Origin of the sequence: Streptomyces sp. NPDC005017, assembly GCF_042873115.1 — a bacterium.
Classification (GTDB): domain Bacteria; phylum Actinomycetota; class Actinomycetes; order Streptomycetales; family Streptomycetaceae; genus Streptomyces.
In genome coordinates, this window is record NZ_JBIALD010000004.1 from 112,453 (window position 1) to 170,123 (window position 57,671).

Below are 57,671 nucleotides of genomic sequence, written 5' to 3' on the forward strand. Positions count from 1 at the left end.
ATCAACCAGCGCTACGAGCTCGACGACGCCGTCCAGGCGCACCACGACCTGGAAGCCGGACGCACCACCGGGTCCTCCGTCTTCGCGCTGTGAGGCCCGTGGAGCCGCAGGACCCGTGAGCCAGTGAGCACCGCACCCTCCACCCCCATCCCCTGGAGTGAGCACTCATGCCCGACACCCTCTCGCCCGCGCCGCGTCCAGGCGCCCGGCGCACCTCGATCGACGTGGAACCGCTGACCTGTGCCATCGGCGCCGAACTGCGCGGTGTGAGCCTCGCCGACGCGGCCCGCGACGACGACCTGTTCGCCGAGATCAGGAGTCTGCTGCTGCGGTACAAGGTCCTCTTCCTGCGGGACCAGGACATCTCGCGTGCCGACCATGTCGCGTTCGCCTCGCGGTTCGGCCCGCTGGAGGACCACCCCGTCGCCGGCAGCGACCCCGAGCACCCCGGACTGGTCCGGATCTACAAGGACCTGGACAGTCCCCCGGAGCACTACGAGAACGCCCTGCACACGGACGGCACCTGGCGGGTCAACCCGTCGATGGGCGCGGTACTGCGCTGCGTCGAGTCACCCCCGGTCGGCGGTGACACGATCTGGGTCGACATGGCGGAGGCCTACCGCAGGCTCCCCGACGACATCAAGACCCGCATCGAGGGACTGCGCGCCCGGCACAGCATCGAGGCCACCTTCGGCGCCGTCATGCCGCAGGAGCAGCGCCACGCGCTGAAGGAACGATTCCCCGACGCCGAGCACCCCGTCGTGCGCACCCACCCCGAGACGGACGAGAAGATCCTCTTCGTCAACGCCTTCACGACGCACTTCGTCAACTACCACACGCCCGCGAACGTCCGCTTCGGCCAGGACTTCGCGCCGGGCGCCGGCCAGCTGCTGGCCTATCTGATCAGCCAGGCCGCGATCCCCGAGTACCAGGTGCGCTGGCGGTGGACCCCCGGCAGCGTGGCCGTCTGGGACAACCGCTCCACCCAGCACTACGCCGTCCAGGACTACTGGCCCGCCGTCCGCAAGATGGAGCGCGCCGGAATCGTCGGCGACAGACCCTTCTGACCTGCCCCTTCCCCAGCAGTCGAGGTGATGACAATGGAGTTTCCCACCACTGCGCAGCCCACGGCCCCGACCGCGTCGGCCTGGCCCGTCCCCAGACGCTATGCCTGGACGGTCTTCGCCCTCAGCTTCGCCCTGCTGCTCTCCGACTACATGTCCCGCCAGGTGCTCAACGCGGTCTTCCCCATGCTGAAGGCCGACTGGCTGCTGTCCGACGCCGCCCTCGGATCGCTCAGCGGAGTCGTGGCCCTGGCCGTCGGCGTGCTCACCTTCCCCATGTCCCTCATGGCCGACCGCTGGGGGAGGGTGCGCAGCCTGCTGCTCGCCGCCACCCTGTGGAGCGTGGCCACCCTCGGATGCGCCCTGTCGGCCAACTACGGGGAGATGTTCATAGGCCGCCTCTTCGTCGGCATCGGCGAGGCGGCGTACGGCAGCGTCGGGATCGCCGTGGTCCTCAGCATCTTCCCTGTCACCCTGCGCGCCACGCTGTCCGGCGCCTTCATCGCAGGCGGCGCCTTCGGCTCCGTGCTCGGCGTGGCCGTCGGCGGCGCCGTGGCCCAGGCGGCGGGCTGGCGCTGGGCGTTCGCCGTGATGGGAATCTTCGGCCTGGTGCTCGCCGCCGTGTACGGAGTCGTGGTCAAGGAACGCAAACTGGCACCGCGCGAACGGCCCACCGCCGGCGAGAAGGACGGCAAGGAGCCCGAGAAACTGCGCGTCCACCTGCCCCGGCTGTTCTCCTCCGTCTCCGTCGTCAGCGCCTACGTCGGCAGCGGACTCCAACTGTTCGTCGCCGCAACGCTCCTGGCCTGGCTGCCCAGCTTCTTCGACCGCTACTACGGCATGGCGTCGGCCAAGGCGGGCGCGACCGCGGGCGGCTTCGCGCTGATCATCGGCCTGGGGATGATCATCGGCGGCCTCGTCTCCGACCGTGTCAGCTCCACGGCACCCGGCCGCAAGTGGGCCGTCGCCGTCGGCTGCAGCCTCGGCTCCCTGCTCCTGCTGACCATCGCCTTCCAACTGCCCACCGGACCCGCCCAGTTGCTGGCACTCGGCTTCGGCTGTCTGCTGTCGGCCGGCTCCGCGGGCCCTGCGGCGGCCATGGTGGCGAACCTGACCCCCGCGGCCGTGGCCGCGACCGCGTTCGCCACCCTCACCCTGGCCAACAGCCTGCTGGGCCTCGCCCCGGGCCCCGCCGTCACGGGCGCGCTCGCGGACCGTATCGGCCTGCTGGGCGCCCTGCGTGTCGTCCCCCTCGTCGCGGTCGCGGCCACGGTGGCCTTCCTGATCGGCCGGCGCCGGTACACCCGCGACCTCCTCCGCCTCGGTGTCACCGCCGAGAAGGCGGAGCCCAAGCAACCGTCGGAGATGGGCACATGAGCTCCACCACGGAACCCACCGTCGTCATCGTCCCGGGACTGCGCGACCACGTCGCGGACCACTGGCAGACACGGCTGGCCGAACGGCTCGCCGAGGCGGGCCGTACCGTGCGCACCGTTCCCCCGCTCGAGGGCGAGCGGCTCGCCCTGGACGCCCAGGTCGGCAGCCTCGCCGCGACGCTGGCGCCCCTGGACGGGCCCCTCCTGCTGGTCGCCCACAGTGCCGGTGTCATCACCACGGTGCACTGGGCCGCGCGCCACCGCGCCGACGTACGCGGCGCGCTCCTCGCCACCCCGCCGGACTTCGGCACCCCGCTGCCGGAGGGCTACCCCACCCGGGTTGAACTCGCCCGGAACGGCTGGACGCCGGTGCCCCGCGGACCGCTGCCGTTCCCCAGCATCGTCGCCGCCGGCGCCGACGACCCGCTCGGCGCACCGGACCGCGTCGCCGCCCTGGCCCGCGACTGGGGCAGCCGCCTCGTGGAACTCGGCGCGGTGGGCCACCTCAACCCGGCCTCGGGGTATGGCGAATGGCCCCTGGCAGAAGAACTGCTCGCCCAGCTGGAGTCGGGCCCCGCCCGCACCGTACCCGCCGGGGAGCGCGTATGAGCCCGGACCCCGACCTGCTGTGGACACCGGGACCGCGCGAGTCGGAGGACTCCAACGTCGCGCTGTTCATGGCATGGCTGTACGAGACGCGCGGCCTGAGCTTCGCCGACTACGCCGAGCTGTGGCGATGGAGCTCCACCGACCTCCCCGCCTTCTGGTCGGCGGTGTGGGAGTACTACGGGCTGGACGCCGTCTCCGGATACGAGGAGGTGCTGGCCGACGCCACCATGCCGGGAGCCCGCTGGTTCACCGGCTCGCGCCTGAACTTCGCCGAACGGTGCCTCGCCCGGGCGACCGACGAGCGTCCGGCACTGGTGAGCGTGACCGAGCGCGGCGAACCGGCCGAGATGTCGTGGGACCGGCTGCGCCGTGAGGTGGCGGCCGTGTCCGAAGCGCTCCGGGGCATGGGCGTCGGGCCCGGCGACTGTGTCGCCGGGTATCTCACGAACCTTCCCCAGGCGGTGGTGGCACTTCTCGCCGCCGCCGCGGTCGGCGCCGTGTGGACCGTCTGCTCACCCGACTTCGGCACCCCGAGCGTGCTCGCGCGCCTGCGGCAGGCCGAGCCGAAGGTCCTCGTCGCGGCGGACGGCTACCACTACGGAGGCAAGGACCACGACAGACGCGCCACGGTCACCGAACTCCTGGACGGCCTGCCCACGGTCCGCCACCTCCTGGCCGTCGACAACCTCTTCCCGCCGCGTACGGACCAATGGCCCGTACGACGCGGCGTCACGGTCCACGACTGGTCCGCGCTGTCGGCCACGGACCGGGCGCCGGTCTTCGAGGACGTGCCCTTCGACCACCCGCTGTGGATCCTCTGGTCCTCCGGAACCACCGGTGTCCCCAAGGGGATCGTGCAGGGCCACGGCGGCATCGTCGTCGAACTGCTGAAGGCGCTGGGGCTCGGCGCCGACCTGCGCCCGGACGACCGGTACCTGTTCGTCACCTCCACGAGCTGGATGGTGTGGAACTTCCTGGTCTGCGGGCTGCTGCACGGCAGCACGATCGTCCTGTACGACGGCAGCCCCACGCGCCCCGACGCCGCCGGCGCCTGGCGCGTCGCCGAACGGACCGGCGCGACGATGGTCGGCGTGGGTGCGGCCTACCTCGCGGCCGTGGAGAAGTCGGGTCTCCACCCCGCCGCAGACCTCGACCTCGGTGCCGTGCGCTCGGTCCTCCAGACAGGCTCGGCCATGGCGACGAGCACCTGGCGATGGGTCCACGAGCGGCTCACCCCCGGGGTGTGGCTCCAGTCGATCTGCGGCGGCACCGACATCTGCTCCGTCCTCGCGGGCGGCACACCGCTCCTGCCCGTACGCGCCGGCCGTATCCAGTGCCCGGCGCTGGGCGTGGCGCTGGCCGCCTGGGACGAGTCGGGCCGGCCCGTGACCGGCGAACAGGGCGAACTGGTGGTGACCGCGCCACTGCCGTCCATGCCCCTGCGCTTCGTCGACGACCCCGACGACGCGCGGTACCGGGCCAGCTACTTCGACACCTATCCGGGGGTGTGGCGGCACGGCGACTGGGTGACCGTGGACACGGACCTCTCCGTCGTCGTGTCCGGCCGCTCCGACTCCACGCTCAACCGCATGGGCGTGCGCATGGGCTCAGCCGACATCTACGCGGTGGTGGAGCAGGTGCCCGGCATCACGGACAGCCTCGTCGTCGGCGTCGAACAGCCCGACGGGGGCTACTTCATGCCGCTGTTCGTCGTGACGGAGACCGACACGGGGTCCGACGGCCTTCTGCGGGAGCGGATCACGGCGGCCATCAGGCAGCGGCTGTCGCCCCGCCATGTGCCCGACGTGGTCGTACGAGTGCCCGCCGTGCCCCGCACACTGACCGGCAAGAAACTCGAGGTCCCCGTCAAACGCCTTCTCCAGGGCGCGCGCGTCCGCGACGTGGCGGGCCCGGGCACGGTGACGGACGCCCACATGCTGGACTGGTTTGCGGAGTACGCAAGCCGGGCCGGTGTGAGCCCTGGACCACCGGCGAACGGCTGACCGGCCACGCTGCGGGCGGACTGGATCGGTCGTGATCCACCTGGGAGCCCGCCGGGGCTTGAGCTGTGTTGCCGGAAGCGTGATCACGCGGCGTCCTTCGCCGGGGCCGGTGCCCCGGGCACGTCAGAGCGCGAACGCAGGGACCCCGGGGATACGGGTCACACCGCACACCCCCTGTGCCCGCGAGGGCGCCGCGGGCTGCGGCGTGAGGGCCGGCCCGATCAGGGGCATGACGGCCGCCAGCATCTCCGCCTCGCTCGCGGTCCCGTCCACGACCAGGTCGGCCGCCGCCCGGGAAGGCGCGACGTGGGCTGCGTGGCGGTCCCTGCCGGTCTGCAGGTAGTTGCGCAGGGACAGCCGGGGGTCCTGCCGCTGCGCCTCGATCTTCCGGAGGATCTTGCGGGCCAGGCGTATGTCGTCGGGGGTGTCGACGTACACCCGCCACGCCGCCCGCCGGACCACGGACGGCAGTGACAGCGCGAACAGGCCCTCGACGACCACCAGCTGCACGCCGGGGCGCAGCAGCGCCGCGTCGATGGCGTCTGTCACCGCCGTCTCGTCGATCGACCCCGGATGGTTCCAGTCGAGGACGGCGTGCCCGTCGGCACTGACCGTCCACACACCCCTCAGGGGGTCGTGCGCGGGCACGTAGTAGTCGTCCAGATGGACCAGCGCGATGCTCTCGGGACACTGCAGCGACAGGGCTTCGGCAAGGGTGGACTTGCCGGATGCGGTGCCGCCTGCGACCGCCATTACACCCGTCATACCGGGCGCTCCTCATGTGCTCAAAGGGGATGGTCGAAGCGGCCGGACTAGCCGGGTGCAGGGACTGTACGGCGGCGTGATCGCCCATGGCAAGCAGGGAAAAGCGGCCCGGCTCGGCGGAGGCCGGGGCCGCGGCCTCCGGTCGACCTGCGCGCCGGTCCCGGCGATGCCGCGGACCTTCGCAACGGGTACGCGGGTTGTGTACGGACAGCGATGGAGCTGCCGGCACACAGCGTGTGGAGGCCGGCCACGACACGCGTTCGACGCGATCGAGCGCCTGACGCGGATCGACGTGGAGCACATCCGATTGCGGGTGCCGGGGCCCGCTTCCATGCTGAGGGTATGGGCGACCCCCTCACCGCACCCATTGCCCTGGGCATGACGCCGCGGGCGCTGTGCGTGGCCCCCGACGGCCGACGTGTCTACGTCTCCGGTTCCCGGGGCGGGAGGGTGCTGGTGGTGGACACGGACACGCACCGCGTGATCGGCTCTCTCGTCTGCCAGTCACCCGGGAGATGACCGTCACCCCCGACGGCGGCCGTGTCCATGTGGCGACCGCCTCGGGAGTGTCCGTCATCGACACCCGCACGAAAACCGTGACGGGCACCGTCCCCATCGGCGAACGTCCCAGCGACCTGGCGCTGGACCCGGTCAGGAAGCGGGTCTATGCGAGCACCTCCGTGGGCGGCTTCATCTCGGTGATCGACATGGACGTGGACACGGAGATCCGCCGGATTCCGACGAACGGCCACCCGTCCGCCCTGGCGGTCTCTCCGGACGGCAGCCGCCTGTACGCGTCCGACCTCGTGGTGTCCGCGGTCATGGTGAGCGCCACGGACAGCGGGCAGCCGGTAGGCACCCCCATCCCGGTCGACAGTGACCCCGTCGGCCTCCTCGTCACGCCCGACGGGCGCCGTGTCGTCGCGACCGGTTTCCAGAGCCGGACCGTCACCGTCATCGGCGCCCTGACTCCCACGGTCGAAGCCGTCATCCCGCCGTAGGCGTCGCCGACCGGTCCGATGGATGCCGTGATCCCTCGCCGTCGGGATGGCTGGCGAGCTTGAACGCGGTGTACCGACTGCCTGCGTCGTTGTGGTGGAGCAGCTGTCCGGGCTGGTGCGGGATCCCTTCGCGGCCGCGCCGCCGCAGGCCCGTCCCCAGTGTGGCCGGCACGAGTTGGGTGCGTTCGGTGAGGGTGGCGGACCAGCCGACGATGCGGCGGGAGAGGGCGTCGACGACGAAGGCGTTTCCCGCCGGATCCGGCGGGCTCCGTGGCCACGGTGGTCGGCGTCGAACCCGGCCTGGATCAGCACCTTCGACTCGCGGCTTGCGTGGGTGATGAGGCGGTCCGCGAATTCCGGGGCGGGCCGCCGACCACGGGTGACCCGCGGGGTGATCCTTGTTCGGCAGCCGGTGGGGGTGCCGGTGGAGAGGGCCTGCTCGGCGACGGGGCGACCGATCTCGAAGGCGTCGGCGGCCCGGCGGCCCCGAGGTGGCGGCCACCGCCTCCGCAGACGGGGCGGTACGCCGGCCTCCGGCGTAAGGTCAGGGGTGTGCAGCCGATCGACACTTCCGGCGCACCGGCCCCGCCCGCAGCACACCGGCCCGCCGCGCCGCCGTCGTCGCTGTCGCCGTCGCGGGCGGGCGACTTCATGCAGTGCCCGCTGCTCTACCGGTTCCGGGTGATCGACCGGCTGCCGGAGAAGCCGAACGCGGCGGCGGCTCGGGGCGTCCTGGTGCACGCGGTGCTGGAGCGCCTCTTCGACGTCCCGGCGGCGGAGCGCACGCCCGCCCGGGCCCGGGCCATGGTGGCGGGCGAGTGGGAGCGACTGCTGGCGGCGCGGCCGGAGCTCGCGGAGTTGTTCGCGCGGGACGGCGGGGCGCCCGCCTCGGAACGGGTCGCGAAGTGGCTGGCCACGGCGGAGCGGCTGGTCGAGCGGTGGTTCACCCTGGAGGACCCGGCCCGGCTGGAGCCCGCGGAGCGGGAGTTGTCCGTCAGGACGACGCTGGACTCCGGGCTGAGGTTGCGCGGGATCATCGACCGGGTGGACGTGGCGCCGACCGGCGAGGTGCGGATCGTCGACTACAAGACCGGCCGGGCGCCCCCGCCTGAGTACGCGGCGGACGCGCTGTTCCAGCTGAAGTTCTACGCCCTGGTGCTGTGGCGGCTGCGTGGCACCGTGCCGCGCAGCCTGCGGCTGGTCTACCTGGGCAGCGGGGACGTGCTCACTTACGACCCGGCGGAGGCTGATCTGCGGGCCGTGGAGCACAAGGTGTCGGCACTGTGGGACGCGATCGGGCGGGCGACGCGGACGGGCGACTGGCTCCCGAGCCCGAGCCGGCTGTGCGACTGGTGCCCCCATCGGGCGCTGTGCCCGGCCTGGGGCGGCACCCCGCCGCCTTATCCCCTGGCCGTCACCACGGACCCGGCCGCGGGGGAGGGCGAACCGCCGGCCGCTGACGCCGGCTGAGACCGGAGGCGTCCGACACCCGCATGCGTGCGGGGGCATTATACGCCTTGCTGCCGACATTCCACCCTTTCCTGTATTTTTCTTGCGAAAAAGGATGGATTGTTCCTTCTGGGGCACCTAGTGTGAGTGCAGACAGCAATTCGAATGCACATTCGAACCCAGCGGCGGCCACCCGGGGGCACGTCCTGCCGGACGAGGACCGCGTCCCCTCCCGGCCAGGCCCACCCGGAACCGCCGTCGCAGAGGTCAGGAGAACGGCGTGAACCTCACCTTCACCACCGCCACCAAGGAACAGGCCAAGGCCCGCATCGCGCTCGCCGGTCCCACCGGGTCGGGCAAGACCTACACCGCCCTGGTCACCGCCGCCGGGCTCGGCGAGCGGGTCGCCCTGATCGACACCGAGCACGGCAGCGCCGCCAAGTACGCCGACGAGTTCGCCTTCGACACCCTCCCGCTCACGACGTTCCAGCCCACCACTCTCGTCGACGCGCTCGCGGTGGCCGCCCACGAGGGCTACGACGTCATGATCGTCGATTCCCTGAGTCACTTCTGGTCCGGCACCGGCGGAATGCTGGAGCAGGTCGACAACGCGGCCAAGCGCCTCGGCGCGGGCGGCAACTTCGCCGGCTGGAAGGAGGCCCGCCCCCAGGAGCGGGCGATGATCGACGCCCTGCTCGCCTACCCCGGTCACCTCATCGTCACCATGCGCACCAAGACCGAGTACGTCGTGGAGGCCGACGAGCGCGGCCGCAAGGTGCCGCGCAAGATCGGGCTCAAGCCCGAGCAGCGCGAGGGCATCGAGTACGAATTCGACATCGTCGGCGACCTCGACCACGAGAACACCCTGGTGATCTCCAAGTCCCGGGCGAAGCCGCTGTCCGGGACGGTGCTCCACAGGCCGGGCCCGGAGTTCGCCGAGGCCGTCCTCGACTGGCTGGAGGCCGGCAAGCCCGTCCCCTCCGTCTCCGACTACGTCACGGCGGCCACCGCGCCGGGCGCCAGCCACGAGGAACTGCGCGCCCTGTACGAGAAGGCCCGTCGGCACAACCTGCTCGGCGCCGCCGTCCTGGACGACACCGGGGAGACCCACACGCTCGGCCAGCTGATAGTGCGCCACGGCACCGCGGCGGCGAGGAACAGGGTCGCCGAGGACGTCGAGTCCGGGGCCGCGACCAGGCAGGAGAACGGGACCCAGCGGAAGGAAAAGTCCGCATGAGTCTCAAGGAGCACGCCACCCGGGTCGCCGTGCTCCGGGTGCTGCGCGACGCCGTCGACGCCGAGTACCAGACCGAGCGCCACGAGGTCCTCGAGGGGCTGCGCGCGGCCCGTGCCGAGCTGAACCTGAAGTCGGTCCGGGTGGCCCTGCCGGACGACACACCGGTCGCCACCCTCACCCTCGTCGACCCCAAACCGACGGTCGTGGTCGCCGACGAAGAGGCCTTCACCGCCTGGGTGGCCGAGAACCACCCCGGCGAGGTGGAGACGCTGGTCCGGGTGCGCCCCAGCTGGCAGCGGCAGTTCCTCGCCCGGCTGACCTGCCTCGAGCCGGTCGCCGACCCCTACACCGGCGAGGCGATCCCGGGGCTGGGTGTGCTGTCGGCCTCCGAACCGCGGTCGTTCAGCCTGCGCCCCCTGCCCGGCGGGCGGGAACGGATCGCCCGCGCCTTGCACATCGGCACGCTCGACCTGCGCCGTCTGCTCCCCCTCGAGGGGGGCGAGGATCCATGACCGCCGCCGCCCACCCCGACCGGGACACGCGCGAGACGGTGTGGTTCCTGGTCTCCCAAACCGGTCACCTCGATTGTGGCCGCTGGACGTTCGAGGACGACAAGCGGCTGCGGTGCGCCTGCGGGGCCGTCCTGTACGTGTACCAGCAGCCGGCGGATGTGGCGGGAAGCGGCGCACCGGCGTCAGCCGGGACGTTCCCCCGCGGAAGGGAGGAGCGCATGCTGCCGGCCGAGACGGCCCAGCTCGTCGCCCTGGTCGCGGCGATGTGCCCGTCGATGCACCTGGAAGACACCACGACGGACGCCTGGCACCTGCTGCTCGCCGACCTGGACGTCGCCGATGTACGGGCGGCCGTGATCCGGCTGGGCAGGCAGCGGTCCGACATCGCCGCCGCCGACATCCGCGCCGAGGTACGCGCGATCCGGGAGGAGCGGCTCGCCCGCAACCCGCTGCCACTTCCGGACAGCGACCCTGACGATCCGCGCCGCTACCGTGCCGAGCTCCTCGCGCTGGTGGCCGCGATCGCCTCAGGACAGCGAGTTCGGCGCACCCCCGCCGCCCCGGGCGGTCCGCCCTCCCACCTCACCGGCTCGAAGCGCGACTCGCGTGCCCGGTCCCTCCGCGTGCCCTGTCCCTGGTGCGGGGCCGCCGCAGGCCGTCCCTGCACCCTCCCCCGGCTCGGAACCCCGCTGAGGAGGTCCCCTGCCCACCAGGCACGGCTCCTCGCAGCCGGGCTCGCCGAGCCCGGGCCGGGGCAGGAGGGGGAGACGAGGTGAACCCGGTGACCGACCCGACTCCGCAAGAAGCCGCGTACCGGAGCCCCCGGAGCCCCGCCCCCCTCGCCACCGCGACCCCCTGGAGACCCGCGCCACCCTGCTCACCCCTCGCACCCGGCCGGAGCGGCGCAGCCTCCCCTCCGGGCACCGTCACCACCGGTACGAGGCCACCCGTCGAATCCGGGCACCGTCACCACCCGTACGAGGCCGCCCGTCGAACTCGAACCGGCACGGGCGGGGAACCCCCCGCCGCACGAGAGGAAAACCGCCATGGTCGGTGAAACCGTCATCACCGTCGTCGGCAACCTGACCGACGACCCCGAGCTGCGCCTCACCCCGTCCGGCGACACGGTCGCGCACTTCACCGTCGCGTCCACGCCCCGCACCTTCGACCGGCAGAGCAACGAATGGCGGGACGCCGAGACGCTGTTCCTGCGCTGCTCGGTCTGGCGGAAGGAGGCGGAGCACGCCGCCGAGTCCCTGACCCGCGGCACCCGCGTCATCGTCCAGGGGCGGCTGCGCCAGCGGACGTACGAGACCCGGGAGGGCGAGAGGCGGACCGTCGTCGAGCTGGAGGCCGACGAGATCGGCCCGTCGCTGCGGTTCGCCGCCGTGACGATCACCAAACCCCCGTACACCGGCGTCCCCGCCGGTTCCCGCGGCGGCCCCCGTCCTCCCGCCGAGGACCCGTTCGCCCGATCCGACGGCGGCGAGCGGCCGGTTCCCGCCGAAGCCGGACGACGTGCCCCCCGCGAGGAGGCGGAGCCCTTCTGACGGGCCGGCGCACCCGTGCGCCGGCCGCGACCACACACCGCACCCATCCGAGGCGGACCCCATGAAGGAACAGGACCGCGAGCAAGCGCTCGAACTCGCCCTCGCCCAGATCGAAAAACGGTTCGGCACGGGCTCGGTGATGCGCCTGGGGGACGAGCCGGATGCCCCCGTCGAAGTCGTCCCCACCGGCTCGATCGCCCTGGATCTCGCCCTCGGCGTCGGCGGCCTGCCGCGCGGCCGAGTGGTGGAGATCTACGGCCCGGAGTCCTCCGGCAAGACGACCCTGGCCCTGCACGCCATGGCCAACGCGCAGAAGGCGGGCAGGACCGCGGCGTTCATCGACGCCGAGTACGGCCTCGACCTGGAGTACGCCAAGCGGCTCGGCGTCGACACCGACGCCCTGCTGGTCTGCCAGCCGGACAACGGCGAACAGGCCCTGCAGATCGCCGACACCCTCATCCACTCCGGTGCCCTGGGCCTCATCATCATCGACTCCGTCGCCGCGCTCGTCCCGCGCGCGGAGATCGAGGGCGAGATGGGCGACCCGCACGTCGGCCTGCAGGCCCGGCTGATGAGCCAGGCCCTCCGGAAGACCGCCGGCGCGCTGGGCCACTCCGGAACCACGATGATCTTCATCAACCAGCTCCGCGAGAAGATCGGCGTGGTCTTCGGCTCGCCGGAGACCACGACCGGTGGCCGCGCCCTGAAGTTCTACTCCTCGGTCCGCCTCGACATCCGCCGTATCGAGACCCTCAAGGACGGCACCGAGCCGGTGGGCAACCGCACCCGCGTCAAGGTGGCCAAGAACAAGGTCGCCCCGCCGTTCAGGCAGGCCGAGTTCGACATCCTCTACGGCCGGGGCATCAGCCGTGAGGGCGAGCTGATCGACCTGGGCGTCCAGCAAGGCGTCGTCCGCAAGTCCGGCGCCTGGTACACGTACGAGGGCGACCGGCTCGGCCAGGGCAAGGAGAACGCCCGCAACTTCCTGATGGACAACCCCGACCTCGCCGACGAGATCGAGAAGAAGACCAGGGACAAACTGGGCATCGCGGCGAAGCCGGAGGCCCCGGAGGCGGAGTACCGGGCGGAGACGACGAACCGAGTGGCCGCACCCGGCACCGTACCGTTCGACCAGGCCGCGGCCGGTCGGCGCTCCACCGGGCCGGCCTCGTCGGCCCCGAGCGCTCCGGCCTCCCGGGTCCTCCTCGACGGCACCCCGGCCGGGCCGTGAAGACCAGCAGGCCGCTCCCTCACCCCGGCGCGGGGCGAACGCCGGTGAACCGGGGTGGCCCCGTGTTCCCCGGCGCCGCCCCGCCCCGGGACGAGACGCCGACCCCGGGCAGGACCGCCGTCGGCCGACCCACTGCGGCGGAGCCGGTCCACCCGCTGGTCGCAGCCCTCGCCGACGGCGAGGACCGGGCCACCGAGGCGGCGTTGCGCCCCAAGGACCTGGACGGGTTCATCGGCCAAGTACGGGTCCGCGAGCAGCTCGACCTCGTCCTCAGGGCCGCGCGGCAGCGGAGCGCCACCGCCGACCACGTGCTGCTCTCCGGTGCCCCGGGGCTCGGCAAGACCACCCTGGCGATGATCATCGCCGCGGAGATGGGAGCCCCGCTGCGCATCACCTCCGGCCCCGCCATCCAGCGCCCCGGGGACCTGGCGGCGGTCCTGGCCTCGCTCACCGGGGGCGAGGTCCTCTTCCTCGACGAGATCCACCGGATGCCCCGGCCCGCCGAGGAGATGCTCTACCTGGCGATGGAGGACTTCCGCGTCGACATCGTCGTCGGCACAGGCCTCGACGCGACCGCCATGTCCCTCGAGCTGCCGCCGTTCACCCTCGTCGGCGCCACCGTCCGGGCCGGCCTGCTGCTCCCGCCGCTGCGCGACCGCTTCGGCTTCACCGCCCACATGGAGTTCTACGACCCGGCCGAACTGGAGCGCGTCATCCACCGCTCCGCCCGGCTGCTGGAGGTGGAGGTCGAGCCCGCGGGCGCCGCCGAGATCGCCGGCCGCTCCCGCGGCACGCCCCGCATCGCCAACCGGCTGCTGCGCCGGGTGCGGGACTACGCCGAGGTCACCGCGGACGGAGCGGTCACCCGCCGGATCGCGTCCGCGGCCCTGGGGGTCTACGAGGTCGACGGTCGTGGCCTGGACCGCTTGGACCGGGCCGTGCTGCACGCCCTGCTGAAGCTGTTCGGTGGCGGACCGGTCGGCCTGTCCACCCTCGCGGTCGCCGTGGGGGAGGAGCGGGAGACGGTGGAGGAGGTCGCCGAGCCGTTCCTGGTCCGGGAGGGGCTGCTGGCCCGGACGCCCCGGGGGCGGGTCGCGACGCCCGCCGCCTGGGCCCACTTCGGGCTCGTACCGCCGCCCGGGCCGTCCTGGGACGCGTCCCCGGGACACCGGAACGGCAGTTCCGGACAGGGCGACCCGCCCGGAGGCCGCACCGGACGGACCACCCCCCGGCCGCCCCCCGGCGCCGGCCCCCGCGACGGTGAGACCCATGGCCGCCCGTACGAGAACTGCTAACGACCGGCCGTCCTACCGCTGCACCGAGTGCTTCGGCAGAAGCCGAGCTTCTTCGGGGAGTACGACACCGGCAGAGCCTTGGTCTGCCGGCGGTACGAGCGAGGCAGCCTGCCGGTCGGCAGGACCGGTGGTCCAGTGCGGCGGTCGCAGGGCGCCGGGCCGCGTGTGGTCCGGATCCCGGCGACGGCCGGTCACGATGCAGGCGGGGGCGAGCAGCATCGGTGCGTGGGGCCGGACCGGGCCCCACGACAGGCGGAAGTGCCTGCCGGCCGATGTGCTGCCACCGCTGGCCGGTGCCGCCCAGGGCGCACGTCCTGACGTCGCCACACGTGAGCAGATCGTGGCGCTGCGTGACGGCCTGGGCGTTCGCGTGATGCTCGCCGACCCACATGTCGACCTCCCCACGGTCCAGTCGACGATCTGGTCGGCCATTGCCCCGTCACTGGGCATCTCTCCCGCCTTCCCCGAGGCCTGACCCGACGGCGAAGGGGACAGCTCCGAAGGGACTGCTCGGACCGGGGACGTACGTAGCGCGCTGCCCGAAAGGCAGGCGAACGATCGAACGGGCCACCCGGCCCGCCCCTGTGCGGACCGGGCCACGGCGGCCCGGCCGCCGCTTCCTGCCGACCCGAGGTCGGTCCTTCCCCCGGGCCGTGGGAATCCCGGTGTGCGCTCACCGTGCCCGGGCGTCACGGTCGTGGTGCACGCACGGCGGCTGCTGCGGGCGCGGCTCTGAGCGAGACGCCGGGCAGCGGTGCCGAGGGCGGAGGCTTCCAGGAGCAGGCCCTGGGCAACTCGGACTTCCGCGGTGGCGCCGGGTGAGCCCGGCCCCGCAGGGCGTGTGCGGACGAGGACGGCGACGGCCCGGCCCAACTGTCCCGCCGACGCGTCAGGAAAGTCAGCAATGGGTCAGCGTGAGTTCTGCGACACCTGCGGACCGCTGACCGAGCATGCGAACCGTTGTACGCTCCGAAGATCGCCCTTGACCTGCAGAAGCCGGCAGGGAGCAGACATTTCGGGAGTTTCTTCATGCTGCGTACCACGTTCAAGTCCAAGATCTAGCACTTGGGTGTTTTTGCAGGTCAGAGGCTTGATGGCTCCACTCGAGTCAGCAAACGGTCAGCATCGGGCGCGGGAGTGTCCCAGCTTGCTGACCAGGTGGGCGCCGTGACGGGTGACAGGTCTCTGGCTCCCGCTTGGGACGTTGGCTGCGTACTTGACAGGTCGACCGCGGCACGGGTCATTGACCTCGCCCGCCCCGGTGTCCTTCTCGTCCACTGTGCCGGCGCCATGGGCCTCGGCTTCGCCATCGTCGTCACTTCTGACAGAGAAACCGAAGCCGCGGCCGGTCCCACCGCGTGACCTGCTGCGTCATGATCACCCGCGCCCGCAGGCGGGCTGGTCCGGGCCTGCAGAGCAGCCGGTTGCCGCGCCACCTGGGGCCTGCGCGGGTAGGCGATGATGCGCTAAGCGCGCCCTGGCTGAGATATCCGAGGGAGGGGCGGCCGCCCGCCCCGTACGTATGACAGCGGACCCCCGTATCCGCCATGCCGCCGCCTCTCAACAGCGATACTGGATGCATGGACACGACGATCACTGCCGCCCGCGCCGAGGTGCTGCGGGACCGCTACCGCAGCCGGCTGCCCGAGCGCTTGCAGGAGCTGGCCGGCCCCGTCGAGGGCAACGTGGACCTGCCGCTCCACATCGTCTGGTCCGGGCGGACGGGCTACAGCCTGGACCGTCCGAAGTCCCGCATGACGCTCTACCGGACCGTCCTCGCCGAAGGACTGAGTGAGGACCTGGTGACCCTCCTGCACCACCGACTGCTCGTCGAGCAGTGGCCCGTACTGAGGCGCTTGATCAGTCCCTACATCCGCGAGGTCTGGGAGGACGCCTTCCCCGAGCTGCTCCGCACCGCTCCGGCCGACACGACCGCCGCGTGAAGCTCACTCCGCTCCACGAGCGTCTCCTCGCCGACATCCTCGACCTCGGCTCCCCTTACCCTTTGGTTCTCACCGGCGGATACGCCGTGCAGGCCCACGGCCTGGTCGAACGCTTCAGCCGTGACCTCGACGTCGCTACCGAGAACCCCGCTCCGATGGGCGAGATCGTCGCCTCACTCACAGTGGGCCTCAGCGAGCGCGGATGGCGGACCACGCACGTCCAGACCGATCCACTCAGCGGCCGGTTCCTCGTCACCGATCCGGACACCGGCGAGGAGTGCGAGGTCGACGTCCTCAAGGAGGCGTTCTGGGCTCCGCCTGCCCAGACCCCCTATGGCCCCGTTCTTTCCCTCGACGACGTGATCGGCACCAAGGTCCGTGCCCTCGCCGACCGCGGCACCGTCCGCGACCTCATCGACGTCCAGGCTGCCTCCCGCCACCGCTCCACCGCCGACCTCGAATCCCTGGGCCGCCGTCGCGCCCACGACGACTTCAGCCTCGAAGACCTCCGGGACCGGCTGATCGGCGCGGACTGGTACGAGGATGAGGACTACACCGCGTACGGGCTCACCTCCCGGCAGATCGAAGAACTCAAGGCGTGGGCGCTGGACTGGGCGGAGGATCTGGGTGCGCGGATCCATGACGAGAACGCCTGAGAGGCGGTCATCGCGTCCATCCCCTCTACCGCCGTTGCAACGAGAGGATGGGGTGTAGCCAGCAGGTGTTCCAACCCGGAGTCGTCCACGGTGGGTGGCTGCCTGCACGACGGATTTGCATGGCGGCCGAGCGATACCCCGCAGTGGACTCACGGCGAAACCGGTCTGCGGTAACGGTCAAACACTGCATCCCACTCCCATGCCCAGTCCGGGTCCCGACGGCGGAACTCGGTAACGGCCAGGTCGAAGAATTGGTCGGAAGGCTTCCGGCTGGATCCGGAAAGTCTCGCCGAATCCCTCGGCGTCACCCCGCTGTCGAAGTCGTGTGTTGAGGAGGGGCATGGACCCGTCTGTAGTGAAGGCACGCCGCGAGCGGGGTCAGCAAATGGCGGGGGAATGCGCGAAGGGGTGATGGCCGCGGCAGCGGAAGAGGCCGCGTACTGGACGGGCGAGCACGCCGATCTTTCACCACGTGCCCCCTATGTGCCAGTTCGGCTCGTGGAAGCTGAACACCGTCACGCCTGTCCGTGTCCGTCTGACGCCCACGAGATTTCTACTAAAGGTCCGTAACCTTCTAAATGAAACTATGATGTAGGCCACGTCCCGGTCTCCAGGGGAGGGAGAGCCGAGGGAGCGGCGCGGTCGAGCATTGGCCGGGGCCGCGTGCAAGGGGGGTATACATGCCCGAAGGGCAGACGGTTTCTGCGGCGTCGCGGAGGGTTGCAGAGCTGGTCCGTGCCTTCTCGTCCGGAATTTCTGAGCGGGAACTGGTCGTCGAGGCCAAGAGGCAGTTCGGCGCACTGCCGGAGCAGCGGTTAGTCAAGCTGGTCGCCGAGGCGGTCCGCGGAGGTCTGCTGATCGCTTCGGGGGACCTTCTCCTGCCTGTTGCTCCGCAGGAACTGGTGCGCCCGGCACAGGTGGCGTCCGAACGGCGCCAGCCAAGCGTTGAGTCCGCTGTTGCTGCACGGTTGGACGAGACGTCCGTGCTGCGGACCGTCGCGCTCGACGTCGAAAGCGTCGTACGGACGACGGCGACCGCTCCCTACTTGGAGCGGCACGTTTACGAGGCTGCAGCGGTCAGGTTCGGCGCCGATCGTGAATGGGTCGCTGCGGCGCCCCGCTGGCGGCGGTACCTCAGGTTCCCTGGTGACACTGAGGAGTTGCGTGACGGCAGCGTGCGGGACGCTGTGCTTGGCCAGGGGGTATCCCAGCAACAGGCGTGGACGGAGCTGCGTGACTTCCTGTCGGACGCCGATGTCGTGGTCGCCTATAACGGTACGACACTGGACTTTCCCGTCGTCTGTGAAGCGGCGAAGGAGGCCGGTACCAGCGATCCGCTCTCCGCCGTGCGCCCCGTCGATGCCCTGTACCTCGCGCACGCCATGTGGCCGACAGCCCCGTCCCACCGACTTCAGGACCTGGCGATCCAGCTCGACGTGTCCCGTTCGGGCCTGCGTGCCCATACTGCGGACAGTGACGTGCTCTTGCTGGTGCGCCTCCTCGAGCGGGCCGCCGCCGAGTTCGCCTGCAGGACGGCCGAATTACGCGGTCTCATCGCCGACGTCTGCCCCGACTCCGACGCGTGGCGACTGCTGCGGGAACTGGCCGAGGGCGAGGATGCCAATGATCGAGAGCCGCAAGTGTGGGAGCACGCACACGTGACCCGCCTGTTGGGTGCCGAGTTCGGGCAGCACACGCCGCGTCGAACCCCTGGCGGAAGAGCCCCGGGCAAGGGCGCCGTGGACGTGCCGGACGTCTTGCGGGGCGCCGACGGACGGGTCGAGCCGACCGCTCTCGCCCGGGTCGTGCACGGCGCCCGCGTTGAACCCCGGCCCGCCCAGCAGGAGATGACGGCGACGCTGCACGACTGGACCGACCGCGACGTCGGCGGCCTGCTGGAAGCGCCCACCGGCACCGGAAAGAGCTATGCCGTACTTGCCGCCGCGCTGGACTGGCTCGCCGGTGGCGACAGCCGTACCGCTGTCATTGCCACGTACACCAAACAGTTGCAGAGCCAGATGGCGAAGGACGTCCAGGACCTGGAGCGGGCCCTGCCAGGCATCCTCGGGGTCGCCGACCTGGTCAAGGGCAAGTCCAACCGGCTCTCTCTCGCAGCCCTGACGAAGACCCTCGCCGAGGCCACGCGTCGGCGCCGCTCCGCGGGCACCGCCCGCGCCCGCTTCTCCCAGCGGATCCGGTTCCGCGAACTCGCCGTCTTCCTCGCGCTGCGCCTGCTCGCGGCCAAGGAGCCCCCCCCAGTCCTGGACGGCCAGATCGGTCGACCCGGTGGACCTGCCCGCCTTCTTCATCGACTACATCGGGCGCGGCCTGCCGCTCTGGCTGGAGTCGCTGTCCCAGCGCGACGGTGACTATGGCCCCGCCGCAGGCAATCCGCTCACTGTGCACACCGACACCGTCCGGGAGTCGATCGACAGCCACCGCCTCATCCTCGCCAACCATGCACTCGTCCTCTCCCACTTGGACGACCTGCGTGCCGTCGGACCTGAGGTGCTCCTCGTGATCGACGAGGCGCATGAGCTGGAGAACGCCGCCACGTCCGCGCTGACCGTGACCGTCAACTACCAGGACCTGGAAGCTTTGCTGCCGGAGTACCAGGCATGGATCGCGGACGCGCACCCGGGCACCGCCAAGGAGCAGGCCGCCGCAGCGATTGCAGACCTCGAACGACTGCTTGATGATGAACGCCTTCCTCGGCTGGCGGCGCAGGCCCTCGACGCCCAGGCCAAGGGCGTGGGCGTACGCATCGGCAGCCGGGCGACCACGCTCGCCAGCCCCTACGTCGGCACCTCCGGCACCCGGCACACCCGGCGGCTGTCGGTGGTGCTGGAGAGCATCGCCAAGGCGCTCGTGTTTTGTCGCATCACGCTGGAGCGGTACGTGGTCCAGCACGCTGCCGGAATCGATCCCCTGGTACGCGAGCGCCTGACCGCGCTCGCGGAGCACACCGAATCACTCACTACGGCCCTCGACCGGATCACGGCCGACATCCGCGCCTTTCTCGACCCCGCCCTCACCCTGGACGAGGCTCCGCCTTCGCGAGTCATACATCTGGAGGAAGTGGACGAACCCAAGGCGGAACTGCGGTCCTACCGCTTCCGTGTTGCCACCAGTCCCGTCGATCTGCCCGCAGACCCGGAGTGGCGGCGCTACCTGGAGTCCTTCGACCGTGTCTACTACGTCTCCGCGACCCTGCGTGTCGCCGGGGAATGGGATTTCATGCGGACCCGACTCGGGTTGCCCGACGATCTGCCGACGCTATCCCTGCCTTCCCCGTTCGCCCTGCGCAGCCAGGCCGAGGTCGTGTGCTTCTCCGACTTCCCCTCCTGGGCGGAGCAGGAGGAGGGCGCCCTGCGGACCGTCGCCCACCACGTCGCCGGATTCGCCACCGAAATGACACGTGGACGCGCCGACGGCAACGGCTTTGATGGCGGCGGCGTGATCCTCACGACCGCTAGCTCGACCGCCGCGGGCATCGGCTTCCACCTCGTGCAGGAGCTGCGCTCCCGCGCCCTCGACACCCCGGTCGTCGAGGCGCTCACTCTCGGCAACGGCCGGGCCTATCAGGCCTTCACCGACCGACGGGATGGCGGAGGGTTTCTCGTCGGCACCAAGGGACTCTGGCAGGGGGTCGACGTCTCCGACGCCGAGCGGCTGCGTCTGGTGTGGATCAACAAACTGCCCTTCGCACCGTTCGCCGCTCCGATCGTGGAGGCCCGGCGCGCGGCGGTTGCCGAACGCGCCGAGCAGGCCGGCCACCCCGATCCGGAAGGTGCCGCCACCGAGCACTACTACCTGCCGCTCGCCGCGCTTCAGCTGCGTCAGGCGGTGGGCCGGCTCATCCGCTCCGACCGCCACCGTGGCGTCGTCGTCATCAGCGACCGCAAGCTTGCGGGAGCAAGCAGCCTGCGTCGCTCCTACCGACGTGCCTTCCTCGGCAGCCTCGATGACGGACTTCAGCGACCCGACCCGGAAACCGGCGACATCGGCGGTGGCAACGTCGCCACCATGGCCGAAGGATGGCGTCGCATCTGGGAGTTCATGGCGGCCCACAACCTCCTGGACCCCACCCGGGCTGCGGAGCTGTGTACCGACGAAGCCCTCGAACGACAGACCCTTCTACCACACACCAGGCGCATCCGTGAACTGGCCCTGACCACCGAGGAGACTCAAAAGCTGCGGGAACAGGGCCTGCTCGTGGAGGAGATCAAGGACCGCTGCGCCCGCATCGGAGGATTGCTGCGGCTCGTCGACGAACCCGTGGCCCTCAAGCCGGCCCAGCAGGCAGTCATCGCCGCCGTGACCGAGGGGCGCAACGTACTCGGACTGCTTCCCACAGGCTTCGGCAAGAGCTTCACCTTCCAGCTGCCTGCGCTGGTCCTGCCCGGCGTCACCGTGGTCGTCAGCCCGCTCGTCGCTCTCATGCACGACCAGGCACTCGAACTGAACCGGTCCATCGGTGGCGCGGTCCGCGCACTCATCTCCCCGCTGCGCGAGTCCAGCAGCAGGGCTGGCAAGACAGAAGTGACGGACCAGCTCCTCGGTCGGGCCGACCACGGTATCCGCCTGGTCTACGTCAGCCCGGAACGCCTGTGCCAGCGGCGCTTCCGGGAGACCGTCCGCGCGGCCGCGGCGGCGGGCCGGGTGACCCGGATCGCCGTGGACGAGGCACATACCCTCCCGCAATGGGAGGACTTTCGGCCCAGCATGCGCCGGGTCAGCAGGTTCCTGGACGAGCTGCGCCGGGACCACGGGGTGGCGGTCACCGCGGTGACCGCCACCGCTAACAGGGCCGTCCACGAGGCGCTGCGCGAAGGACTGTTCGGTCTGCCCGCCGAGGTCCCTGAGCCCGCCTCGGCCGAGGCGACCGCTGAAGCAGAGCATCCCGGAGTCGTCGGTGGGCTTTTGACGGTGCGCGAGAACCCGATCAGGCCCGAACTCGCCGTCTTCCGCCGCTCCCTCGACCGACTCGGACAGGGAGGTGTGGCGGGGCTGGTCGAGCGCGTCGTCGACGCGCTCGACGGTCACGCCATCTTCTACTGCCTCACCGTCAAGGAGGTCAACACCCTCTACACCCACCTGCGCGAGTACGTGGGTGACGCTGGCGTCCGCGTGCTGCGGTTCCACGGCCGTCTGACGGAGGCGGAGAAGGCGGCCGTCATGACTGAGTTCCGGGAGGCGCCCCGGGGAGGCGACGACGGCTTCGTCCCGGTCGTGGTGGTGGCCACCTCCGCGTTCGGGCTCGGTGTCAACCGGCCCGACGTACGCACCGTGATGTGCGTGTCGCCGCCTACCGACCTGGCCGCGCTCTACCAGCAGTTGGGTCGGGCGGGGCGGGACGGCGCGGGCCGGGGGGCGGCCGGCGACGGCCCCGTCAACAGCGGTCTCGCCCTCGCGACGAGCCGGGGCCTGCGCATGGTCCGTTTCATGACGGGCCAGGAACTGCCCGCGTCGCTGCTCCGGCGCATGGGCAACCTTGTCCTCGCCCAGCGGGACGGCACGCTCGATCCGGTACGGCTGGCCGACCTGCTTATGGCCGAGGACGCCGCGAGCGGTGCGCTGAGCGAGGCTGAGCTGGACGACCGGCACACCCAGGAGCGCTACCAGGGCGGCATCATGCGGGCATTCAGCGCGCTCGCCGACCTCGGCGCCGTCGAGGACCTCGGCGACCACCCACCGTTCTGCGCGGTCAAACCCGGCGACCTCCGACCGGCCGGCCACGGCGCAGGACAGACGCCTACCACTGCAGCGGAGCGCGACGAGGAAGCGGCCGGGTCCGTGCGGCTGGAGCAGACCGTCATCGACACCGCCCTGTCCTGGGACACCCCACGACAGGTCGACGTCCGAGCTCTCGACGGGGAACTCGCCGCCCGGTGCCCCGACTACCGCTCGGTCGCCGATGGACCGTCGGCGACCTGGGAACTGCTCGCCGACCTCCACGACCGTGGGCTCCTGGACGTCTCAGCGGCACCCAGCCGCCGCCTGGTCACCGGTCTGACCACCCGCACCGGCACCCTGCCCGACGGGTTCCTCCCGCTGCTCGGCCGACGCGGGCGCCGGGCCGCCGAGGAACTGGCCAGGCTCCGGAACTTCTTCGACGCGAGCACGGTATGCGCCCAACGGGTCTTCGCCGATTACTTCGGCGTCAGCGACCTGCCGGAGGGGTGCTGCACCACGGCCCGCTGCCGCTGCTCGGCCTGCTGGGACACCGGCCGCTGGCCCGTGGAGGAGCGGCGCCCTGCCGTCCCCCAGGCATTCGACAGCCCGCGCCCCCGCGAGGGAGGCGGTGCCGACACCTCACTGCGCGACCAGCGCGTCGACCTCCAGGTCCACCGGCTGCTGCAGCTCCAGCCGCAGGGCGCACACCCGCGCCGGCTCTGGCACGCACTGCGCGGCGACGAATCCTCCTACAACTCGAGGAATCGAAAGATGATCCCCCTGCCGAAGGCGATCCGGGAAAGCCGCCACTTCGGCGGTCGTGCGGATCTGTCCTATACGGCGGTGGGCGCGAGCCTCACACGGCTGGCCGCAGCCGGAGCCGCAGTCGAGGGCCCGGACAGCCTCTGGCGAGCTGTCCGCCCAGTCCGACACATGAGATCCCGCCGGGCGGGAAGCGGACCCGAACGGAAGGACAGCTGGGCGTGACCACGATGATCAGCACTGGACCGGACATCTGGCGGCCGTTCGACGGCGAGCCTGTGCTTACTCCCGCCATGGCCGGCGGACACCGCAGCACACCCGCCGAGGAACTGGAACGGTTGCGTCGCTACCTGGAGGCGGTCGTGTCCGACCGCGTGTGTCCGGTGCACACCGCGGTCGCCTTCAATGCGGCCTATTTCGGCTACGAGCTCGGTGGTGAAGGTTACGGCAACGGCCCCTTCGACCTGGACGCGTTCCCCTCCCTGACGCTGGGCGACGAAGTACCGGCCTTGCCCGTCGGGGCACTCGTTCGCATCGAAACAGGATCCGACCCGCTGTACGCGGAGATCGTCTACAAGGAGGGCCGACACCCCGGCGTTGAAGAGGGTGCCGACGTACCCGCGTGGGTGTCCGGGGTACCGGCCGGTGTCCGAGGACCGAGCGAGCTGTCGGAGGCACCGCACCCAGTGCGCCGGGAGCTGCTGGTCCCTGATCTCACGGCGTTCGGCCCCGCGCTGCAGCTCAGCGAGGCGAAGTTGCAGCGGTTCCGGTCCCGCCAGAAGTGGCTCAACAAGGACGGCCACGTCGTCGTCGACGCCCGCTACGGCTCGGCGCCGCACGCCGGGCTTGACGACTGCACCGCCTTCGTGCAGCATCTGCTGACCCACCAGCGCGAAGCACTGCTGAGCCCCCTCGTTCCCGCGTCCGTCGCCCACCTGGCCGGGGGTGGCACGGAGGAGCGGCTGAAGAGCGCCCTCAGCGGGCTGCTGGACACCGTCGATCACGCCTTACGCACCAGCGACAGTCTGCGCAGCTGGGGCCACTACGCACTGACCCGTACCCGCATCGGGGCCGCCCTGGGCCACGACGGGCCGCTGGGCGGCGACGACCTGAGAGCCCTCGCCGGCTCCCTGGAACGCAGTGCGGCCCCTGCCACCCACCGACGGCACGGCGTGAACGGTTCCCGCACCGTGTACACGGCGATCGGGGCGTGGCTGCGCGGCGTCGACGGTGCCGAACCACTGCTGAGCGGAGTGGAATACGCGGTCTCGGTGTGCCGCGCCAACCTGGCGGTCGCGGACTTCGTCCGGGGAGACACGGACAACGGCATACGCGCCGGGAGCGACGTACGGATCACCCTCGACGACGACTTCCAGAACGGTGGCATCTGGCGGTCCCACCACCCAGGCTCGGAGGAGACGGACGACAGTGATCCGCTACGCCCAGCGGGACGCGGCTGGCATGACACGGTGCATCCACCCGCGCCGCCTCGGCCTGTCGCGGTGCCGCACGCACAGAGCGTCCCCCGAGAGGAACAGCCGGAGGACGAAAGGTACGTCGATGCCGAACCCGCGGACACCCCGCTCGCGGACGGTGACCGGATCGGTCCGCCGAACTACCTGAGGATCAACGACAGCGAGGTCTGCTGGCAGACCCCGCTGCGGCTCGCCCACCTCATGGAGGACCGACTGCCGTTGAGCCCCAGGGCCCGGGACGGGTTGGCATATCTCGGCACGGATACCGGCTCCGTGCGCGTACGCCTGGAACTCAGCCATCCCGGCGGCGAGCTCGACGCGTCCGAGGAGGTCCAGGAGGTGCTTCTGGATCTCACCGATGAGATCGGCATGCTCCGGAACGTCCAGTGGCCCATCGATTTCTTCCCCGGGCTGTGCCTGTACATCCAGTGGCCGCGCGGCGGTACCGTCTTCCGGGTCCACACCGTCGAACTGGAACACCCCGTCGACATCGACGGGCAGCTCGTCGCGCATCGCTACGACTCGGGAGTGCTCACCCGGGAAGGAGCGCCGGGTAGCGAGCGGGACGGCGACTCGTCCGCCGGCCTCGACACCCGGCGTCTCGTCCTGCGTACCGTACGACGCTTCGGCCGCCTCACGCCCGACGGACATGCTCTCCTTGACCGGGCCGCCCTCCCTCGAAGCGTCTACGACACAACTCCCGCCCCCCAGCAAGTCACCGCACTGGAGCAGGCCGTTGACGAGCTCCTCGCCGAACACCACCTGTACCCGGCCATCGGCAGCCGCGGTGTGGACGGCGAGCCCCACCACCCTGCCCGCGACGGTGAGCCGCCCATCGCCCTGATCGGTTACGCGCCGAACCCCGTGGTGGTGCCACGACCGGGCTCGCGTGCCAGCGCGCCGCCGCAGGCCCACGGCGTAGAGCACTTCGTCCACGGCTTTCTGCGGAGGCTGCCCGCGGGCTCGAATCCGACCGATGCACAGCGCGCTGCCTACCGCGAGCACTGCCGCCACGTCGGAAAGGCGGACGGCTGGGAACTGCCACCCGGCTACACCTTCGTCACGGAACACTCTCGCCGGCGCTGACCCGCCCCGGCCGGACCGGCCCGACATGGGCGGGCCGCACGCCACACCCCCCGCATCCACATCACAGGAAACAAGAGATCGGGACTGAATGACCGCCAGCTACGCCGTGGTCGCCGAACCACCGTCCTCCCCGCACGGCACACCGGTTGGACTGCTCAAGGAACTCGCCATAACGCTCGACGGGCTCGGTCAGATCCTGGACGCCGCCCTCGACGGCCTCACGGTCGGCGAGACGGAATTCGCGCTGAACTCCCTCGGGCCCAAGGATCGTCAGGCCATCATGAGGGGTCTCGGCTTCCGCAAGGTCGAACCGCGGCGATTCGGGCGCGTGCTCAGCGAGCAAGTGCTCAAGCGATTGCAACGGGTGGAGCCGACCCACCACAGGCATGCGGTGTCCCACCTCACCGCCCGGATCATGAACGACATCGATCACGAGGTCGCTGAGCACGGGGCCGCGGGTACGAGCCCCGGTCTCGTGGGCCGCTGGGGCGCATGCCTGCTCCGCCTGGCGCTCTTCTCCCACCTCCAGGCTTCGGCGCACGACGCCCGACTGCTCGTATGGGCCGCGGAACACGACTGGTTCGGTATGGAGGCGGACGAGGCGGCACTGGCCGCGGTACTCAAGGCCGCTCAGCAGGTAATCGACGCGACTCCCGGGTTTGACCACCTCACTGCGCTTGGCGAGGACGCGGCGGCTGAGGAACCACAGCCGACCGCTGCGGTCCCGGCTCCCCGGCTGCCCGATCACATCTCGGCTCCAGAACTGGCCGAGTCCTCAGCGCAGCAGGGAGAGCAGCCCCCTGGTGAGGGGCGCTCCCTAGACGATCTGGCCTCGGCCGAGGAGGAGCTCAAGCACGTCGTCGAGGAGGCACGAGGCGCCGTCGACCGCGTGCGCGCCACCCTGCTGGACGGGTGCCCGCCCACCGACACTGATTTGGTGCCGCTCGCCGCGGTCGCCCCGGCGTTCTCCCACGTGCGGGGTGTGCTCTCAGAACTCGGCGTCACCGGCGTCACCGATCGCCTCACCGATGTCCTGAGGTCGATCGACGAGGTTCGTGCGCGCGTCGAACGGAAGGGGAGGAACGCCGAGGCCCGTCAAGTGGTGGAGACGGTGACGGCCCTGGGCTGCGCTCCGGACAGTGCGGTGGCCGCGGTGATCGCGGACGCCAGGCACAGCGCGGAGGCACTGCTCGCGAAGCAAGAGTGGGACGAACAGGACGACGCGTGCGCACACATTCTCACGCTGCTGGTGCGCCTCGCCGACATGAAGGACCGGTCCGACGCACAGCAGGAGATCATCGAGCTCCAACAGCAGTTGTCGGTCGCACATCCGCCGTACGCTGTGGCCGCCGTCCTTTACCAGCAGATCACGCTGAGCGAGCACAGGACCCCTCACCCCGACACGGCCGCCGCCCCGCAGGGCGAGGAATCCGCCGAGGTTCCCGAGGCGCCGGAACGGGCCATATCCCCGGAGACGGCCACCGCCGCGCATGCTGACACCGGCGTGCCTGAAACGCAGGACCACAGCACCGCCGATTGCGTCCCGGCCGAGCGACCTCCCGGGTCCGCCGACACCGCCGAGCAGCAGCCCGCGCCGGAACGGCGGGTCTTCGCCGCCCCCGCAGCCGTCGACACCACCACGGAAACAGCCGACGGCACGGAAACGAAGAGCATCGAACCCGTCCTCGCCCGTCTCATCGCCGAGAAGCGCTTCGGACTTGCCGCTCACCTGTCGCAGGCCGCCGACCGCCCGGACACCGAGGCCGCGGTCCTGCGCCTGGCCGCCGCGGCGACACTGCTGCACTCCAGGACCGGCCGAGCGGCTCAGATCATCGAAGAGGCGCTGCACGAGTGGGAGGCCCGTAAGGAGAGCGACAGTGACGCGCTGTCCCTGCTCCTGCTGCCCACGCTGGTCCGGGCAGCCCTAGTGACGGGTGCACCCGTGGTCGGTGCACAGCTGAGGGCGCTCACCCCGCAACTGCCCGATGCCCTGCACGAGGTGGCCACCATGGTGGCAGAACGTGCACTGCAGGGCGCACTGCTCATCGCGCCGCCCCATGCCGTTGTCGCCGATGTCTCCCACACCGAGGGCGAGCTGCGCGCGGCCGTGGACGCCTGCCAGGCTATGCTCACTGTGCCTCGGTTGCGCTTCCAACGGGCCAGCGCCATGGTGCAGCGCTGGCTGGCGCCGACCGGTCTGCTCGGCAGCGTGCTGACCGCAATCGTGGCCGGGGCCCCGGACGCCGAGCACCTGGCCGACGAGCTGCTGGAGAACCTCACTCGCCGGACCCAGGTCGAGGCGGCGATTGACGCGATGGACGCTGAGCTGCGCGGGCCGGGCGGCAGGGGCATCCAGGGGGCTGGCCGCAACAACGTCCGTCACTGCCTCGAGCGCGTCCGGGACGCCGTACGGCAGTGGCGTACGGTCAAGCGCGACCTGGAAGCAGGACGCTCTGAGGAGAACGTGTGGGCGTTCCAGTCCATTGCATCCCTGCGCCTCTCCCTCCTCGGCCTGCGCGAACGGGTAGCCGACGACCTCACCGCGGCCGAACGCAGCTCCGCCATCCTGGCGAAAGCCACCGCCTACGTGGCGCGGGACCTGTTCGCCGAGGTCTTCGACGGACTGGATGCGAACAGTCGACCGGTCGAGACGGGATCCGAGCCGGACGTTCAGACGGTTCTGGACGCCGAGCTCCACAAGGCCGAGCCGGCCGTGCCGGGCGAGAAGCCGACCTTGGACGGCTTGCTGAAGGCAGTGGACCGCACCTGGGACGACGCGATCGAGCAGCAGCTCGCCCGTGACGAATTCGATGTGATTCGCACCATCACGGACCTCGCGGACTTCGACGTCCTTCCTGCGGCCCACACCTTGTCGCTCTCGGAGGCGCGTCGCGCACACCTCAGCGCATTCGAGAAGGAGCGCCGCGCGGCACTCACCGAAAAACAGCGGCAACTGGCCGCCCGGCTCCGCCGGTCACAGGCCGACGAGGCACTCACCGTCGAACAAGACGTCAGCCTCCAGGAGCTGCTCGCCGACGCCCGAGCACACCTGGAGCACGACCGGCCGGGCGAGCTGGCCGCGGTCCGCCGCAACCTCGGCCGAGTCGAAGAATTGCTGCCCCGCTACCGTGAGGAAGCCGCCGACCGGCTGCGCGCCCGGCTGGCCGCGCTGACGGACGTGAGCGCGGAGGACCGCGAACGAGTCCTGCGCAATCTGGACACCGACAGCCTGGCCACCGCGGCCGAACTCGTCTACTTCCTCGAACTGGGCGAACCGGTACCGGAGATCAGGTCCGAGGACTCGCACCTGGAGGCGTTCTTCCCCGCCGTGCCGGACTCGCTGCCGGGCGGCATCGACGCTGAGCTGATCGCGGCCGTCCGCGCCCGTGGCCGGTGCGGTGACCACGCCGTGCTGGACTATGCAGGACTCTCGGAGGAGGAGGCCGAACGGGCCGCGGCTGCCCTGGAGCTGTGGAGCACGCTCGCCGCGACGAAGGACCGTATCAACATCAATCCGCGCGAGAGCCTCAATCCGGCTCTTGCCCTCCTCGGATACGAGGCCCGGCGCGCACGGCCTCTGGACGATCTGCCGCGAGGCAAGGACTACCGGTTCTTCGAACTCGCGCCCGTGCACGTCACCGGCCGTGCCTGGGCACCCGCCTTCGGATCGCAGATCAAGGACCGTGGCGGTAAGCTCCGCGCCCTGCTGATCTGGGGCCGGCCCGCGGCCAAACTGCTCATCACCCGCGCTCTGCAGGATCCCGACGAGAGCAGTCTGCTCGTCGTCCACTTTGGGACGCTGGACAGCCGAACCCGTAATGAGCTGGCCGCTGCCTCCCAGGACACCAAGCCGATCATGGTGGTGGACGACGCCGCGCTGGCCTACCTCATCGCGCACGGCAACCGGCGGGTGGATGCCACGACCGAGACCCTGCTGCCGTTCTCCGCGGTGAACCCGTACATCAAGGAGAAGCGGGGCCAGATCGGCCGGGAGATGTTCTACGGTCGGGACCGCGAGCGCAAGAGCATCCACGACCCGGCGGGGACCCAGATCCTTTACGGCGGCCGGGGTCTCGGCAAGTCGGCACTGCTGGCCGACGCGGGGGACCGCTTCGAGGAACAGCGGCCGGGGGCCTACCGCAAGCTCTACCTCAACCTGGACAAGATCGGCATCGGCCGGGGCACCGCACTCGGTGCCGAGGCCATCTGGCCCACGCTCGACCAGGAGCTGATCAGGCAGGGCGTTCTGGAGGAGCCTCGACGCCGGGGCCCACAACAGGAATCATGGCAGCGGGTCACCGACGGGATCGCCCGGTGGCTCGCTCAGGATCCCGACCGGCGGCTGCTCATCCTCCTCGACGAGTGCGACCGCTTCTTCGAGGCAGACGTCCCTGAGTGCACGGAGACCCGCCGGCTACGCGGTCTGGGTGAGGACTCGCGCGGCCGGGCCAAGGTTGTGTTCGCCGGTCTGCACTCGGTGCAGCGCTTCACCCGGCTCGCCAGGAACGGTCCGTTCAGCCACCTGGCACAGACGCCGACGGTCGTCGGACCGCTCGCCCCCCAGTTCGCCGCCGACCTGATCGTGCACCCGATGCGTGCGCTCGGCTTCGAGTTTGCCGACGTCGACCTCGTCAACCGGGTGCTCGGCTTCTGCTCGTACCAGCCCTTCCTGCTGCAGATCTTCGGCAGCCGGATGGTGCAGGTCATGCAGGACAAGCGGGCACGCGCACCACTCGCACCGCCTCCGTACACGATCGAGGAGTCCGATGTCGACGCCGTGGAGCAGGACACCTCGCTGCGCTCGGACATCACTGCGGCCTTCAAGGACACCCTCGCCCTCGACGACCGCTACCACGTCATCGCCAATGTCCTTGCCCAGCACGCCCGGGACAACGGTCTGGAAACCCGGCTCAGTGACAGGGAGTTGCGGGAGGAATGTGCCGGCTGGTGGCCCCGCGGCTTCGAGCACCTGGACAGCGAGGGGTTCCGTGCCTATCTGCAGGAGATGGTCGGCCTCGGTGTCCTGGCGCCGAACAACGACGGACGGGGCTGGCATCTGCGGGGACCCAACGCGCTGCGCATGATCGGTACCGCCCAGGAGATCGAGGCGCGGTTGCTGCGAGCGGAGACGGAGTCCCGGCTGGAGGAGACCGTTGTCCTGGAGAGCCGTCCGGACCTCTACGACGGCAGGTCCGCCCCCCTCACCGTCAACCAGATCGACTACCTGCTGGGCGAATACGTCAACCAGGTCCGCGTCGTTCTCGGTACACAGGCGACCAGCGTCGCCGATGTGGAACGGACCCTGCGTGAGGTGACGGGCAGGGTGGCGGGCTGGTCCGTGCCCGCCATCGGAAGCGCCAAGACGTTCCGCAAGGAGCTCGCCGCCGGCCGCGCGGGCGAGCGGCGACTGCTCATCAGCGATCTCTCTCTTGGCAGCGAGAAGTCTTGCCGGGAGTCCTTCGACCTGGCCAGGGCAGTGCTGCCCGAGGCCGCCGAGGCGACCCGCTCCGTGGTCCTCGTGTCGGGTGTGGAACAGCTCGGCTTCTGGTCCGGCCTCCTCACCGGTCCCGACGCCGACCACGACACCATCGTGGTGCTGCGTCGGCATGACCTGCGCAGCCTGAAGGACTGGACGCAGCGCCACAGCCTGTGCGAGACGGAGGAACGGCTCACGCGCCTGGCGGAGGCGACCGGTGGCTGGCCGTACCTGCTGGACAAGGCGCTGCAGCTGCGTGATCGCCGACCGGACCAGGACCGAGTGCTGGCGGACCTGACGTCGTGGCTGGGGCAGAGCAGCGGCGCCAAACAGTTCGTCGACGCCGTGGGGCTGCTGGAGAACGACACCCTCAAGGCCGCCTACGACGGGGTCGTCGAGCAGCTCGGTAACGATTGGCATGACGACGCCTACCTCGTCACCGCGGCCGAGATGGCAGGTCTCTCGTCCGGGGAGGCACGCGGGTCCGTCGTCTGCTTGGAAGCCCTCCAGGTGTTCGACCGAGACGGGACGCGCCTGCGCGTGGAGCCGGTTCTCCATACGGCGCTGGGCGTACTTGAGGCCGGGGTCTGACCAACCGGGTGGGGCCGGGGTTGCGCCTGGCCCCACCGAGACTCGACCAGCACACCCGCGTCCTGTCGGCGGCCACAATAGGAGTACCGACGGGGAGATCTACTGTTGTTCCAGCTCGCTGCCGAGCTTGCTTTGCCATGGGAGACCCTTGGCGCTGATAGCGATGACCGGGGAGAGGGTTAAGCATTCGGTCGGCCCCGTCGTGGTAACCGAACGAGACGGCTCACTGGTCGCGAGAGCGTCGGGGGCTTCTCGGTCGTAGAACTGAAGACTGCGGAAATCTACTGGTACGACACGAAGGCCGTGCACCTGACACCGGCTGTGTGAGCTCCTCGCGGAGCTCTCGGGCTGCAGTGCGTGCTCCCGGACAGCGAGTCATCCTGTGACCCGCATGCACCTGATGTGGCGTCAGGTAAGTCAGCGTCTGGTCAGCATCAGTTCCCGAACACCCTGAAACGGCTGTCCGAATAGGCACCTGGTCGGTGGTGTCACAACAGCCTGGTTGGCGCGGAAGCCCAGGCAGGGAGCCTTATCCCCAATTAAGAAGCGATGTTCCTCACAATCATCGACTCCGACGCGTGCCCGTGTAGAGTGAAGACTGCCCTTGACCTGCAAAAAGCTGGCAGGGAGCCGTCATACAGGAGTCCAAAGTGCTGCGTACTCTGTTCAAGTCCAAGATCCACCGAGCCACCGTCACCCAGGCCGACCTGCACTACGTGGGCTCGGTGACCATCGACGCGGACCTGCTCGACGCCGCCGACCTGCTCCCCGGGGAGCTCGTCCACATCGTGGACGTCACCAACGGCGCCCGCCTCGAGACCTACGTCATCGAGGGCGAGCGCGGGTCCGGCGTGATCGGGATCAACGGTGCCGCCGCCCACCTGGTGCACCCGGGGGACCTGGTGATCATCATCAGCTACGCCCAGGTGACCGACGCCGAGGCACGCGCGCTGAAGCCGCGGGTCGTGCACGTGGACGCGGACAACCGCATCGTGGCACTGGGCTCGGACGCGGGCGAGCCGGTCCCGGGCTCCGACCAGCTGCGCAGCCCCCAGGCCGTCACGGCCTGACCGGGCGGCCGCCTCAGGTCAGGGGCGGCCCCGGCTCGGGGTCGGGCACCGGCTCCGGCCCCGGCGGGATCGGGGACGGATCCGGTTCAGGAACCGGCTGCGGCCCCGGCGGGATCGGGGACGGATCCGGTTCAGGAACCGGCTGCGGCCCCGGCGGGGGAGCGGGCACCGGCGGTACCGGCTCCGGATAAGGCTGCGGCCCGGGAGTCGGCCCAGGCGGAACAGGATCGGGTCGCGGCTCACTCATGACGCCCTCCGAGAACGAACAAGAACATTCCCCCACCCACTCTCCCGCCTACCCCACCCCCCACTTCCAAAGCCCCCGGAGCAACCCCCGCCCCAAAGGGAGGCGGGGAGCTGCGCGCCCGGCCACGAGGAACCCCGCCCCCGAAAACCGAAGACCCCCAGCCGCTCCACAGAGCAACCGGGGGCCGAACGCCCTACAGGGACGCGGGGAACTGCGCGCCCAGCCCCGACGAACCCGCACCGACCAGCAAAGACCCCCAGCCGCTCCACAGAGCAACCGGGGGCCGAACGCCCTGCAGGGGCGCGGGGAACTGCGCGACCAGCCCCGACGAACCCGCACCCGACAACGGAGCAACCGCACAACCGGCCAACAGCTCAGCCGTCAGCCGGACAACCCGTCAGCCGGACACCTCGGACCGATCCCCACCCCACAGCGTGTGGAACGCCCCCTCCCGATCCACCCGCCGATACGTGTGCGCCCCGAAGAAGTCCCGCTGCCCCTGCGTAAGCGCCGCAGGCAACCGCTCGGCGCGCAGCGCGTCGTAATACGCCAGCGCCGCGGAGAACCCCGGCGTCGGCACCCCCTGCCGCGTCGCCGTGACCAGCACCTCACGCCAGTCGTCCTGCGCTTCCGCGATCTCCCGGGCGAACGTCCCGTCGGACAGCAGGCTCGGCAGATCCGCCCGCGCGTCGTACGCGGCCCGGATGCGGTCCAGGAAGGCCGCCCGGATGATGCACCCGCCCCGCCAGATCGCGGACACCGCCCCGAGGTCGATGTCCCAGTCGTACTCCTCGCTGCCCCCGGCGATCTCGTGGAAGCCCTGGGTGTAGGACACGATCTTCGAGGCGTACAGCGCCTGCTCCACCCGGTCGGCGAACGCCGCGGCCTCCGCCTCGCCCAGCGGCGCCGCCGACGGACCGGCCAGGTCGCGCGAGGCGGCCCGCAGCGCGGCGTGACCGGACAGTGAGCGGGCGAAGACCGCCTCGGCGATGCCCGAGACGGGGACGCCGAGGTCCAGGGCGATCTGGACGGTCCAGCGGCCGGTGCCCTTCTGCTCGGCCTGGTCCACCACCACGTCCACGAACGGCTTCCCCGTCGCCGCGTCCACGTGCGACAGCACCTCGGCCGTGATCTCGATGAGGTACGAGTCCAGCCGCCCCGTGTTCCAGGTGCGGAAGATCTCGGCGATCCGCGCGGGCTCGTACCCGGCGACGTCGCGCAGCAGCTGGTAGGCCTCGCCGATCAGCTGCATGTCGGCGTACTCGATGCCGTTGTGCACCATCTTCACGAAGTGCCCGGCACCGTCGGGACCGACGTGGGTGACGCAGGGCGCCCCGTCGGCCGCCTTCGCGGAGATCTTCTCGAGCATGGGGCCGAGCGAGTCGTACGACTCCACGGGCCCGCCGGGCATGATGCTCGGCCCGTTCAGCGCGCCCTCCTCGCCGCCGGAGACGCCCATGCCGACGAAGTGGATGCCCTGCTCGCGCAGCTCGCGCTCGCGGCGGCGGGTGTCGGCGAAGTGGGCGTTGCCGCCGTCGATGATCATGTCGCCGGGCTCCAGGAGCGGGGCGAACTCCTCGATCACCGCGTCGGTCGGCCCGCCCGCCTTCACCATGACGACGAGGCGCCGGGGCCGCTCCAGGGCCGCCACGAACTCCTTGGCGGTCTCGGCCGCCACGAACTCGCCCTCGTGGCCGAACTCCTCGACCAGCGCGTGCGTGCGCGCGGCGGTCCGGTTGTGCACGGCGACCGTGTAGCCGTTGCGGGCGAAGTTGCGGGCGAGATTGCGGCCCATGACCGCGAGACCCGTGACGCCGATCTGGGCTGAAGTGCTCATTTCCGCCTGCTCCTAGAAGATCCGGTGGCTCTGGTGGTTCCTGGGCGATACGTGCCGGGCGTGACCGTCAGTATTGCCCACCGGGGCCGTCCTGACGTGCCGGTACACCGACTGCTTACGGGGTCCGTCAGGGCTCATTACGTACGGGGGCGGCCCGGTGGCTCACCGCCGTCGCCCCGAACCGAAGTCGCCCGTCACCCCGAACCGAAATCGCCATGACCCCGAACCGAAGTCGCCGTCACCGTGAACCGAAGTCAACGGGGAGTCGATCCCGGCCACTTGGGGTGACTGCGCGACCGATAGCCGTCTTGTCATGGCCTGTTACGCGCGCATACTTTTGGCCCTCCTGACGCTTGCTAGGGGGCACTTCATGGCCGTACGCGGCCGGCACCGCCGGTATCAGCCGAACAGGATCAACCGCGCCTCGCTCACCGTCACGGCGAGCGGTGCCGGAATGGCCCTCCCGCTGGTCGGCGCCGGTGCCGCCCAGGCGGCCGACCTGGACACCTGGGACAAGGTCGCCGCGTGCGAGTCGAGCGACGACTGGAACATCAACACCGGCAACGGCTACTTCGGCGGCCTCCAGTTCACCCAGTCCACCTGGGAGGCGTACGGCGGCACCAGATACGCGCCGCGCGCCGACCTGGCGACCAAGGACCAGCAGATCGCCGTCGCCGAGAAGGTGCTCGACGGGCAGGGGCCGGGCGCCTGGCCCGTCTGCTCCGAGCGCGCCGGGCTCACCCGTGGCGGCGACGGCCCCGACGTGCACACCCGGCAGGCGGCCCGCACCCAGCAGACCGCCAAGAGCTCCGTGCGCGATGTGCAGCCCCAGACCACGCCCCAGTCGCGGGCGGGCCGCGCCGAGACGTACACCGTCGTGCAGGGCGACACGCTGTCCCGCATCGCCGACGAGGAGGACGTGCGCGGCGGCTGGCGGGGCCTGTACGCGGCCAATCGCGCCACCATCGGCGCCGACCCCGATCTGATCCTGCCCGGCCAGCGGCTCAGCCTGGACGGCACCAAGACCCCCCGGCACACCGGGCGGGCGGCCCCGCCGGCGCCGGAGAAGAAGAAGCCCAGGGCGAAGGCGCCCTCCTCGGACCAGCAGCGCAAGCCGTCCCGGTCCACCGAGCGCGCCGAGAACCACGGCAGTGCCACCCGGGTGGCACCCGTCGACGCGGCCGCCGGAACGCCGTACCACAAGGCCGGTTCGTCCTGGTCGAAGGGCTATCACACCGGCGTCGACTTCCCCGTGCCCACCGGCACCTCGGTGAAGTCGATCGCCGCGGGCCGCGTGGTCAGCGCCGGCTGGGGCGGCTCCTTCGGCTACGAGGTGGTCGTACGCCACGACGACGGCCGCTACTCGCAGTACGCCCATCTGTCCGCGATCGGCGTGAAGTCCGGCCAGAGCGTCGGCGCGGGCCAGCGCCTCGGCCGCTCGGGCTCCACGGGCAACAGCACGGGCCCTCATCTGCACTTCGAGGTGCGGACGGGGCCCGGCTTCGGTTCGGACGTGGATCCGATCGCCTACCTGCGCGCCGGCGGCGTCAGGATTTGACACGCATACGGTGCCGGTCGAGGACCGGCAGCGGGACGTACGGCAGGGCGTAGGCCCGGACGAACGCGATGTCCTCGGCGCTCGGCCCGCGCTCGAACGCGGCCGCCGGGATCGGCGCCGGTACCAGGGCGGCCATGCCGAGCAGCGGGCTCAGCTCGTCGAGCACGTCCCGCCGCCGGGCCGCGGCGACCGGTTCCGGGTCCGCGGCCGGCGAGGGCACCAGCACCTCGGCGGTGACCGGCTCCGGCGTCGTCGCGGGCGACGGGACCACAGTCTTGGCCGTGACCGGATCCGACTCCCTGGGCGCCTCGGCCTCGGAGGCGGGCTCCGGGGCGGTGGCCATGGCCTCCTCGCGGGCGATGCGCTCGGTCGTCAGCAGGATCAGCCCGCCCGCGGCCACCACACCGCAGCCCAGCGCGAGCACGGTTCCGGTGGTGCCGTAGCGGAAGGTCTCGCCGAACATCGTGATGCCCACCGCGGCCGCGACCACCGGGTTCACCACGGTCAGCGTGGCCAGCGGAGCCGCGAGGCCCGCGCCCCGGTAGGACGCCTGCGACAGCAGCAGACCCGCCGTGGCCAGCACCGCGATCGCGGCCAGCGACGGCACGTCCGACAGCGCCACGCCGCCGGTCCAGTCGACCGCCACCGTCTTGGTGAACACCGAGGACATGCCGAAGGCGATACCCGAGGCCGTGGCCAGCAGCATCGCGCGCACCGCCAGATGCCGGTGCGCGGCCCGGCCGGCCACCATCAGCGTGGCGACCACACCGCCGGTGACGACGAAGGCGCCGACGCGCTCGGGGCCGCTCAGCGAGTGCGAACCGGAGGCACCGACCAACGACAGCAGACCCGCCAGACCCACGGTCGCCATGATCGCGCCCCGCCAGGCCGTCGCCCCGGCCTTGCGGCCGACGAACAGGGCGGCCATCGGCAGCGCGAACACGATGGTCAGGGCACCGAGCGGCTGGACCAGACTCAGCGGTCCGAACGCCAGCGCGACCACATGCAGCAGACCACCCAGGCTGTTCAGCGCGATGGCCGCCCACCAGACGGGCCTGCGCACCGGCGCGAACTGCTCGCCCGGGGAGGTCTCCGCCACGCGCTCCTGCACGATCGCACCGCCCGCGTACGCGACGGCGGACACGAACGACAGGAGCACGGACAACGCGAGGGCGCTCATGAGCTGCTCCTCTGCGTGAGGCGGGTCCTTGCGGCCCGGCGCGGCGAACGATCGGCTTCCATGGACAACACCATGCCCCCTCCCGCTGTTCCCGTCGTCGTCCCTGAGACCTCAATGGCTCCTACTACCGATGGAGTACGCAGGGGCCCTCGTCCTCCCTCAGGCGGGTGACACCGTGTGGAGACCCTGAAGTCATCACCCCTAGGGGGCTTGGTACTACTGATGTTCGTGGACCTCGACCCCCGTCTCGCCGCTCTGCGCGACCTCGGCCCCTTCTTCGCCGTGCGCACACTCCTAGGCTCGGCCGGAGACCGGCCCCACCCCCCTGCGACACTCGCGCAGGCCTATGGATTCGTAACATCGGACGTTTACCCGAATCCACTGACTTTCCGTGTCCGCAGGACCGCCGCCGCGCTGCGCGCCCCCGAGCCGCGCGTCGCCGCCTCGATCGCCCACCTCGGGCTCGCCGCCAGACTGTGGTCGATCGCCCTCGGCTGCGCCGTCGTCCACGGGCGGCTCCCCGACCTCGACCCGAGTCTGCTCCACTGGGACCCCGAAGGCAGCGCCCCGGACGACCTGTGGCTCACCGAGGTACGGCCGGGGCACGCCGCCGACGCCCCCGGCCTCGCCGAGGCCGTGCTCCTCGGCCATCTCGAACCCCTCGCCGCCGCCCTGCGCTCCGGGTACCGGCTCGCGCCCGGCCTGCTGCGCGGCAACGCCGCCTCCGCCCTCGTCGGGACCGCCCGGCAGCTGGTCCGCCAGGCGGGCGCGACCGCGGGACCGGAGGCCGTCGCCAGGACCCGCTCCCTCACCGCCGAGCTGCTCGCGCACCCCCTGCTCACCGGCGCCGGCACCCTCACGGGCACGGGCTTCCGGCGGCGCAGCTGCTGCCTGTACTACCGGGTGCCCGGCGGCGGCCTGTGCGGCGACTGCTGCTTCACCCGCCCGCCGCGCTCTTCCCCGCGCGACACATCTGGGTGACCATGAGGAGCCTGGTGCGAAGAACAGGGGGATCCGGTGCGTGTGGGACTGCTGACACGAGAGTTTCCCCCCGACGTCTACGGCGGCGCCGGCGTCCATGTCGAGTTCCTCGCCCGGGAGTTGCGCTCCCTGGTCGACCTCGACGTGCACTGCTGGGGCGAGGGCCGCGCCGACGGCGTCGTACGCCACCGCCCCTGGCCGGCCCTCGACGGCGCCAACGACGCGCTGCGCACCTTCTCCGTGGACCTGGCCATGGCCGCAGCCCTGGAGGACCGCCAGCTCGTCCACTCCCACACGTGGTACGCCAACCTCGCCGGTCACCTCGCCAAGACGCTGTACGGCATCCCGCACGTGCTCACCGCCCACTCCCTGGAACCGCTGCGCCCCTGGAAGGCCGAGCAACTCGGCGGCGGATACGCCCTGTCGGGCTGGGCCGAGCGCACCGCGGTGGAGTCCGCCGACGCCGTGATCGCCGTGTCCGGTGCCATGCGCCAGGACATCCTCGACTGCTACCCCGCCCTGGACCCCGGCCGTGTCCACGTCGTGCACAACGGCATCGACACCGGGCTGTACGGGCCCGACCCCGGCACCGACGTCCTGAAGCGCGTCGGACTCGACCCGGACCGCCCCTTCGTGCTGTTCGTCGGGCGCATCACCCGTCAGAAGGGCGTGCCCCATCTGCTGCGCGCCGTACGGGACATCGACCCCGCCGCGCAGGTCGTGCTGTGCGCGGGCGCACCCGACACCCCGGAGATCGACCGGGAGTTCCGCGAGCTCTACCAGGACCTGAGCGCCGTGCGGGACGGCGTGCACTGGATCCCGAGGATGCTGCCGCGCCCCGAGGTCATCCAACTCCTCACGCACGCGGCCGTGTTCGTGTGCCCGTCGGTGTACGAACCGCTCGGGATCGTCAACCTGGAGGCGATGGCGTGCGGTACGCCGGTCGTGGCCTCGCGGGTCGGCGGGATCCCCGAGGTCGTCGAGGACGGCGTGAGCGGGCGGCTGGTCACGGTGGACGACGACTTCGAGGCCGGACTGACCCGCGCACTGGACGCGGTGCTACGTGACCCCGCTGCCGCCCGGCGGATGGGCGAGGCCGGACGGGCGCGCGCGGTGGAGGAGTTCGGCTGGGACGCCGTCGCCCGGCGCACCGCCGCGCTCTACGCGCAGGTCCTCGAACAGGCTTAGCCACCCTTGCTCAGGGGCAGGCAGAAGAGGCAACCGGAGTGAGGGGAGCGGCGATGCGTCGTGGTGGGCCTTCGGTACTGGGGATCGTCCTGGCGGGCGGCGAGGGCAAGCGCCTGATGCCGCTGACCGCCGACCGCGCCAAACCGGCGGTCACCTTCGGCGGCACCTACCGCCTGGTCGACTTCGTCCTGTCCAACCTCGTCAACGCCGACATCCTGCGCATCTGCGTGCTCACGCAGTACAAGTCGCACTCGCTGGACCGGCACATCACCACCACCTGGCGGATGTCCAGCCTGCTCGGCAACTACATCACGCCCGTCCCCGCGCAGCAGCGCCTCGGTCCGCGCTGGTACCTGGGCAGCGCGGACGCCATCCTCCAGTCGCTGAACCTGGTCCACGACGAACAGCCCGAGTACGTCGCCGTGTTCGGCGCCGACCACGTGTACCGGATGGACCCGCGGCAGATGCTGGCCCGGCACATCGAGGCCGGGGCCGGGGTCACCGTGGCCGGGATCAGAGTCCCGCGCACGGAGGCCCCGGCCTTCGGGGTGATCACGCCCGGCTCCGACGGCCGCAGCATCGAGCGCTTCCTGGAGAAGCCGGCCGACCCGCCCGGACTGCCCGACGCCCCCGACTCGGTCTTCGCCTCGATGGGCAACTACATCTTCACCACCAAGGCCCTCATCGAGGCGCTCCAGCGGGACGCCGAGGACCAGCGCTCCGTGCACGACATGGGCGGCTCGATCCTGCCCCAGCTCACCCACCGCGGCGAGGCCCAGCTCTACGACTTCGGCGACAACCACGTCCCCGGCGAGACCAGCCGCGACCAGGGCTACTGGCGGGACGTGGGCACCCTGGACGCCTACTACGACTCCCACATGGACCTGATCGCCGAACGCCCGGCCTTCAACCTGTACAACCGCGGCTGGCCCATCTACACCCACTCCAACCAGCTCTCGCCCGCCCGGTTCAACGCGGGCGGCATCGCGGGCGAGTCGATCATCAGCGCGGGCTGCCTCATCCGGGGCCAGGTCACCCGGTCGGTCCTGTCGCCGGGTGTCGTGGTCGACCCCGGCGCGGTGGTGCAGGGCTCGGTGCTGCACGACAACGTGCACATCGGGCGCGGGGCGGTGGTGCGGGGCGCGGTGCTGGACAAGAACGTGGAGGTCCCGCCGGGCGCCACGATCGGCGTCAACCCGGAGCGGGACACCCAGCTCTACACCGTCTCCCGCAACGGGGTGATCGCCCTGGGCAAGGGACAGCGGGTGCCGTGAGCCCCTCGGGGCGGGTCTCTCGATGCCGGGGTGTCGGGGTGGCCGCGCCCACGTGAGCGTCTCGCCGTGGCGCCGTGACACGGGGGCTTCGTGGCGCCTCGGCACGCGTGCGGGCCGTGCGGGGGCCCGATGCCGCGCGCTCCGGCCGGCCGTCCGTCCGGACGCGAGGTCACCGCCCCGACCGTCCGTCCGGCCGCACACGCCGTCACCGACCGTCCGGCCGCACACGCCGTGACCATCGGGCCTTTGCGGCGTTACTTAATCATCTGTTAACTGTGCGTAACTTGATCGTACTTGACCGTAATCACCCACTCGGGTTTGACTGCTGACTCACCCGTCGACGACGCGAGGCAAGCCCTTGACTTCAGATCCGCTCGCCCCCCTCGACCTGGCCTTCTGGAACATCGAGTCCCCCGAGCACCCCATGCACCTCGGCGCGCTCGGTGTCTTCTCCGCCCCCTCGCCCACCGCGGCCGCGCACGCCGCCGACCTGCTGGCCGCCCGCGCCGCCGCGGTGCCCGGCCTGCGGATGCGCATCCGGGACGCGTGGCGGCCCTCCCGCCTGCTGCGTCCTCTCTCCTTCGGGGGCGCCGCCCGTGAGCCGTACCGCGGCTTCGACCCCCTCGACCACGTGGCCCTGCACGCCCCGGCCGCCGACTTCCAGGCCGTCGCCGGGCGGCTGATGCAGCGCCCGCTGGACCGGGCCCGGCCGCCGTGGGAGGCGCATGTGCTGCCGGGGGAGGACGGCGCGTCCTTCGCCGTGCTCTTCAAGTTCCACCACGCCCTCGCCGACGGCCTGCGCGCGCTGATGCTCGCCGCCGCCGTGATGGACCCGGTGGACGTCCCGGTGGCCCGGCCCCGGCGCCCCGAGGAGCCCCGCTCCGGCCTGCTGCCGGACGTGCGCCGGCTGCCCGGGGCGGTCCGCGGGGCCCTGTCGGACGTGGGCCGCGCGCTCGACATCGGCGCGTCGGTCGCCGTGTCCGGCCTCGGCGTGCGCTCGACCGCCGCGCTGACCGCCGAGCCGTCCGGCACCCGCCGTACCGCCGGAGCGGTCCTCGACCTCGACGACATCCACCGGGTCCGCAAGCGCGTCGGCGGCACCGTCAACGACGTGCTGATCGCCGTCGTCGCGGGCGCCCTGCGCCGCTGGCTCGACGAACGCGGCGACGGCTGCGAGGGACTCGCCCCGCGCGCCCTGATCCCCGTCTCCAAGCGCCGCCCGCGCACTGCCCACCCACAGGGCAACCGGCTCTCCGGCTACCTGATACGGCTCCCCGTCGGCCAGCCCGACCCGCTCGCCCGCCTGGAGACCGTCCGTACGGCGATGGACCGCAACAAGGACGCCGGACCCAACCGCGGCGCGGGCGCTGTCGCCCTGCTCGCCGACCACGTCCCGGCGCTCGGCCACCGGCTCGGCGGACCGCTCGCCGCGCAGGCGGCCCGGCTCTGGTTCGACATCCTCGTCACCAGCGTGCCGCTGCCCAGCCTCGGCCTGCGCCTGGGCGGGCACCCGCTCACCGCCGTCTACCCGTACGCCCCCCTCGCCCGCGGGCAGTCGCTGGCCGTGGCCGTCTCCACGTACCGCGGCAGCGTGCACTACGGGCTCGTCGCCGACGCCGAGGCCGTCCCCGATCTGGACCGGCTCGCCGCCGCTCTGGCCGCGGAGGTGGAGACGCTCATCACCGCCTGCGACGGTTGACCTCGGCGGATTTTGCCGGTCCGGCCCGGCGCTCCGTAGAATTCCCCGTTCGACAGCGGGTGCTACCGGAGCGCCGCGACGAGGGAATCAGGAAGCGCAGCGGCGATGACGGTGACAGAGGACGGTCCGGCGACCACGGACGAGGTCGTGTACGGGCCCGGCATCGACCCCGAACGGCTCGCCGTGTGCCTCAGCGTGCTCCAGGAACTGGACGGGCTGGACGTCGACCACCCCGACGCGATCCAGGTGCGCCGGGCCACGTCGCACATCTACCGCACGGTCAAGCAGCGCCGCAAGCAGGAGCGCCGGGCCGCCAAGACCGCCCACGACAGGGCGGTCACCGAGGCGACCGCGACCGGCTCCGCCCAGCGCATCGACGACGAGACCGAGGGCATCCTCCCGTCGTCGAGCACCGAGGAGGGCAGGATCGCGGGCATACTCCAGCGCCCGCGCTCCTGCTACACCTGCAAGTCCCGGTACGTCGAGGTCGACTACTTCTACCACCAGCTCTGTCCGGACTGCGCCCGCGTCAACCGCGCCAAGCGCGACGCCGGCACCGACCTCTCCGGCAAGCGCGCCCTGCTCACCGGCGGCCGCGCCAAGATCGGCATGTACATCGCGCTGCGGCTGCTGCGCGACGGCGCCCACACCACGATCACCACGCGGTTCCCCAAGGACGCCATCCGCCGCTTCAAGGCCATGGACGACTCCGCGGACTGGATCCACCGCCTGGACGTCGTCGGCATCGACCTGCGCGACCCCGCCCAGGCCGTGGCGCTCGCCGAACAGGTCGCCGAGCAGGGTCCGCTCGACATCCTGATCAACAACGCGACCCAGACCGTACGCCGGCTGCCGTCCGCCTACGCCGCGCTGGTCGAGGGCGAGAGCGCTCCGCTGCCCGCCGGTGAGCTGCCCGCCCACCAGGTCATCGGCGCCTTCAACTCCGGCGCGGTCGACGGCCTCGCCGCGCTGCCCCTCGGCGTCAGCGGCCTCGAGGCGCAGAAGGTCGCGGACCTGGCGCTGGTCGCGGGCAACGCCAGCATCGAGCGCCACCTCGCGGGCACGGCCATCGACGCGGGTGGCCTGGTGCCGGACGTCGTCGAGAGCAACACCTGGGTGCAGAGCATCGACCAGATCTCCCCGGTCGAGCTGCTGGAGACCCAGCTGTGCAACTACACGGCCCCGTTCATCCTGATCAGCGCGCTGCGCCCGGCGATGGCCGAGGCCGCGCGCAGGGCCGCCAGCAAGCGCGCCTACGTCGTGAACGTCTCGGCGATGGAGGGTGTGTTCAACCGCGGCTACAAGGGCGCGGGCCACCCGAACACCAACGCCGCCAAGGCCGCCATGAACATGGTGACGCGGACCAGCGCGGAGGAGATGTTCACCTCCGACGGCATCCTCATGACCTCCGTCGACACCGGCTGGATCACCGACGAGCGCCCGCACTTCGACAAGCTGCGGCTGGCCGAGGAAGGTTTCCACGCACCCCTCGACCTGGTCGACGGCGCGGCCCGGGTCTACGACCCGATCGTGCGCGGCGAGTCCGGCGACGACGTCTACGGCGTCTTCCTGAAGGACTACCTGCCCGGCAAGTGGTGAGGCGTCCGGACTGAGGCCCGCCGCCGGCGGATGGCGCGGGCCGGTCAGTCGACCGCGCCCAGCCGGGAGGGGCGCGCCGCGAGCAGCTCCAGCAGGGTGCGCCAGTCCTCCAGCACGCCCGCGTCCAGGCCCGGCACCCGCGCCGCGTCGTCCGCCTGCCGCAGGGCCAGCGCCTCCTCGGCGAGCGGGTCGCGGGCGAAGGCGGCGGCCTCCGCCTCGGACATCGCGGCCCGGCCGGGCGCCGCTTCGAGGACGCCGAGACAGCGCCCCGCGGGCGTGTGCAGCCGCACCAGCCGGGACACCCGCTCGCCCAGCAGCGGCCGTACGGCGTCGGCGGCCAGCTCGGCGTGACCGGTGACATCACCCGGTCGCAGTACACGGCCGAGCTCGTGCACGAGTCCGGCGACCTGGAGCTCCTTGTCGGCGGGACTGCCGCGGCGCAGCAGGGCCGCGGTCTGCAGGGAGTGCTCGTGCAGGTCGACCGGATGGCCGGAGGCGCGGACACCCCGGCAGGCGCTCAGCAGGTCCATCAGCTCGTCGACGCCGCGCAGCTCCATGGGTCCGTCCTCCCGCGAGACAGCCGTAGCGGTACGCCAGCAGATCATGACGAGCTTTCTGCCGGGCCAACGGGATCTGAACGACCTCACAGTGCCGGAATTCCGTTCGAGCCCTGCGCTGAACAGGTGGCGGCAAACGGGTTGATCTTGTAGGAAATAGGTGCAGAACGCTTGCGCTCCGAGCGTGACCGACCTCGGATAGTTACCTCAAGTTTTCAGCCCGATCGAGCGCACCCCTGCTCATTTGGTTATCCTGATGCGCGACGGACAGCAGTACGGGTCCTACCCACACCCACGGTCCGTCCCGGGACGAGCCGGTCTACCACGGCCCGCTCCCGCACCAGGAAGGGCGCCACCGCGACCGAGGTTTTCCAGCCAGACCCGAGCGGGCGTCAGGTGCCGGAGCGCAGACTGACCGGAATCGCCCGAGGGTGACCCGACACATAAGGAGTGCGCGGTGACACCGGAGAAGACGAATCGCGATCAACGCCCCAAGGAACGCAAGGACCGCGCCGGCCGTCGGCCCGGCGAGATCGGCAGCCTCGACGTGTGGGCCCGGTCGGCCCCGATCCGCCTCGCGGGCTACGAGGACGACCTCGCCGAGCCCCATATCCTGCCCAGCGTGGACTGAGCGGGAGTCCTTGGAGCATGGGCGTGCGGGACCCACGCCCATGCGGTGACGATCCGCCGCCCTCCGCGATCACCGCCGACGCCGCCCCACGAGGGCGAGGCCGCATCCGACCGCCGCGCTCGCGGCCTTCCCGGCCGTCGCTCACCCGGCCCGTTCGTACTCGAACCAGATCCGGTGCGTGCCGTCCTCGTCGACCACGATGCCTCCCGTCCCGGTGATCCCGGCGAGCGCGCCGGTGCCGCTGCCGGGTACGACGATGAAGTACGCGCTGTCCGTGCCCCGGCCCGTGGTCGTCATGGTGTGGGCGAAGTTGAAGGTGCCGGACACGCCGTGCAGGGCCCCGTCGAAGGACTCCATGGCCACATAGGTGCCGCTGCCCGTGCTCTCCCCGTACGCCGAGGTGAACAGCGTGACCGAGCGGCCGGTGATCTCGCCCTCGTACCGCTTCTCCATCGTGGCGAAGCCCACGGGGACCCCGGTCTCGATCCCCGGCTGCGGGACGGGCGCGGGAGTGAACTCGGCCACCTTGAACGTTCCTGATGCTCGCATGCACCGGATCGTAGGGGACCCCACCGACAACGCCCTCGGCCTGCGACGACACCGGGCTGACGAAGCCCTCCTGGGCCCTACTCGAGCGGCGCCGTCCGCCGCCAGGGATGCGGCTCCTCCAACTGCCCCGCGACATCCAGCAGGTCCGCCTCCGGCCCCGGACGCGCCACCGGCACCCCCGCCAGCGGCAGTTCGCCCAGGTCGTCCCGCGTTCCGACCTCGTCCGCCTCGGCGAGCGCCGCCCCGGCCCGGACCACGCGGAAGGCCCCGATCCGCCCGTCCAGCCGCTCGATCCGCGCCAGATGCTCCGCCACCACTTCCCGCGCTGTCACCCGCTTCTCCCGTACGGCGGCGGCCATGTCGACGGCGGTCCGGCCCGCCCGGCTGGTCGCGGCGGCTCCTCAGGACGGGGCTACTGGCGAGTACGCAGGGAGAACCCCGCCTCCGCGCGGGTCGTACGTCGAGAGTCCGGAGCCCGGTTCGCACGCCACCGGGCAGCAGGGACGTACGGCACGGTTCGAACCGCGCGCGGCGGGGGAGCTGTACATCTCGTCGGCCCCCGTGACCGTGACCCACGCCCGTCAGCAGCGAGACGACCCACGGAGCACCTCATGCACGACGACCGCACTCTCGTCGAGGCCCGGCTGCGGCGTGTCCTCGACGAGCGCGTCCGACCCGCCGTGTACCCCGAGTCCGTGCCGCTGGAGGTGGCCGTCTGGCACGCCCCGGACGAGCCGGTCACGGTGGCCGAGGGGCTGGCGGCCGAACCCGGGCCGATCGGGGTGGGAGCCCGGTGGGGCGCCCCCTGGGGCACCAGCTGGTTCCGGGTCACCGGGACCGTGCCGAGGGGGTGGGCCGGGCGGACCGTCGAGGCGCTCCTGGACCTCGGCTTCGACGAGAACATGCCCGGCTTCCAGTGCGAGGGCCTCGTCTACCGCCCCGACGGCACCCCCGTGAAGGGCCTCAACCCGCGCAACCAGTGGGTGCGGATCGGCGCGCCCGTCGCCGGCGGCGAGGAGGTGCGGCTGCACATCGAGGCCGCCTCCAACCCCGTCGTACTCGGCTACCCCCCTTTCAGACCCACTCGGTTGGGCGACAAGGAGACGGCGGGCAGCGAGCCGCAGTACACGCTGACCCGGATGGACCTCGCCGTGTTCGACCGGTCGGTGTGGGAGCTGGTGCTCGATCTGGAGGTGCTGGGCGAGCTGATGGCCGAGCTGCCCGTGGACGCGCCGCGCCGCTGGGAGATCCTGCGGGCCGTGGAACAGGCGCTGGACGCGATCGACCTCCAGGACGTCAACGGCACCGCGGAACACGCCCGTTCACTGCTGCGCCCCGCGCTCGCCGTGCCCGCCGTGCCCTCCGCGCACCGCATCAGCGCCGTCGGTCACGCGCACATCGACTCGGCCTGGCTGTGGCCGCTGCGCGAGACGGTCCGCAAGGTGGCCCGGACCACGGCGAACATGACGGCCCTGCTGGAGGACGAGCCGGACTTCGTGTTCGCCATGTCGCAGGCCCAGCAGTGGGCGTGGGTGAAGGAGCACCGGCCGGAGGTGTGGGCGCGGGTGCGCAAGGCGGTGGAGGACGGGCGGTTCGTGCCGGCCGGCGGGATGTGGGTGGAGTCGGACACCAACATGCCGGGGTCGGAGGCGATGGCCCGTCAGTTCGTGCACGGGAAGCGGTTCTTCCTCGACGAGTTCGGCATCGAGAACGACGAGGCCTGGCTGCCCGACACCTTCGGCTTCGCCGCCGGTCTGCCGCAGATCATCAGGGCGGCCGGCTCCAGACGGCTGCTGACGCAGAAGATCTCCTGGTCGCGGACCAACAGATTCCCGCACCACACCTTCTGGTGGGAGGGCATCGACGGCACCCGGATCTTCACCCACTTCCCGCCCGTCGACACCTACAACTGCTCGATGCGCGGCGGCGAACTCGCCCACGCGGTGAGCAACTTCAGGGACAAGGGCGCCGCCCGCCGCTCCCTCGCCCCCACCGGCTGGGGAGACGGGGGCGGCGGCACCACCCGGGAGATGGTCGCCAAGGCGGCCCGGCTGCGGAACCTGGAGGGCTCGGCGACCGTCGAGTGGGAGACCCCGGCGGCGTTCTTCACCAAGGCCGAGGCCGAGTACCCCGACCCGCCCGTCTGGGTCGGCGAGCTCTACCTCGAACTCCACCGCGCCACCCGCACCAGCCAGGCGCGGACCAAACAGGGCAACCGGCGCAGCGAACACCTCCTGCGCGAGGCCGAACTGTGGGCGGCGACGGCCGCCGTGCGCACCGCATCGCCCTATCCCTACGAGAAGTTGGACCGGATCTGGAAGACGGTTCTGCTCCACCAGTTCCACGACATCCTGCCCGGCTCATCCATCGCCTGGGTGCACCGCGAGGCCCGCCTGACCTACGCCCGTGTGGCGGAGGAACTGAACGGCATCGTCGACGCGGCCCAGCGGGCCTTGGCCGGGGAAGGCGGCCGCGAACTCGTCTTCAACCCGACCCCGCACAGCCGGGACGGCGTCCCCGCGGGCGGAGCCGGCACTCCCGACGAGCCCCGGCCCGCGACCCGCGCACCCCGCCCCGGGGGCGGCTTCGTGCTCGACAACGGGCTGCTCCGGGTCGAGATCGACGCCGCGGGGCTGGTCGTCTCCGCGTACGACGTCGAGGCCGACCGGGAGACCGTCGCGCCGGGCCGGGCGGCGAACCTGCTCCAACTGCACCCGGACTTCCCGAACATGTGGGACGCCTGGGACGTCGACCGGTTCTACCGCAACACGGTCACCGACCTCACCGACGCCGACGAGGTCACGGCCGTCGGCGACGGCGCCCGTGTACGGGTCGTGCGCACCTTCGGCGCCTCCCGCGTCACCCAGCACCTCACCCTGGCACCGGGCGAACGACGGCTCGTGCTCGACACCGAGGTCGACTGGCACGAGACGGAGAAGTTCCTGAAACTCGCGTTCCCCCTGGACGTGCACGCCGAACGGTACGCGTCGGAGACCCAGTTCGGGCATGTGTACCGGCCCACCCACACCAACACCAGTTGGGAGGTGGCCAAGTTCGAGGCCTGCAACCACCGGTTCGTGCATGTGGCGGAGCCCGGCTGGGGCGTCGCCGTCGTCAACGACTCCACCTACGGCCACGACGTGACCCGGACGGTCCGCACCGACGGCGACCTCGGTACGACCACCACGGTCCGGGCCTCGCTGCTGCGCGCGCCCCGCTTCCCGGACCCCGAGACCGACCAGGGCGTGCACCGGTTCCGGCACGCCCTGCTGCCGGGCGCGGGGATCGGTGACGCCGTCCGCGAGGGCTGGCGGCTGAACCTGCCGGAACGCCGGCTCACCGGCGCGGACGAGGTCGCGCCCCTGGTGGCCGTCGACCAGGACGCGGTCGTGGTCACGGCGGTGAAGCTGGCCGACGACGGCAGCGGTGACGTGGTGGTCCGCTTCCACGAGGCCCACGGAGGCCGCTGCCGCGCCGTGCTGACCCCCGGCTTCGGCGTGGCGGGGGTGCAGGCCACGGACCTGCTGGAACGGCCCCTGCCCGAGGCAGCCGGGCCACGGCTCGACGGCGGCCGGATCGTCGTACGTCTGCGGCCGTTCGAGCTGATGACCCTGCGGCTGAGGCGGGCCGCCGGTGAGGTGTGACCGCCGGGCCGGTCCCGCGGAGCCGCATGCCAGGCCCCTCAGCCTCTGCGGACGGGCTGCTCAGCCCCGGCGCACCGGCCCCTCCAGCCGCGTCGGCGGCAGGTACTCCCGCACATACGTCCGCTCCCAGCACGCCCCCGTCTCCCGCAGCTCCCGCCACGTCGTGTACCGGTACCGGAAGAGACGGGCCCGCACGAACCTCGGCGGTGTGCCGGGCGGGAACGGTGAGCGGCGCAGCAGCCTCAGGGTCGCCCGGTCGTCCTCCAGCAGGCGTTCGACCAGCGCCCCGAACCAGGCACCGGCGTAGCCGGGGGACAGCCCCGCGAACCACATCAGCCAGTCGAGGCGCAGATGGTAGGGCGCGAACTGCCGCGGCCAGCGCCGGGGATCACCCGGCTTGCCCTTGAACTCGTACTCCCGCCAGTCGGACTCGGCGCGCGGGCTGTCGTCCAGGGTGCCCTCGATCACCACCTCGTAGCGGATCTGGTTGACGCTGCCGAACGCGCCGTAGGTGTTGACCAGGTGCAACGGGTCGAATGAGCGGTTCATGACCTGGCGCCGGGAGACCATGTTCAGCACCGGGTGGTAGCTGAGGAACACGATCAGCGCGGCGACGGCGAGCACGGTCACCTCGTACCAGAGCGGGGCGTCCGGCACGGACGGCGGGTCGGCCGGGAACCGCACCGCCGACAGGGCCAGCACGATGGTGATCCAGTTCAGCCAGGCGAAGTTGCCGGACAGCACCAGCCACAACTGGGTCACGATCATCAGCGCGGCGGCGGCCGACGCGACCGGCTGCGGGGTGAACAGCATCACGGGGACGCCGAGTTGCACGACATGGTTGGCGGCGACCTCGACGCGGTGCAGCGGACGCGGCAGACGATGGAAGAACCAGCTCAGCGGGCCCGGCATCGGCTGGGTCTCGTGGTGGTAGTCCAGGCACGTCAGCTTTCGCCAGCAGGCGTCCCCGCGCATCTTGATCAGACCCGCCCCGAACTCCACCCGGAACAGGATCCAGCGCAGCAGGAACAGCACCACGACCGGCGGGGCCACCTCGTCGTTGCCGAGGAACACGGCGAGGAAGCCGACCTCCAGCAGCAGGGACTCCCAGCCGAACGCGTACCAGGTCTGGCCGACGTTGACGACCGACAGGTACAGCACCCACGGCACCAGCCACAGCAGCATCCCGCCCCACAGCGGCAGCCAGGAGTCCAGCCCGGCGAGCAGCGCCACGGACACCGCGCAGCCCGCCCACGCCCAGACCGCGAAGAAGCGGTCCGAGTAGTGGAGTTGGAACACGCTGGGCGCGTCGCGGAACCGCACCCGGGCGACGAAACGGGGGACGGGCAGCATGCCGCGCTCGCCCATCAGCGCCCGGAACTGCAGGGCCGCCGTCAGGAACGCCATCAGATACACCGCGGCCAGGGCCCGCTGGAAGACCAGCCGGCTCAGCCAGTAGCCGGACTCGGTGAACCAGTCCACGGCCGTAGCTCCTCTCCTCCGGCGGGCCCGGATCTCCTCCGCTCCGGCAGGCCCGGACCGGTCACAGCGCGTGTCCGCATGCTCCGCTTGCGTAACCCAAGTGAGTGAAGCAAACAATGGTGAGGTATTGCCCGAAACGAGGCGGGAGAACGTGGTGCCCTCACCCATCCGAACCCTCGTCACCGCGTGCGCGCTCCTGGCGGCGCTGGTCGTCGCCGGCTGTGCCGGCGCTGACACCGAGCCGGGCGAGGCGGGCGGCGAGGTCTTCCTCCAGCCGGCCGCGGCCCATGGCCCCGACCCGTTCACGGCCTCCACGGCCGGCCCGACGGCGAAGCCCGCGCCCGCCACCCCGACGCCACGCGGCTCCGAACCCCTCGCCCGGCCACGCCTCGTCTCCGGAGCCACGCCCGGTCTGTACGGCGGCACCGAGGGGGTCGGCAGCTGTGACGTGGGGCGCCAGATCGGCCACCTCACCGCGGACCCGGCCAAGGCGCGTGCCTTCGCCGAGGTCGAGGGCATCGGCGCACAGGCCGTCCCCGGCTATCTGCGCGGCCTGACCCCGGTGCAGCTGCGCGCCGACACCCGGGTCACCAACCACGGCTGGCGCGACGGCCGTACGACGGTCTACCAGTCGGTCCTCCAGGCCGGCACCGCCGTCCTCGTCGACACGAGGGGAGTGCCCCGGGTGCGCTGCGCCTGCGGCAACCCCCTGCTGCCGCCGTCCGGGGCGGGCGGGCCCGAGTCGACCGCCGGCACGGCCTGGTCCGGCTACCGCCCGGCCGAGGTGGTCGTGGTGACCCCGGCGCCGAAGGTGATCACCCACATCACCATCGTCGACGTCGTCAACGACACCTGGATCGAGCGGCGGTGCGGCCGCGACGCCCGCCACGACCGTCCGGTGGCCCCGCCCGCCTGGGTGACCCGGCCCCCGTCCCCGAGCGGGTCGGACAGCCCGAGCGCGAGTCCGAGTGGCCCCGGCACCGGCACCGGCACCCCGGGCGAGGACACCTCGCCCCCCGGCCGGCCCGACCCGGACCGGTCCCGCCCGGACCCGTCGAGCCCGAGCGCTCCCCGAGAGGACCTGCGGGACGGGAACAGCACGTCCCCCGACGCCTCGGAGCCCGGCGCCTCGGAGCCCGGCGAGTCCCCGGCCGACTGCCTCGTGACGCCGACCGTGACGGTCACCCCGGGCGCCACCCCCTCGGCCGCGCCGCCCACCGCGACCGCCACCGCCTGCCCGACGGCCACGGTGACCGCGACGCCCCCCGGCGCCCGTCCGCCGAGCGAGCCCGGCACCGGTACGTCGCCCGGCGGCGGTGTCGGACCGCAGACCGTCCCGGACTCCCCCGACCTGCCCGACGGCGGCGGCCTGATCCCCGAGGACCCGGCCGCGCCCCGGGCCACCGGGATCGTCTTCGGCAGCCCCCTCGGCTTCCTCGGCGGGTGAGAAGGCCACCCGTGGCGGGGTCGCCCGGCCGGCAGGCCCCGCTCGTGGAATCGGACGAATCCTGGCAAGGTGGGCCCATGGCTGATCGGGGAGCGGGCACGATGTCACTCCCGGACGACTGGCCCGACCACGCGAACGCGATCCTCGCGCTCAACCGCATGGGCAGCTTCGACTGGGACCTGGACGCGGGCCTGATGGTGATGGACGCCCAGGCACACGCGATCTTCGACATCCTCCCCGAGGAGTACGACGACCGCCCCGAGACCCTCGCCGTCCGCGTGCCGCCCAACGAGGCCCGCAGGCTGGACGCCACCGTCTCGCAGGCCCTCAAGGACGGCAGCGAGAACTACGGCGCCTACTTCCGCATCCGCCGCCGCGACGGCACCCAGCAGTGGACCCACACCCAGGGCTACATCCGGCGCGACGAGACCGGCCGGCCCCGCCGGATCATCGGTGTCGTCCGTGACGCCACCCAGGAACTCGCCGACATCGCGACCCGCCGTGAACGGCTCGAGCAGGACACGGCACTGCGCGAACAGACCAATGTCGTCCAGCTGACCACGGCCGCCCTCGCCCACGCCCGCACCGTCCAGGACGTCATCGACGTCCTCAAGGACACCCACGGGCTCACCCACCTCGGCGCCACCAGCCTGGTGATGGGCCTGGTCGAGGCGGGCCGCGTCCGGCTGATCGCCGAGGGACCCGCGGGCAGTTTCGTCGCCGGCACCGACGTCACCGGCATCGACGAGCCGTACCCGATGAACGAGGTCGTACGGACCCTCAGCCCCCGCTTCATCGAGTCCCCCGAGGAGTTCGCGGCCGGCTATCCGATCCTGTGGCCGCACATCACCGACCTGAGGATCACCTCGGCCGCCTATCTGCCGCTGATCGTGCAGGCCCGCCCGATCGGCGCGATGGGCCTGCTCTACAACGACCGCCGCGGCTTCACCGCCGAGGAACGCAACATCCTCGTCGCGCTCGGCAGCAGCATCGCCCAGAGCCTGCAACGGGCCATGTTCTACGAGCAGGAGAAGGACATCGCCCAGGGCCTCCAGCAGGCCATGCTGCCGCGCACGATCCCCAGCGTGCGCGGCGCCGACGTCGCCGTCCGCTACCGCGCCGCCGCCATCGGCGGCTCCCAGGGCCGGGACATCGGCGGCGACTGGTACGACCTCATCCCGCTGCCCGGCGGCCGCGTCGGCGCCGTCATCGGGGACGTCCAGGGCCACGACACGCACGCCGCCGCCGTCATGGGCCAGCTCCGGATCGTGCTGCGCGCCTACGCCGCCGAGGGCCACACCCCGGCCACGGTGATGGCCCGAGCCTCCGTCTTCCTGCACGAGCTCGACACCGACCGCTTCGCCACCTGCCTCTACGCCGAGGCCGACCTGGCCACCGGAGTGGTCCAGGTGGTGCGCGCCGGTCACATCGACCCGCTGCTGCGCCACGCGGACCGCTCCTGCCGCAGGATCCCCGTCCCGGGCGGGCTGCCGCTCGGGCTGTCGGCGGAGTTCGGCAGCCTGGAGTACCCGGTCTCCACCGTCGAGCTCGACCCCGGGCACACCCTGCTGCTGTGCACCGACGGCCTGGTCGAGATGCCGGGCTCCGACCTGGACGACGGCATGCGCACCCTCACGGCGCTCATCGCCTCGGGCCCCGAGGACGTGCGCCGCCTCGCCGACATGCTCATCGACCTCGCCGAGGAGCGCGGCGGCGACGACGACGTGGCCCTGCTCCTGCTGCACCGGCGCGGCCTGGACGCGCCCGTGGGCGGCGGGCGGCTCCAGCAGCATGTGGCCCCCGGTGACCCGGAGGCCCTGCACGAGGCCCGGCACATGGTCCGTGCCGCCGTGCACACCTGGGGTGCCCGGGACCGTGCCGACGAGATCGAACTCATCGCCGACGAACTGATCACCAACGCCCTGATGCACACCGAGGGCGCCGCGATCGTCACCCTGCGGGCCCTGGCCGGCGGCCGGCGGCTGCGGGTCGAGGTCGAGGACTCCTCCAGCGCCCTGCCGCGCCGCCGTGAGGCGGGGGAGTCCGGGGTCTCCGGCCGCGGTCTGCTCCTGGTCGACCTGCTCACCGACGACTGGGGCGTGGAGGCCCGCGGCGGCGGCAAGTGCGTGTGGTGCGAGTTCGACGTGCCGGAGAGCGACCGGCGGCGGCCGAACCGACGGAGGTGAGCGCCGCGCCGGGGACCGCACCCGGATGTCCGCCCGGGCGCGCGGACCCGAGCGCCGGGCGGGGGCGTCGTTGTTCGCCAGGCCGTGGGACCTGAGGGCGGGGCGGGGCGTCGTTGTTCGCCAGGCCGTGGGGACCTGAGGGCGGGGCGGCGCCCTCCGGCCGGCCGTGCGGATCTGAGCGTTCCGCTCCCTGATGGCACCCTGGACCTATGCCGGAACTCCCCGAGGTCGAAGCGCTGAAGGACTTCCTCACCGAGCATCTGACCGGTCATGAGATCGTCCGCGCGCTGCCCGTCGCGATCAGCGTCCTGAAGACGTACGACCCTCCCCTCTCGGCCCTCGAGGGCCGCACGGTCACCGGCGTCGGACGGCGCGGCAAGTTCCTGGCCCTGGCCACCGACGGCGGACCGCACCTGGTCACCCACCTCGCCCGCGCGGGCTGGCTCCAGTGGAAGGACCGCCTCCCGGACGGCATGCCCAAGCCCGGCAGGGGTCCGCTCGCCCTGCGCGTCGCCCTGGAGACGGGCGCGGGCTTCGACCTGACGGAGGCCGGCACCCAGAAGCGCCTCGCGGTGTACGTCGTCCAGGACCCCGGGGAGGTCCCCGGCATCGCCCGGCTCGGCCCCGACCCCCTCGCCGACGGCTTCGACGAGGCCGCGTTCGCCGCGCTGCTGAAGGACGAGCACCGCCAGCTCAAGGGCGCCCTGCGCGACCAGAGCCTGATCGTCGGCGTGGGCAACGCCTACAGCGACGAGATCCTGCACGCGGCGAGGATGTCCCCCTTCAGACTGGCCGCCAAGCTGACCCCGGACGAGACCCGGACCCTCTACACGGCCCTGCGCGAAACCCTGACCGAGGCGGTCGAGCGGTCCCGGGGCCTGGCCGCGGGGCGGCTGAAGGCCGAGAAGAAGAGCGGACTGCGCGTCCACGGCCGCACCGGCGAGGCCTGTCCGGTCTGCGGCGACACCGTCCGCGAGGTCTCCTTCAGCGACTCTTCCCTCCAGTACTGCCCCACCTGCCAGACCGGCGGCAAACCGCTCGCGGACCGCCGGATGTCCCGGCTGCTGAAGTGACCCGGGCCGGCGTGTCAGTGGGGTGTCCTGGCCTGGCCCGTACGTGATCCGCGACCGCAGGCACCGCACCGGGAGGCCCCAGTGAGCACTCTGCCCGACCGTCCGCACACCGCCGTGCTCGTCATCGACTTCCAGAAGGACGTGGTGGCGTCGGCGCACGACCGCGAGGCAGTCACCGCCAACATCGCCGCCCTGGTCGACCGCGCCAGGGCCGAGGACGTGCCGGTGGTGTGGGTGCAGCACTCGGACGAGCATCTGATACGGGACAGCGAGGGTTGGGAGTACGTGCCGGAGCTGGTGCGGCGCGACGGCGAGCCCGTCGTGCACAAGCACTTCGGCGACTCCTTCGAGGACACCGATCTGGAGGAGGTCCTCGCCGATCGCGGGATCGGCCGGATCCTCGTCACCGGCGCGCAGACCGACGCCTGCATCCGCTCCACCGTCCACGGCGCCTTCACCCGCGGCTACGACGTCTTGCTGGTCGGCGACGCCCACACCACCGAGGACCTCAGCGAGTACGGCGCCCCGTCCCCGGAGCTGGTGATCGCGCACACCAACCTCTACTGGAACGAGCAGAAGGCCCCCGGCCGCAGCGCGGGCACCGTGGCGACGAAGGACGTCGCCTTCAGGGACTGAGCCTCCCCGGGTGCTCCGGGCCGGCCCCGGCGTCAAGTGCCTCCGCGGGACCCGCACGTCACTGCACGGGGATCGTGACCAGCCGCTCCCCGGTCGTCGTGCGGACCTCGTAGCGGGCTATCTCGTCCGGGTGCAGGGCGGCGCCGCCCTCCGTGGAGGTCGGGCGGGCGTCGCGGGCGGAGGCGGTCCAGGTGGTGATCGTCTCCTCGGAGCCGTCGTGCCCGACGGCGACGAGCCGGCACACTCTCGGACCGGCCGCGTCCTTGACCTCCAGCGACACCTCGCTGCCCCACGGTTCGGCCACGGCCGTGACCTGCGCCCACACGCCCGAGCGCTCGTCGGTCGCCTCGACCCGCAGGGGGTCGGCGCCGCGCTCGGCCGTCAGCGCGATCGCCGGCCCGGCCACCGCCAGCACCACCGCTGCGGCCACGGCGTAGAGCGAGCGCCTGCGCCGGGCCCGGGTGCGCGCGGCGACCTCGCCGAGCAGCCGGTCCAGGAGCCGGGGCCCGGGTGCCGCCATGGGGTGCACGGCCCTCGGGGTCGCGGTGCGGTAGAGCATCAGCTGCCGTGTGACGGGACCGAATTCGGTCACATGCGCGCTGCACCGCGGGCACTCCATGAGGTGGTCCTCGAAGCGGAAGGACTCCGCCTCGTCCAGCACGCCGAGCGCGTAGGCGGCGACGTCGCGATGCCGTTCCTGGGACCTCATGCCGAATCCTCGTGCCTTTGAGTGCGGGTGGGGTTACTCCTTGCTCCCATCCGTACGCACCGCACCGCCGAATCACTCAAGCCACGCGCGAATCGGCGCCAGGGGATTCGGAGCCCTCGGGCCCCCGGATTGGTCCCGTCCCGAAAAAGGTCGCGATCGGTTCGGGATCAGGCCCGTCGACGACCCCCGCGGGGGCGCGAAACCCTGTCCCCACGGGGCTGTACGGGCCTGCCGGACGGGCTTCAGAAGAGGCTGATCGCGAGATGCCCGAGGGGAAGTCCCAGCTGCCAGGCCGGAGTCCAGACCTTCGGGCTGTCGTCCTCGCCGAGGCCCCCGCCGGGCACGGCGTTGAGGTCCGGGGCGAGCA

Annotated in this window: 42 protein-coding genes and 1 pseudogene (2 of these 43 only partly in view); 34 read left to right on the top strand and 9 right to left on the bottom strand. The window is 71.6% G+C overall.

Annotation, left to right across the window (positions count from 1 at the left end):
• From ACFYR0_RS07740 to ACFYR0_RS07760, 5 genes are all read left to right on the top strand, one after another.
• Positions 1-93: the final stretch of a quinone oxidoreductase family protein gene (locus ACFYR0_RS07740; RefSeq protein WP_389322996.1), read on the top strand. The gene continues 882 nt to the left of window position 1, outside the view; only the last 93 of its 975 coding nucleotides appear in the window; its start codon lies beyond the left edge, outside the window; the stop codon is at positions 91-93.
• Positions 94-167: 74 nt separating this feature from the next.
• Entirely contained in the window at positions 168-1,067 is a 900-nt protein-coding gene (locus tag ACFYR0_RS07745; protein WP_389322998.1) for a TauD/TfdA dioxygenase family protein, read from the top strand.
• A 33-nt stretch (positions 1,068-1,100) separates the two neighbouring features.
• Positions 1,101-2,441, top strand: coding sequence for an MFS transporter (locus ACFYR0_RS07750; RefSeq protein WP_389323000.1), 1,341 nt, complete (start codon positions 1,101-1,103; stop codon positions 2,439-2,441).
• Positions 2,438-3,049 carry an RBBP9/YdeN family alpha/beta hydrolase gene (locus ACFYR0_RS07755; protein WP_389323002.1) on the top strand — a complete coding sequence of 204 codons (612 nt, stop codon included), beginning with the start codon at positions 2,438-2,440 and terminating at the stop codon, positions 3,047-3,049. The genes ACFYR0_RS07750 and ACFYR0_RS07755 overlap by 4 nt, the downstream gene beginning before the upstream one ends.
• Positions 3,046-5,052, top strand: coding sequence for an acetoacetate--CoA ligase (locus ACFYR0_RS07760; protein ID WP_389323004.1), 2,007 nt, complete (start codon positions 3,046-3,048; stop codon positions 5,050-5,052). Before ACFYR0_RS07755 ends, ACFYR0_RS07760 begins: the two co-directional genes overlap by 4 nt.
• Positions 5,053-5,175: 123 nt before the next feature.
• Here the strand turns inward: ACFYR0_RS07760 and ACFYR0_RS07765 are convergent, their stop codons facing one another.
• The gene (locus ACFYR0_RS07765; RefSeq protein WP_389323006.1) at positions 5,176-5,817 is read right to left on the bottom strand and encodes a uridine kinase; all 642 of its coding nucleotides are present in this window, start codon (positions 5,815-5,817) and stop codon (positions 5,176-5,178) included.
• A gap of 342 nt (positions 5,818-6,159) precedes the next feature.
• Here ACFYR0_RS07765 and ACFYR0_RS07770 point away from each other — a divergent pair, with 342 nt between their 5' ends.
• The 17 genes from ACFYR0_RS07770 (at position 6,160) to panD (ending at position 32,827) form a co-directional block, all read left to right on the top strand.
• Entirely contained in the window at positions 6,160-6,336 is a 177-nt protein-coding gene (locus ACFYR0_RS07770; protein ID WP_389323008.1) for a YncE family protein, read from the top strand.
• On the top strand, positions 6,333-6,818 hold the full coding sequence (locus tag ACFYR0_RS07775) for a YncE family protein (RefSeq protein WP_389323010.1): 486 nt from the start codon (positions 6,333-6,335) through the stop codon (positions 6,816-6,818). Before ACFYR0_RS07770 ends, ACFYR0_RS07775 begins: the two co-directional genes overlap by 4 nt.
• A gap of 552 nt (positions 6,819-7,370) precedes the next feature.
• Positions 7,371-8,288, top strand: a complete 918-nt coding sequence (locus ACFYR0_RS07780; protein WP_389323012.1) for a RecB family exonuclease — start codon at positions 7,371-7,373, stop codon at positions 8,286-8,288.
• Positions 8,289-8,547: 259 nt separating this feature from the next.
• On the top strand, positions 8,548-9,504 hold the full coding sequence (locus ACFYR0_RS07785) for an ATP-binding protein (protein ID WP_389323014.1): 957 nt from the start codon (positions 8,548-8,550) through the stop codon (positions 9,502-9,504).
• Positions 9,501-10,016, top strand: a complete 516-nt coding sequence (locus ACFYR0_RS07790) for a hypothetical protein (protein ID WP_389323016.1) — start codon at positions 9,501-9,503, stop codon at positions 10,014-10,016. Before ACFYR0_RS07785 ends, ACFYR0_RS07790 begins: the two co-directional genes overlap by 4 nt.
• Positions 10,013-10,792, top strand: coding sequence for a hypothetical protein (locus tag ACFYR0_RS07795; protein WP_389323018.1), 780 nt, complete (start codon positions 10,013-10,015; stop codon positions 10,790-10,792). The genes ACFYR0_RS07790 and ACFYR0_RS07795 overlap by 4 nt, the downstream gene beginning before the upstream one ends.
• 270 nt (positions 10,793-11,062) lie before the next feature.
• A complete protein-coding gene (locus ACFYR0_RS07800) occupies positions 11,063-11,566 on the top strand; it encodes a single-stranded DNA-binding protein (protein WP_389323020.1) in 504 nt (167 codons plus the stop codon).
• A 61-nt stretch (positions 11,567-11,627) separates the two neighbouring features.
• A complete protein-coding gene (gene recA, locus ACFYR0_RS07805; RefSeq protein WP_389323022.1) occupies positions 11,628-12,797 on the top strand; it encodes a recombinase RecA in 1,170 nt (389 codons plus the stop codon).
• 155 nt (positions 12,798-12,952) lie between these two features.
• The gene (gene ruvB / locus ACFYR0_RS07810) at positions 12,953-14,092 is read left to right on the top strand and encodes a Holliday junction branch migration DNA helicase RuvB (RefSeq protein WP_389323753.1); all 1,140 of its coding nucleotides are present in this window, start codon (positions 12,953-12,955) and stop codon (positions 14,090-14,092) included.
• A 274-nt stretch (positions 14,093-14,366) separates the two neighbouring features.
• Complete coding sequence (locus ACFYR0_RS07815; protein WP_389323024.1) at positions 14,367-14,567, top strand: hypothetical protein; 201 nt, start codon at positions 14,367-14,369, stop codon at positions 14,565-14,567.
• A gap of 1,105 nt (positions 14,568-15,672) precedes the next feature.
• The gene (locus ACFYR0_RS07820) at positions 15,673-16,035 is read left to right on the top strand and encodes a hypothetical protein (RefSeq protein ID WP_389323026.1); all 363 of its coding nucleotides are present in this window, start codon (positions 15,673-15,675) and stop codon (positions 16,033-16,035) included.
• Positions 16,032-16,691 (top strand): nucleotidyl transferase AbiEii/AbiGii toxin family protein, encoded by a 660-nt coding sequence (locus ACFYR0_RS07825; RefSeq protein WP_389323028.1) that lies wholly within the window; start codon positions 16,032-16,034, stop codon positions 16,689-16,691. The genes ACFYR0_RS07820 and ACFYR0_RS07825 overlap by 4 nt, the downstream gene beginning before the upstream one ends.
• A gap of 680 nt (positions 16,692-17,371) precedes the next feature.
• Positions 17,372-19,060: a DEAD/DEAH box helicase gene (locus ACFYR0_RS07830; RefSeq protein ID WP_389323030.1), complete on the top strand. Its 1,689-nt coding sequence runs from the start codon at positions 17,372-17,374 to the stop codon at positions 19,058-19,060.
• Positions 18,978-23,354 (top strand): DEAD/DEAH box helicase, encoded by a 4,377-nt coding sequence (locus tag ACFYR0_RS07835; protein ID WP_389323032.1) that lies wholly within the window; start codon positions 18,978-18,980, stop codon positions 23,352-23,354. Before ACFYR0_RS07830 ends, ACFYR0_RS07835 begins: the two co-directional genes overlap by 83 nt.
• Positions 23,355-23,359: 5 nt before the next feature.
• Positions 23,360-25,690 carry a hypothetical protein gene (locus tag ACFYR0_RS07840; protein WP_389323756.1) on the top strand — a complete coding sequence of 777 codons (2,331 nt, stop codon included), beginning with the start codon at positions 23,360-23,362 and terminating at the stop codon, positions 25,688-25,690.
• 88 nt (positions 25,691-25,778) lie between these two features.
• Entirely contained in the window at positions 25,779-31,757 is a 5,979-nt protein-coding gene (locus tag ACFYR0_RS07845) for a hypothetical protein (protein ID WP_389323034.1), read from the top strand.
• Between the two features lie 650 nt (positions 31,758-32,407).
• A complete protein-coding gene (panD, locus tag ACFYR0_RS07850) occupies positions 32,408-32,827 on the top strand; it encodes an aspartate 1-decarboxylase (RefSeq protein WP_389323036.1) in 420 nt (139 codons plus the stop codon).
• A 644-nt stretch (positions 32,828-33,471) separates the two neighbouring features.
• Here the strand turns inward: panD and gndA are convergent.
• A complete protein-coding gene (gndA, locus tag ACFYR0_RS07855; protein ID WP_389323038.1) occupies positions 33,472-34,911 on the bottom strand; it encodes an NADP-dependent phosphogluconate dehydrogenase in 1,440 nt (479 codons plus the stop codon).
• 370 nt (positions 34,912-35,281) lie between these two features.
• Between gndA and ACFYR0_RS07860 the strand changes: the two genes are divergently transcribed.
• A complete protein-coding gene (locus ACFYR0_RS07860) occupies positions 35,282-36,469 on the top strand; it encodes a transglycosylase family protein (RefSeq protein ID WP_389323040.1) in 1,188 nt (395 codons plus the stop codon).
• On the opposite strand, the gene ACFYR0_RS07865 is transcribed toward ACFYR0_RS07860, so the two are convergent.
• Complete coding sequence (locus ACFYR0_RS07865) at positions 36,459-37,649, bottom strand: DMT family transporter (RefSeq protein WP_389323042.1); 1,191 nt, start codon at positions 37,647-37,649, stop codon at positions 36,459-36,461. The two genes, ACFYR0_RS07860 and ACFYR0_RS07865, sit on opposite strands and share 11 nt — an antisense overlap.
• 222 nt (positions 37,650-37,871) lie before the next feature.
• On the opposite strand from ACFYR0_RS07865, the gene ACFYR0_RS07870 reads away from it, so the two are divergent.
• The 5 genes from ACFYR0_RS07870 (at position 37,872) to ACFYR0_RS07890 (ending at position 44,390) form a co-directional block, all read left to right on the top strand.
• Positions 37,872-38,630, top strand: coding sequence for a (2Fe-2S)-binding protein (locus ACFYR0_RS07870; protein ID WP_389323044.1), 759 nt, complete (start codon positions 37,872-37,874; stop codon positions 38,628-38,630).
• Positions 38,631-38,666: 36 nt separating this feature from the next.
• Positions 38,667-39,818 carry a glycogen synthase gene (gene glgA, locus ACFYR0_RS07875; RefSeq protein ID WP_389323046.1) on the top strand — a complete coding sequence of 384 codons (1,152 nt, stop codon included), beginning with the start codon at positions 38,667-38,669 and terminating at the stop codon, positions 39,816-39,818.
• 53 nt (positions 39,819-39,871) lie between these two features.
• Positions 39,872-41,092 carry a glucose-1-phosphate adenylyltransferase gene (glgC, locus tag ACFYR0_RS07880; RefSeq protein ID WP_389323048.1) on the top strand — a complete coding sequence of 407 codons (1,221 nt, stop codon included), beginning with the start codon at positions 39,872-39,874 and terminating at the stop codon, positions 41,090-41,092.
• Positions 41,093-41,450: 358 nt separating this feature from the next.
• The gene (locus ACFYR0_RS07885; protein ID WP_389323050.1) at positions 41,451-42,791 is read left to right on the top strand and encodes a wax ester/triacylglycerol synthase family O-acyltransferase; all 1,341 of its coding nucleotides are present in this window, start codon (positions 41,451-41,453) and stop codon (positions 42,789-42,791) included.
• 105 nt (positions 42,792-42,896) lie between these two features.
• A complete protein-coding gene (locus ACFYR0_RS07890) occupies positions 42,897-44,390 on the top strand; it encodes an SDR family NAD(P)-dependent oxidoreductase (RefSeq protein WP_389323052.1) in 1,494 nt (497 codons plus the stop codon).
• Between the two features lie 44 nt (positions 44,391-44,434).
• On the opposite strand, the gene ACFYR0_RS07895 is transcribed toward ACFYR0_RS07890, so the two are convergent.
• The gene (locus tag ACFYR0_RS07895; RefSeq protein WP_389323054.1) at positions 44,435-44,947 is read right to left on the bottom strand and encodes an HD domain-containing protein; all 513 of its coding nucleotides are present in this window, start codon (positions 44,945-44,947) and stop codon (positions 44,435-44,437) included.
• Positions 44,948-45,404: 457 nt separating this feature from the next.
• Here ACFYR0_RS07895 and ACFYR0_RS07900 point away from each other — a divergent pair, with 457 nt between their 5' ends.
• Positions 45,405-45,578 (top strand): hypothetical protein, encoded by a 174-nt coding sequence (locus ACFYR0_RS07900; RefSeq protein ID WP_386378135.1) that lies wholly within the window; start codon positions 45,405-45,407, stop codon positions 45,576-45,578.
• A gap of 141 nt (positions 45,579-45,719) precedes the next feature.
• On the opposite strand, the gene ACFYR0_RS07905 is transcribed toward ACFYR0_RS07900, so the two are convergent.
• Together ACFYR0_RS07905 and ACFYR0_RS07910 are read right to left on the bottom strand one after the other, a co-directional pair.
• On the bottom strand, positions 45,720-46,127 hold the full coding sequence (locus ACFYR0_RS07905; protein WP_389323056.1) for a DUF3224 domain-containing protein: 408 nt from the start codon (positions 46,125-46,127) through the stop codon (positions 45,720-45,722).
• Between the two features lie 164 nt (positions 46,128-46,291).
• A pseudogene (locus tag ACFYR0_RS07910) lies at positions 46,292-46,486 on the bottom strand (amidase); the annotation flags it as partial.
• Between the two features lie 252 nt (positions 46,487-46,738).
• On the opposite strand from ACFYR0_RS07910, the gene ACFYR0_RS07915 reads away from it, so the two are divergent.
• On the top strand, positions 46,739-49,771 hold the full coding sequence (locus tag ACFYR0_RS07915) for an alpha-mannosidase (protein WP_389323058.1): 3,033 nt from the start codon (positions 46,739-46,741) through the stop codon (positions 49,769-49,771).
• Positions 49,772-49,831: 60 nt separating this feature from the next.
• Here ACFYR0_RS07915 and ACFYR0_RS07920 read toward each other — a convergent pair whose 3' ends face one another.
• Positions 49,832-51,253, bottom strand: a complete 1,422-nt coding sequence (locus tag ACFYR0_RS07920) for a lipase maturation factor family protein (protein WP_389323060.1) — start codon at positions 51,251-51,253, stop codon at positions 49,832-49,834.
• A 154-nt stretch (positions 51,254-51,407) separates the two neighbouring features.
• Here ACFYR0_RS07920 and ACFYR0_RS07925 point away from each other — a divergent pair, with 154 nt between their 5' ends.
• From ACFYR0_RS07925 to ACFYR0_RS07940, 4 genes are all read left to right on the top strand, one after another.
• A complete protein-coding gene (locus tag ACFYR0_RS07925; RefSeq protein WP_389323062.1) occupies positions 51,408-52,700 on the top strand; it encodes a DUF6777 domain-containing protein in 1,293 nt (430 codons plus the stop codon).
• 77 nt (positions 52,701-52,777) lie between these two features.
• Complete coding sequence (locus tag ACFYR0_RS07930) at positions 52,778-54,886, top strand: SpoIIE family protein phosphatase (RefSeq protein ID WP_389323064.1); 2,109 nt, start codon at positions 52,778-52,780, stop codon at positions 54,884-54,886.
• A gap of 209 nt (positions 54,887-55,095) precedes the next feature.
• Positions 55,096-55,959, top strand: a complete 864-nt coding sequence (locus ACFYR0_RS07935; protein ID WP_389323066.1) for an Fpg/Nei family DNA glycosylase — start codon at positions 55,096-55,098, stop codon at positions 55,957-55,959.
• An 81-nt stretch (positions 55,960-56,040) separates the two neighbouring features.
• The gene (locus ACFYR0_RS07940) at positions 56,041-56,595 is read left to right on the top strand and encodes an isochorismatase family protein (protein WP_389323068.1); all 555 of its coding nucleotides are present in this window, start codon (positions 56,041-56,043) and stop codon (positions 56,593-56,595) included.
• Positions 56,596-56,653: 58 nt separating this feature from the next.
• On the opposite strand, the gene ACFYR0_RS07945 is transcribed toward ACFYR0_RS07940, so the two are convergent.
• Together ACFYR0_RS07945 and ACFYR0_RS07950 are read right to left on the bottom strand one after the other, a co-directional pair.
• Positions 56,654-57,304 (bottom strand): zf-HC2 domain-containing protein, encoded by a 651-nt coding sequence (locus tag ACFYR0_RS07945; RefSeq protein WP_389323070.1) that lies wholly within the window; start codon positions 57,302-57,304, stop codon positions 56,654-56,656.
• Between the two features lie 242 nt (positions 57,305-57,546).
• A protein-coding gene (locus ACFYR0_RS07950) for a hypothetical protein (RefSeq protein WP_389323072.1) crosses the window boundary here: on the bottom strand, positions 57,547-57,671 show its 3' portion. Its footprint extends 385 nt past the window's final position; the window shows 125 of its 510 coding nt (coding positions 386-510); its start codon lies beyond the right edge, outside the window — the gene reads right to left on this strand; its stop codon occupies positions 57,547-57,549.

Coding starts and splice junctions, on each gene's coding strand:
- ACFYR0_RS07840 (WP_389323756.1), top strand. CDS start 23,360: ATGATCAGCACTGGACCGGACATCTGGCGGCCGTTCGACGGCGAGCCT.
- ACFYR0_RS07890 (WP_389323052.1), top strand. CDS start 42,897: ATGACGGTGACAGAGGACGGTCCGGCGACCACGGACGAGGTCGTGTAC.
- ACFYR0_RS07895 (WP_389323054.1), bottom strand. CDS start 44,947: ATGGAGCTGCGCGGCGTCGACGAGCTGATGGACCTGCTGAGCGCCTGC.
- ACFYR0_RS07905 (WP_389323056.1), bottom strand. CDS start 46,127: ATGCGAGCATCAGGAACGTTCAAGGTGGCCGAGTTCACTCCCGCGCCC.
- ACFYR0_RS07800 (WP_389323020.1), top strand. CDS start 11,063: ATGGTCGGTGAAACCGTCATCACCGTCGTCGGCAACCTGACCGACGAC.
- ACFYR0_RS07860 (WP_389323040.1), top strand. CDS start 35,282: ATGGCCGTACGCGGCCGGCACCGCCGGTATCAGCCGAACAGGATCAAC.
- ACFYR0_RS07790 (WP_389323016.1), top strand. CDS start 9,501: ATGAGTCTCAAGGAGCACGCCACCCGGGTCGCCGTGCTCCGGGTGCTG.
- ACFYR0_RS07765 (WP_389323006.1), bottom strand. CDS start 5,817: ATGACGGGTGTAATGGCGGTCGCAGGCGGCACCGCATCCGGCAAGTCC.
- ACFYR0_RS07915 (WP_389323058.1), top strand. CDS start 46,739: ATGCACGACGACCGCACTCTCGTCGAGGCCCGGCTGCGGCGTGTCCTC.
- ACFYR0_RS07820 (WP_389323026.1), top strand. CDS start 15,673: ATGGACACGACGATCACTGCCGCCCGCGCCGAGGTGCTGCGGGACCGC.
- ACFYR0_RS07745 (WP_389322998.1), top strand. CDS start 168: ATGCCCGACACCCTCTCGCCCGCGCCGCGTCCAGGCGCCCGGCGCACC.
- ACFYR0_RS07795 (WP_389323018.1), top strand. CDS start 10,013: ATGACCGCCGCCGCCCACCCCGACCGGGACACGCGCGAGACGGTGTGG.
- ACFYR0_RS07930 (WP_389323064.1), top strand. CDS start 52,778: ATGGCTGATCGGGGAGCGGGCACGATGTCACTCCCGGACGACTGGCCC.
- ACFYR0_RS07770 (WP_389323008.1), top strand. CDS start 6,160: ATGGGCGACCCCCTCACCGCACCCATTGCCCTGGGCATGACGCCGCGG.
- ACFYR0_RS07830 (WP_389323030.1), top strand. CDS start 17,372: ATGCCCGAAGGGCAGACGGTTTCTGCGGCGTCGCGGAGGGTTGCAGAG.
- ACFYR0_RS07945 (WP_389323070.1), bottom strand. CDS start 57,304: ATGAGGTCCCAGGAACGGCATCGCGACGTCGCCGCCTACGCGCTCGGC.
- ACFYR0_RS07870 (WP_389323044.1), top strand. CDS start 37,872: ATGTTCGTGGACCTCGACCCCCGTCTCGCCGCTCTGCGCGACCTCGGC.
- glgC (WP_389323048.1), top strand. CDS start 39,872: ATGCGTCGTGGTGGGCCTTCGGTACTGGGGATCGTCCTGGCGGGCGGC.
- ACFYR0_RS07845 (WP_389323034.1), top strand. CDS start 25,779: ATGACCGCCAGCTACGCCGTGGTCGCCGAACCACCGTCCTCCCCGCAC.
- ACFYR0_RS07760 (WP_389323004.1), top strand. CDS start 3,046: ATGAGCCCGGACCCCGACCTGCTGTGGACACCGGGACCGCGCGAGTCG.
- ACFYR0_RS07935 (WP_389323066.1), top strand. CDS start 55,096: ATGCCGGAACTCCCCGAGGTCGAAGCGCTGAAGGACTTCCTCACCGAG.
- gndA (WP_389323038.1), bottom strand. CDS start 34,911: ATGAGCACTTCAGCCCAGATCGGCGTCACGGGTCTCGCGGTCATGGGC.
- ACFYR0_RS07755 (WP_389323002.1), top strand. CDS start 2,438: ATGAGCTCCACCACGGAACCCACCGTCGTCATCGTCCCGGGACTGCGC.
- ACFYR0_RS07775 (WP_389323010.1), top strand. CDS start 6,333: ATGACCGTCACCCCCGACGGCGGCCGTGTCCATGTGGCGACCGCCTCG.
- ACFYR0_RS07750 (WP_389323000.1), top strand. CDS start 1,101: ATGGAGTTTCCCACCACTGCGCAGCCCACGGCCCCGACCGCGTCGGCC.
- ACFYR0_RS07865 (WP_389323042.1), bottom strand. CDS start 37,649: ATGAGCGCCCTCGCGTTGTCCGTGCTCCTGTCGTTCGTGTCCGCCGTC.
- recA (WP_389323022.1), top strand. CDS start 11,628: ATGAAGGAACAGGACCGCGAGCAAGCGCTCGAACTCGCCCTCGCCCAG.